Below are 56,951 nucleotides of genomic sequence, written 5' to 3'. Positions count from 1 at the left end.
ACGCTCTTCAACGGCCACTTGAGTCACTGGCGCGAAAACGATCTGGGCGATGCGCATGCCGCGCGTCACCGCGAAATCCTCGTCGCCGAGATTGATCAAGAGCACCTTCACCTCGCCGCGATAGTCGCTGTCGACCGTGCCAGGCGAATTGAGGACGGTGAGGCCGTGTTTGAAGGCAAGGCCGGAGCGAGGCCGGACCTGGCCTTCCATGCCTTCGGGAATTTCCAGGATCAGGCCGGTCGGCACCAAGGCGCGTTTTCCCGGCAGGATCAGCAGCGGCCGGTCATCCGGCACGGCCGAACGCAGATCCATGCCGGCGGCGCCGGTGCTTTCATAGGCGGGAAGCGGTAGTCCTTCACCATGCGGCAACCTTACGAAGCCGACAGTCGGACCGATGACGGAGGGAGTTTGGAGAGCTGCGCGCATAAAATCGATCCTATCGGCGCGAATGCCGATTCGGTCAATTCGCGTGCAAGAGTATCAACGTCTTTCTTTCGGGCATCACTATGGCCGGAGCGCAGCTCAGCGCACTTCCATCGGAACCACCGTCGTCTCCTTGATCTCCTCCATGACGAAGGAGGCGGACACGTCGGACAGCGCCACCTTGGCGATCAGCCGCTGGTAGAGCCGGTCATAGGCCTTCACGTCGGCGACACGGGCGCGCAAGACATAGTCGAGGTCGCCCGACATACGATAGACGCCGATGATCTCGGGCAAGCCCGTCACCGCCGCGCGGAATTTCTGCAACCAGCCGGGATCATGGTTCGACGTGCGGACCAGGATGAACACCGACAGGCCAAGCCCGAGCTTCTCGGCATCGACAAGCGCCACGCGGCCGGTGATGACGCCATCCTCCTCCAGTCGCTTGACGCGCCGCCAGCAGGCATTGCGCGACAAGGCCACCCGTTCCGACAGCTGGTCGACCGACAGGGTGCCGTCGCGTTGCAATTCGGCAAGCAATTTTCGGTCGATTTCGTCGATTTCGAGCGCCATGTGGGATGTTTGTCCCATGATACGGCAAAATACAAGGACATTTTGGGACCAATGAACCGGCGAAGCGTGTCAGGATACTCACATAAGAACTCAAGCGCTGAAGGGGACCAGCATGTCGGTAGCAAGCATTTTCACCTCTCATCCGGCCAAGGTCGGCGAAACCTATTTCAGCCATATGGCCTTCGCCGCCTGGTTCTCCTCGCGCCTGCTGATAGCGGCGGGCGCCGCGCTCGTTCACGCTTTCTTGCCATTTCTGTTCGAGACTACCGCCAGCCGAATCGTCCGCGAGCTTTACGAGCGGACGCACAACAGAGGCACACATGCGATCAAGGAGCCCGCGGCTCTCGCCGATCGCGCCTAGAGGACGACGGAAGCCATGTGCCGATGGGCGGCCTATCTCGGTGAAGCGGTCTTTCTCGAAGACATCCTCACGGCGCCCTGCCACTCGCTGATTGCCCAGAGCCATTGTGCCCAGGAAGCGAAATCGCCGACCAATGGCGACGGCTTCGGCCTTGCCTGGTATGGCGACCGGCCGGAACCGGGTCTCTATCGCGACATCCTGCCGGCCTGGTCGGACCCCAATCTGAAGAGCCTGTGCCGGCAGATCAAATCCGGCCTGTTCCTCGCCCATGTGCGGGCCTCGACGGGCGGCGCCACCAGCCGCATGAACTGCCATCCCTTCATCTCCGGCTGCTGGTCGTTCATGCACAACGGCCAGATCGGCGGCTTCGAAAAGATCCGCCGCGCGCTGGAGAATTCCCTGTCCGACGCGGTTTTCGACCAGCGCGAAGGCACCACCGATTCCGAATTGTTTTTCCTGCTGATGATCGACGAAGGATTGGCCGGCGACCCGCAAGGCGCGGTGTCGCGCGCGACCAGCCGGGTGCTCGAAGCCTCGCGCCGCGCTGGCCACGAACCGGCCCTGAAACTCACCGCCGCCTTCTCGGACGGACAGGCGCTGCACGCGGTGCGCTATGCCACCGACGCCCACGCGCCGACGCTCTACACGTCCATGTTCCGCAAGGGGGGCGGCCGCTGCATCGTCTCGGAACCTTTCGACCGCGACGGCGGCGATTGGCAGGCTGTTCCGCCGTCGAGCTTTGTCACCATGACCCGAGAGGAGATCGCCATTCGTCCCTTTGCGCCGGCAGCGGCGAAACTGGCGTTGGTCGGGTAGCGCTTCTCCGGATTGCAAATGAGAAACGTCGCGGGACAGCGCTGACTTCATCGACTTGGCAACGCAATTTCGATCAAGCGTTGCCGATCCTCGAATGCTCAACTCCACTTGAAGTCATGCCGCTGTCCGCCATCTTCACCAGGGCGAGCGTGGTCAAGCCGGAGCATTCGCCATGGACGCCATCTTTTCCTCGACCACCGATCTCGCCGCCGCCATCGCCAAGCGCAAGATTTCGGCCGTCGAAGCACTCGACGCCCACTTCGCGCAGATCGATAGCCACAACGGAGCGGTCAACGCCGTCATTTTGCTCGACAGGGAAGGCGCGCGCGAGCGGGCAAGAAATGCCGATGCGGCTGTGGCGCGCGGTGAGGCGCTCGGGCCTTTGCATGGCGTTCCCTTCACGCTGAAAGACACGCACGAGACGGCGGGCATGAAGACCACGGTCGGATACCCGCCTTTCGCCGACTACGTCGCCAGGCAGGACAGCCCGGTGGTTCTCAGATTGAAGGCGGCCGGCGGCAATCTCTTCGCGAAGACCAATGTCGCGACCATGCTTTCCGACTGGCAGTCGAACAATCCGCTGTTCGGCCGCACCAGCAATCCCTGGAACCTTGAGCGGACCGCGGGTGGCTCCAGCGGCGGCGGCGCAGCGGCGGTTGCCACTGGCATGACGCCGTTCGATGTCGGGACCGACATGCAGGATTCGATCCGGCTGCCCGCGGCCTTCTGCGGTGTCTATGGGCTCAAGCCGACGGAGCGCCGCGTCTCGCTGGCCGGCGCTTTCCCCGACCCGGCCGGCGCCCCGCGCAGCGTGCGGCTGATGTCCTGCCTCGGGCCGCTGGCGCGCAGCGTGGACGATCTGTCGTTGATCTATCGAATCATCGCCGGGCCGGATGGGCGCGACACCGATCTTGCGCCGGTGCCGGTCGAGGTCATGCCGAAGCTGGACCTCCAGACAGTGCGCATCGCCTTCGCATCGACCTTTCCCGGCTTCCCGGTGGCCGGCGACATCAGTGCGGCGGTCGAAAATCTCGCAAGGCAACTGCAATCGGCCGGCGCCATCGTCGAGGAGGCGAAGCTGCCCAGGCACGATCTGCACGATGATCTTGCCCAGGGGGGAGCGCTGATCGGCATGATGCTGGAAGCCGCACAGCCGGAGCCGCCGGAAGAGCCGACACAGATCTCCCGCTGGTTCGAGGCACTCGCCCGCCGCGACCGGTCCATCCTCGCCTGGGATGCTTCTTTCGAGAGCCATGACGCGCTGCTTTGTCCGGTCGCCATGACCACCGCCTTCCCGCATTGCGAACCCGGTGCGCCGATCAAGGTCGACGGCCAGGACCAGAACTACTGGATGCTGCCGGCCTATGGCGCCGTCTTCAACTATAGCGGCCACCCGGCCCTTTCGATGCCGTGCGGACAGGATAGCGTCGGCCTGCCGATCGGCCTGCAACTGGTCGGCAGACGCTGGTCGGAATCGCGGTTGCTGGGCATCGCCAAGGCAATGACAGCGTTGGCCGGCGGCTTCAACCGGCCGCCTGGCTACTGAGCGAAGCGACCCAATCCGTAAGGCGCCAGCAGTGGGTCGCGCTCGCCGCCAAGAATTTCCCGCGTGGCGAAAAGGCCGACCGCCGGCGCCAGCGTGATGCCCGAATGCGTGACGGCGACATAGAGACCGTCCATGCCCTCGGCACGGCCGATGATCGGGAAGCCGTCGATCGGCGTCGGCCGGTAGCCGACCGTATGGAAATCCAGTTCCAGTCCCTCGCTGTCGCGCAGCATGGCCTTCATGACTGCAAACAACTCACGAGCTGTGACTTCAGCGTCCACGCCTGGGTCGGCGCCGCCGAAATCCGAGCCGGCGATGATGCGGCCCTCCGCGGTCTGGCGCATGTGCAGCCGCTCGGCCAGCACCAGCCCGTTGAGCAGCTTCTTGTGCGGCCGCGAATGAACGATCAGGCCGGGCGGCGTCTCGATCGGCAGGCTGATGCCGGCCGTCGCGGCAATGTCCGGCGAGCCTACGCCGGCCGCGATCACCACTTCGTCGGCGGCGATCAGCCCATGCGATGTGTCGACGCCGGTAATGCGGCCATTGCTCTGGACAAGCGCCGTCACCGTGCTGGTGAGGATGCGCGCGCCATGCCGTTCCGCGTCTGCCAACAGGGCTTTCGTGGTTGCGACGGGTTCCGCGACACCCTCTTGGGCGACATACAGGGCGAAATTTGGAAGCTCGGTCAGATTGGGCTCGATACGCGCGGCTGCGGCGCGGTCGACGCGCTCGATGCCGTAGCCCCAGGATGAGTGTTCTTCATCATAGGTTTCCAGGTCGGCCGCCGACAGATCCCAGCACAGGCCGCCGCACCAGCTGAGTGGGAGGCCGGGCAGGTCCTGCGCCAGCCTTGTCCATTCGGCCATGGCGCGGGTGCGCAGCCGGAAATACGGTTCCGGATTGCCCCAACTGGCGTTGATCCAGGCAAACGAATTCGGAGTCGCCACTCCGCCGGCGGCGCTGTCGGCAATGACCGTCACCCGGGCGCCCGATTTGGTGAGATGCCAGGCGATCGACGCGCCGATGATGCCGGCGCCGATGACGATGACTTGTTTCGCCGCGGCCATGCTTTCACCTCCGCATCGTAGTCCTCAGGCAACGTTTACCCAAGTGCCACGCTGGCGGCTGCTTGCCAACATCGAGTCGCGAGAAATATGCGTCGTGACATCAAATGCCGGCTGCCTTCGGACTAAGTCGGCTTGAGCGGGCTGCGGCATCCGGCGGCGTCCTTGCCGCCGGAACGGTCGACAGCCCCGCACTGCGCTGCTAGAAGCCCGGCCTGTCACACGGAAATCCCAAAAGAATGCCCGAAACAATACCAGAGGAAGTGTCGCGCCGCCGCACCTTCGCGATCATCGCCCATCCGGACGCCGGCAAGACCACGCTCACCGAAAAACTGCTGCTGTTCGGCGGCGCCATCCAGCTTGCCGGCGAGGTCAAAGCCAAGAAGGATCGCATCCAGACCCGGTCCGACTGGATGAAGATCGAGCGCGAGCGCGGCATCTCGGTCGTCACTTCGGTGATGACGTTCGAGTATGAGGACAACGTCTTCAATCTGCTCGACACGCCCGGTCACGAGGATTTCGCCGACGACACCTACCGCACACTGTCGGCGGTCGACGCGGCCGTCATGGTGATCGACGCCGCCAAGGGCATCGAGCCGCGTACGCTGAAACTGTTCGAGGTCTGCCGGCTGCGCGACATCCCGATCATCACCTTCGTCAACAAGATGGACCGCGAGAGCCGCGATCCATTCGAGATCCTCGACGAGATCGAGCAGAAGCTGGCGCTCGACACCGCGCCCATCACCTGGCCGATCGGCCGCGGCAAAACCTTCTCGGGTACCTACCATCTGGCGCTGAACGCGGTACGCAAAGGCGACGACGAGAAGGAACGCACACCGGTCAACGGTCCCGATTCCAACCGCGTCGCCGGGCTGTTGCCCGACAACGAGCGCGAAGCCTTCATCGAGGAACTGGAACTGGCGCGCGAAGCGTGCCGCCCGCTCGACATCGATGCTTTTCGCGAGGGTCATCTGACACCGGTCTATTTCGGCTCGGCGCTGCGCAATTATGGCGTGCGCGACCTGATCGAGGCGCTTGGCGCTTACGGACCGCCGCCGCGCGCGCAAGAGGCCGACACCCGCAAGGTCGAGGCGACCGAGGACAAGATGACGTCCTTCGTCTTCAAGATACAGGCCAACATGGACCCCAACCATCGTGACCGTATCGCCTTCGTCCGCGTCTGCTCGGGCAAGCTCGAGCGCGGCATGAAGGCCAAGCTGGTGCGCACCGGCAAGCCGATGAGCCTGTCGGCGCCGCAGTTCTTCTTCGCCCGCACCCGGGTTACCGCCGACGAAGCCTTTGCCGGCGACGTGGTCGGCATCCCCAATCACGGCACGCTGCGCATCGGCGACACGCTGACCGAGGGCGAGGAGATTCTTTTCAGGGGCGTGCCGAATTTTGCCCCGGAAATCCTGCGTCGCGTGCGCCTCGGCGACGCCATGAAGGCGAAGAAGCTCAAGGAAGCGCTCCACCAGATGGCCGAGGAGGGCGTCGTGCAGCTGTTCTCGCCCGAGGACGGCTCACCGGCCATCGTCGGCGTCGTCGGCGCGCTGCAACTGGACGTCCTGAAGGAGAGGCTGAACTTCGAATACACGCTGCCCGTCGAATTCGAGATGTCGCGCTTTTCCGTCTGCCGCTGGATATCGGCCGACGACAAGGCCGAGGTGCATCGCTTCATCGAAGCGCATCGCGGCGACATCGCCCGCGACCTCGACAACGACCCGGTGTTCCTCGCCCAGCACGCCTTCTCGCTGAACTACGAAGCCGAACGCTGGAAGGCGATCCGCTTTGAAACGATCAAGGACTATCAGGTCCGCGACAAGGCGGCGTAGTGAGTAGGAAGTAGGAAGTAGGAAGTAGGAAGTAGGGGCGGACCGAAGTAGTCTCGACTACTCACTACTCACTACTCACTACTCACTTGCTATGATTACCCTTTCGCAGCCTCTTCGATCTTGGCGATATCGATCTTGCCCATCTGCATCATCGCCGACATCACCCGGCCTGCCTTGGCCCGGTCGGGATCCTGGAGCAGGCGCGGCAACTGCTCCGGCACGACCTGCCAGGAGACGCCGAATCTGTCCTTCAGCCAGCTGCAGCGTCCAGGTTCGCCGCCGCCTTCGGTGAGCCTGGTCCAGAAATGATCCACCTCTTCCTGCGTCTTGCAGTCGATCGACAGCGACATGGCCTCGGTGAACTTGTATTGCGGGCCGCCGTTGAGCGCCTGGAATTGCACGCCGTCAAGCTCGAACGAGGCCACCAACACCTTGCCTTCCGAGGCGTGGCCCTGGGGCCAGCGCGTGACGCTCAGCACCTTCGAATTCTTGAAAATGGACACGTAGTGGTTCATGGCCTCTTCGGCCTCACCGTCGAACCACAGGAAGGTGGTGATCTTTTGCATGGTGCACTCCTCGGTTGCTTTGCTGTTGCAGTGAAACGACTGACTCCGAGAATGGTGCCATTCCTGCCGTCTGTCCCAAGGACGCCTTTGCGGCACCTGATCCGACAACCGCATGCATTTTTTTCGGGAGCCCTCGAATTTTTCAGGAAAATCTGGCGCATTGCAAAAATGTGGCCAGACCATACTTGCGAGTCTATAACGCCTGCGGTCCGAATTCAGCGCCGCCACGCTCCACATCGAGCGCCGCCGGCCAGCCAAGGAATAGTCATGCCCGCCTACCGCTCCCGCACCACCACCCATGGCCGCAATATGGCCGGCGCCCGCGGCCTCTGGCGCGCCACCGGCATGAAGGACTCGGATTTCGGCAAGCCGATTATCGCGGTGGTCAACTCCTTCACACAGTTCGTGCCGGGCCACGTCCATCTGAAGGATCTTGGCCAGCTGGTCGCGCGCGAGATCGAGAAGGCCGGCGGCGTCGCCAAGGAATTCAACACCATCGCCGTCGATGACGGCATCGCCATGGGCCATGACGGCATGCTCTATTCGCTGCCGTCGCGCGAATTGATCGCCGACTCGGTCGAATACATGGTCAATGCGCACTGCGCTGACGCCATGGTCTGCATCTCCAATTGCGACAAGATCACGCCCGGCATGCTGATGGCCTCGTTGCGGCTCAACATCCCGACTGTCTTCGTCTCCGGCGGGCCGATGGAAGCCGGCAAGGTGGTGCTGGCCGGTAAGGCGCAGGCGCTCGACCTGGTCGACGCCATGGTTGCGGCCGCCGACGACAAAATCTCCGACGAGGACGTCAAGGTCATCGAGCGCTCGGCCTGCCCGACCTGCGGCTCCTGCTCGGGCATGTTCACCGCCAATTCGATGAACTGCCTGACCGAGGCGCTTGGCCTGTCGCTGCCCGGCAACGGCTCGACCTTGGCGACGCACGCCGACCGCAAGCGGTTGTTCGTCGAGGCGGGTCACCTCGTCGTCGATCTCGCCCAGCGCTATTACGAGCAGGATGACGAGACAGCGCTGCCGCGCAGCATCGCCTCGAAGGGCGCCTTCGAGAACGCCATGACGCTCGACATCGCCATGGGCGGCTCGACCAACACGGTGCTGCACATCCTGGCCGCCGCCCACGAGGGGGAGGTCGACTTCACCATGGAGGACATCGACCGACTGTCGCGGCGGGTTCCGGTGCTGTGCAAGGTCGCGCCGGCCAAGTCGGACGTGCATATGGAAGACGTCCACCGCGCCGGCGGCATCATGGCCATCCTCGGCCAGCTCGACAATGCCGGGCTGATCAATCGCGACCTGCCGACGGTGCACACGGCGAGCCTCGGCGAAGCGCTTGATCATTGGGATATTTCCCGCACCACCAGCCAGAACGTCCGCGACTTCTTCCTCGCCGCTCCCGGCGGCGTGCCGACGCAGGTCGCTTTCAGCCAGGACCGCCGCTGGGACGATCTCGATCTTGATCGCGAGAAGGGTGTCATCCGCTCGGCGGAGACGCCGTTCTCGAAGGACGGCGGGCTTGCCGTGTTGAAGGGCAATCTGGCGCTCGACGGCTGCATCGTGAAGACGGCCGGCGTCGACGAGTCGATCCTGAAGTTCACCGGCCCGGCGCGGGTGTTCGAGAGCCAGGACGCCTCGGTCAAGGCCATCCTTGCCAACGAGATCAAGGCCGGTGATGTCGTCGTCATCCGCTATGAGGGACCGCGCGGCGGCCCCGGCATGCAGGAAATGCTCTATCCGACCAGCTATCTAAAGTCGAAGGGGCTGGGCAAGGCTTGCGCGCTGGTCACCGACGGCCGCTTCTCGGGCGGCACATCCGGCCTGTCGATCGGCCATGTTTCGCCGGAAGCCGCCGAGGGCGGCACGATCGGACTGGTCCGGGAGGGCGACACGATCGAGATCGACATTCCCAACCGCACCATCCGCCTCGCCATCAGCGACGCCCAATTGGAAACGCGCCGCGCGGCGATGGCGGCCAAGGGCGCCTTGGCCTGGAAGCCGGAGGAAAAGCGCAAGCGCAAGGTGACGACGGCGCTGCGCGCCTACGCCGCTTTCGCCACCAGTGCCGACAAGGGCGCGGTGCGGGTCGTGCCAGAGTAGCGCGGCTCTTCCTTCTCCCCTTGTGGGAGAAGGTGGCCGAGCGAAGCTCGGACGGATGAGGGGTGTTCCAGCTTGGCGGCACCCCTCGCTTTGGGGAACTCGCCAGCGCCTCCCGCAGGGGGAGAAGGCAAGCAGCGCCCTTCGGCCTCACGGCATCAATTGGTACTCATAAAGCTTTTGATAGAGCCCGCCCTGGCTGAGCAAGGTCCGGTGCGGGCCGCTCTCCACCACCTTGCCGCCTTCCAGCACCACGATCGTGTCGGCCTGGTGCACGGTCGACAGGCGGTGCGCGATGACGATCGTCGTGCGCCCTTCCGTCAGTTGCTGCAGCGCATCGCGGAACAGCGCTTCCGACTCGGCGTCGAGCGCGCTGGTCGCCTCGTCCAGCAGCAGGATTTCGGCATTGCGCAGCATGGCGCGCGCGATCGAGATGCGCTGGCGCTGGCCGCCCGACAGCAGGCCGCCATTCTCGCCGACATCGGTCTCGTAACCCCTCGCCTGCGCGATGATGAAGTCGTGCGCATTGGCCGCCTTGGCCGCGGCGATCACCTCGTCGTCGGTCGCGTCCTGCCGCCCGAGCCGGATGTTGTGCATGATCGTTCCGGCAAACAGGAACGTGTCCTGGCTGACATAGGCGATCTTTTCCCTGAGCGATGCGAGCGTGGCATGGGAAATATCCTGGCCGTCGAACAGCACCTTGCCGCTCTTCGGGTCGTACATGCGCATGATCAGGTTCAGGATCGTCGACTTGCCGCCGCCCGATGGCCCGACCAGCGCCGTCATCTTGCCGGGCGCGAAAGTCAGGTCGAACCGGTCCAGCACCGGCGGACCGTTCTGATAGGCGAAGCTCACGGCGTCGAACCGGATTTCGCCCGGTCCGGCCCGAAGCGGCGTTGCATCCGGCTTTTCGGCCAGCGTCAGCGGTTCGTCGGCCAGCTGGAACATCATGCGCACGCCGACAATGCCGCTTTCCAATGCGATGCGCACGCGCGCCAGGCGCTTTGCCGGCTCATAAGCCAGCAGCAGCGCCGCGACAAAGGCCATGATGGCACCCGGCGTCTGGCCGCCCTGCAGCACCAGCAAGCCGCTGACCAGCACGGCGCCTGCAATGGCCAGGCCGGCCAGTGTTTCCATCACGGGAGTGGTGAGCGCTTCCAGCGTGGCGATGTTGTTGGCACGGTTCTCGACATCGGAGACCGCTTTGTACATGCGCTTGCGCATCACGCCTTCGAGGTTGAAGGATTTGATCACGCGCACGCCGATAGCGGTTTCCTGCATCACCTGCACGATCTGGCCAACCGAGCGGAACTCCATGGCGGCGAACTTGCGCACACGTTTCAGGATGCGGTTGACGCCGTAGATGGCGAGCGGGCCGACGACGAAGCAGATCAGCGACAACCCCGGCTGCTGCACGATCATGACCAGCACCAGGGCGACCAGGGTTACCAGATCGCGCACATAGGAGGTGACGATGAGGTCGAGCACGTTGCGTGCGGCCTGGGCATTGTTCGTCATGCGGGTGATCAGGTCCGATGACGAGGTCGAATGGTAGAATTCGATGCCTTGCGCCAGGATACGATCGTAGATCTTGCGCTGCCGCTCGGCGATGATGGCGTTGCCGACCCGGCTCATGAAGTAGGCCTGGACGAAATTGGCGATGCCCTTGACGATGAAGATCGCGGCGACCGCCACGGCGATCATGTTGACGCGCTCGATTCTTTTGTCGATCACGAATTCATTGGTGATTTCGCGCAGAATCCAGGCGCTGGCAGCCGTCATGCCGGCCACCAGCAGCATCGAAAGAATGGCTGCGCCGTAGCCGGCCCTGTGCTGCCGGAACGATTCCCTGAGCAGCCTCGCCACGAGGCGCTGGTTCTCCGTCGAACGGAAGAAACGAAACAACGGCTGATCCTTGATGCCGGGATGTCGAAGGCGGCTTATAGAGGGAGTTGCGGCCGGATGGAACCATTGGCGGCTTCTGGAAGGAAACCGCTGCGGCATGCTGTCTTTTGGGACACGATGGAAAAGTGATTCTTGAAGCGGGATGACGACAGATGGACTTGGACCTTATCGTTCGTGGCGGCACGCTGCCGGATGGCAGGATTGCCGATATCGGTGTCAGCGGCGAGACGATCGCGGCGATCGAGCCCATGCTGGAGGGTTCCGCCCGGGCCGAAATCGACGCCCGTGGCAATCTGGTGTCGCCGCCCTTCGTCGATCCGCACTTCCATATGGACGCGACGCTCTCCTATGGCATTCCGCGCATCAACGCGTCGGGCACGCTGCTCGAAGGCATTTCGCTGTGGGGCGAACTGAAGCCGCTTTTGACGCATGAGGCGGTGCGCGACCGCGCGCTCGCCTATTGCGACTGGGCGGTGTCGATGGGGCTGCTCGCCATCCGCACCCATGTCGATGTATGCGACGACCGGCTGCTGGCGGTCGAGGCCCTGCTCGACGTCAAGAAAACCATCGCCCCCCACATCGACCTGCAATTGGTGGCCTTTCCTCAGGATGGCTTCTATCGCTCGCCGACGGCACGCCAGAACACCATCCGTGCGCTCGACATGGGCGTCGACGTCGTTGGCGGCATTCCGCATTTCGAGCGCAGCATGGCCGACGGCACGCGCTCGGTGACCGAGCTTTGCGAGATCGCGGCCAGGCGCGGCCTGATGGTCGACCTGCATTGCGACGAGACCGACGACCCGCTGTCACGCCACATCGAGCAACTGGCCTATGAAACGCAGCGGCTGGGCCTGCAGGGCAGGGTGGCCGGCTCGCACCTCACCTCGATGCATTCGATGGACAATTACTATGTCTCGAAGCTTTTGCCGCTGATCGCTGAAGCCGGTGTCTCAGCGATCCCCAATCCGCTGATCAACATCATGCTGCAGGGCCGCCACGACACCTTCCCGAAGCGCCGTGGCCTGACCCGGGTCAAGGAGATGCAGGCGCTCGGCATCCGCGTCGGCTGGGGCCAGGATTGCGTGCTCGATCCCTGGTATTCGCTGGGCACCGCCGACATGCTCGACGTCGCCTTCATGGGCCTGCACGTCGCCCAGATGTCGAGCCCGGCCGATATGGCGGGCTGCTTCGACATGGTCACCAACGTCAATGCCGCCATCATGGGGCTCGACCATCTCGGCCTCGCGGTCGGCAAGCGCGCCAGCCTCGTCATCCTCGACGCCGGCAATCCGATCGAGGCCCTGCGTCTGCGTGCCGAGCGCATTTGCGTCATCGCCAGAGGCAAGGTGGTGGCGGAAAGGACAAGGCAGGATACCAGGCTTTCTATCCCTGGCAGGCCGGCGCAGGTGAACCGCAGGCATCAGGCCCAATAGGACGCCGCATCTGCATAGCCAGTCCAAAGCCGGCCAGACCCAGCCGATTCCCGGCGCTGGCCTTGCCGATTTCCGGATTTCTCCTCGTCAAAGCGGTCGCTTCCGTCTACGACGCAGCTTCACATGGGAGGAATCGGGATCGGCATGACGCAGCCCGTGGCGCAGAATTCCACAATCAGGAACGTGCTTCTGGCTGGCATTTTGCTGATGCTGGCCGGCGACTTCCTGTTTGCGCTGAACGATGCGATGGGCAAGTGGCTGGTCGCCAGCTTCTCCGTCGGCCAGGTGGTGCTGATCCGTTCGATCGGCGCCTTCTTCGTGCTGGGTCCGATGATCGCCCATCAGGGCACCGCCAGGCTGTTTCGCATGGAGCGGCCCGAACTGCAGATATTGCGTGTCGTCATGACCACGCTCGACACCGCGCTCTTCTATGCCGCTGTCGTCTATCTGCCGCTGGCGGATGTCATGAGTTTCTACATGGCCGGGCCGATCTATGTCGCGGCCCTTTCCCACCTCCTGCTTGGCGAAAAGGTCGGCTGGCGCCGCTGGCTGGCGATCCTGCTTGGTTTCTGCGGTGTGGTGATCATGCTTAAGCCCTCCTCGGCCGCGTTCTCCTTGTCGTCAGGTTTCGCGCTTGCCGGCAGCATCGCCTTCGCCTTCGCCATCATCCTCAACCGGCGGCTGCGCGGCACCAGCGACACCAATCTGGTGACATGGCAGACGATCGGCACGCTGCTGGTCGGCGGTGTGTTGGCCATCGGCGCCTGGCGCGCACCTTCGGCGCTCGACTTCGGCGCGATGCTGCTGCTCGGCATCGTTTCCTGCGGCGCCCATCTTATGATAACGCGGGCGCTGAAACTGGCGCCGGCCTCGACGCTGGCACCGCTGCACTATACGCTGCTCCTGTGGGCGGTGGTGTTCGGGCTGGTGTTCTTCGGCGATGTTCCCGGCCCGCGCATCCTGATCGGCTCCGGCATCGTCGTGCTGGCCGGCCTGTTCATCTTTCACCGCCAGAAGGTGGTCGACACCACGGTGCCGCCGGAGAACGTGCCGAAAGGCGTGAACTGAGGTCCATATCCCTAGAGCATGATGCCGAAAAGTGTGAAGCGGTTTTCGGACGACATCATGCTCTAACTTTTTGATTTAGAGACGGATTCAGATTTCAGGTCGACCCGACCTGAAATCATCCGGCTCTAGCCTTGGCGTATCGCGGCCAGATGCCGTGAAAACTCCGGCGTCTCCATCAGCGCCTTGCAGCGCGCGAAGCGGCCGTCGGCATAGGCGCGGAAATCGTCGACGGGGTTGTTGTTGGCAAGCTGGATCAGCCCCCATAGCGTCCAGAGCAGGTCGCACATCGCCTTGTAGATGACGATGCGTCCGCGTTCCGCAGGTCTCGCCTCGCCACCGAAATAGGCGCGCATCATCTCTTCATCCCGGAAGGCATCGAATTTGCCCTCCACACTGAGATCGCCGAGATCCCAGAGCGGATCGTTCATCCCCGAATATTCCCAGTCGACGATCCACATCCTGTCACCCGTATCGAGGAAGTTCTCGCACAGCGGATCGCAATGGCAGGCGACCAGCGGCAACGGATGGACGGCAAGGGCGGAGCGCACGCTTTCCGCCTCGCGCACCACGTCGTGGTAGCCAGAGGGCAGGGCGACATCCTTGGTCGACAGCACCTTGAGATAGTCGTCGATCATCGCGAACAGCTCGAAGCGGAACGCGAACACCGCACCGGAATCGTGCAGCTTGCGGAAGGCTTCACCGGCGCGGGCCGGACTGCCCGGCCGTTCCCTGAATTTCTCCGGCGACATCGTCTCGGCCCCGGCGATGAAGCGCGTGACCATCACGCCGGTGTCGGCGTCGAAATAGAGCACTTCCGGGCTGACGCCGGCTTTTGCCGCCTCGCGCGCTGCTACCGCTTCGTTGGCACGGTTGATGTATTCCTCCGTGCCTTTGCCTGGAATGCGCAGGCAGTAGTCACCGGCCTTGAAGACCAGGTTGGTAAGGCCGCCAAGCCGGTCCAACGGCCCGGTGTAGCCGGCCAGCATCGGAATGGCGGCAAGTTTTGCCCGCGCCTGGTCCGCCTTCATGCCTGCGCCCCACGCCGTTATTTCTTCGCGCCGACGGTTCCACAATTTTCGCCGTTTGGCTATCATCCCTCGCAGGACAAGGGATTGTACGTGGTGGACAGCAAGCATCATGGCGCGCTCGGCGCGGTCTACGCGGCCAAGCGCCCGGAAGAGGTGGCAGCGCTCTATGACAGCTGGTCGCAAACCTACGACGCCGACATGTCTGCCGCCGGCTATCGCCATCCGACCATCTGCCTTGCGTTGCTCGCCCGGCATCTGCCACGCGGTTCAGCCCCGCTGCTCGATGCCGGGGCGGGCACCGGGCTGATCGGCGAATGGCTTGACATAACAGGCTATCCCGAGGTCGAAGCGCTCGACATTTCGCAAGGCATGCTGGACCAGGCCGCGCGCAAGGGCGTCTATTCGGCCCTGCATTGCCTGGCGCTCGGCGCGAGGCTGCCTTTCGCCGATCATGCCTATGCCGGGGTAATCTCGGCCGGCGTGTTCACCTCGGGCCATGTCGGCGCCGAGGGGCTGGACGAACTGATCCGCATCTGCCGGCCCGGCGGGGTGATCGTGCTGACGGTCAAGAACACGCTGTGGGATCAGGGTTTTGCCGCGCGCATCGCTGAGCTCGAGGCGCAAGGCCTCGTCACCCGCGTTGAAGAAACGCGCCCCTACGTCTCGATGCCTGGCGAGGCGGATACCGTGCCGAGCCGTGGGCTCGCCCTGCGGGTGAGTTAAGCTTTTACTTTCTCGGCGGCCGGATCGTACATCGGCTCGAGATGGATTTTGGCCGGCGTCCGCTCCATCGCGACCGCCAGTTCATAGCCGCCCGAGGCGAGGAAGTCATCGCTGACGCCATCGGCGTTGCGCACATAGCCGTAGCCGATATTCCTGCCGATCGTGTAGCCATAGCCGCCGCTGGTGAGATAGCCGACCGGCTCGCCATTGCGCAGGATGGTCTCGCGGCCGAGCAGCACGATCTCCGGATCATCGACCGTGAAGCCGGCAAAGCGCTTCTTCAAGGGTGCGCCGCCAACCTTCTCGAGGGCGCGCCGTCCGACGAAATCGGTGTTCTTGCGCAGCTTGACCGCCCAGCCGAGGCCGGCTTCCTGCGGCGTGTCGTTGGGGGTGATGTCGGAGCCCCAGGCGCGGTAGCCCTTTTCCAGCCGCAGCGATTCCAGCGCCCGATAGCCGACCGGGCGGATGCCATGCTTCCGGCCCGCCGTCATCAGCGCGTCGAAGACTTCGCCTGTGGCCGCGATCGGCACGTGCAGTTCCCAGCCGAGTTCGCCGACATAGGTGACGCGCAGCGCCCGCACGGTGTGGCCCGCAATTGCGATCTCCCGCACATGGCCGAACGGGAAGCCGGCATTCGACACATCGGCCTCGGTGACCGACAAAAGCACATCGCGTGCGCGCGGCCCCATCAGCGACAGCGTGCCGAAATCCTCGGTGACGTCGGTCAGCCTGGCATCGAGGCCCTCGCCGATATGGTCGCTGATCCATGAGGCATCATGGGTGCGGAAACCGGTGCCCGTGACGATGTAGAATTTTTCCTCGGCCAGCCGCGCCACCGTCAGGTCGGCCTCGATGCCGCCGCGCGTGTTGAGGAGCTGGGTGTAGGTCAACCTCCCGACCGGCTTGCTGACATCGTTGGCGCAGATCCAGTCCAGCGCCTTGGCCGCATCGGTCCCGCTCAACTCGTATTTGGCGAAGGAGGACTGGTCGAAGATGCCGACTTGCTCGCGCACATGCCGGTGTTCGTCGCCGACCGCCGCGAACCAGTTCTGGCGGCCCATCGAATAGATGTCCTTGGCCTCGACGCCCTCCGGCGCGAACCAGTTCGGCCGTTCCCAGCCGAGCTTCGAGCCGAACACGGCGCGCCGCCCTTTCAGCCTGTCATACAGCGGCGAGACGATGCGCGGTCGGCCGCTGGCATATTCCTCATGCGGAAAGCCGATCGTGTAGTGCTTGCCATAGGCTTCCAGCGTGCGCTCGCACACCCACTGCCGGTCGCGGTGCAGGTCGGAAAACCGCCTGATGTCGACCACCCACAAATCGAGCGGTGCCTCGCCATCGACCACCCACTGCGCCAGCACCCAGCCGGCGCCGCCGCCCGAGGCGATGCCGAAGGCATTGAAGCCGGCGCCGACGAACATGTTGGCGCATTCGGGCGCCACGCCAAGGATGAAATTGCCGTCCGGCGTAAAGCTTTCCGGCCCGTTGATCATCTGCTTGACGCCGACGGTTTCCAGCGCCGGTACCCGCAAGATCGCCTGTGCCATGTGCTGCTCGAAATGATCGTAATCGTCGTCGAACAATCGGAATTCCCAATCATCAGAGACGTCGCCTCCGGCGAGACCAGTCGTCCATGCCTGCGGGTTCGGCTCATAGCCGCCCATCACCAGGCCGCCGACCTCTTCCTTGAAATAGGTGCGCCGGTCGGGGTCGCGCAGCGTCGGCGCGTCGGTCGCCAGTCCGTCGATCTTCTCGGTGACGATGTACTGGTGCTTGACCGGCTGCAACGGCACGTTGATGCCCGCCATGGCGCCGACCTGCCGTGCCCATTGCCCGGCGCAGTTCACCACCTTGTCGCAGGCGATGTCGCCCTGATTGGTCTTCACCGCCGTGATGCGGCCATCCTTCATCTCGAAGCCGGTGACCCGCACATCCTCGTAGAGTTTCGCGCCATGCATGCGCGCGCCCTTGGCCAGCGACTGCGTGATGTCGGAGGGGCTCGCCTGGCCGTCGGTCGACAGCCAGGAGGCGCCGACCAGGTCGCCGGTCTCCATCAGCGGCCACATCGCCTTGACTTCAGCCGGCGACAGCAACTGCATGTCCATACCGAAGCTCTTCGCCGTCGTTGCCAGCCTTTTGTATTCGGTCCAGCGGTCGGCATTGGTGGCGAGCCGCAGGCAGCCGGTCATCTTCCAGCCGGTGGCAAGGCCGGTTTCGGCCTCCAGCCCCTTGTAGAGGTCGACCGAATATTTGAGCACCCGGGTGATCGATGCCGACGAGCGCAACTGCCCGACCAGACCGGCGGCATGCCAGGTCGAGCCCGAGGTCAGCTTGCCCTGTTCGAGCAGCACCACGTCGGCCTTGTGGTCGCGCGCCAGATGATAGGCCGTCGAACAGCCGATGATGCCGCCGCCGATGACGACGATCGCGGCCTGGCTAGGCAAGGTCATGATTTTAGAATCCCGTATTTTGTCCGGTAGTTTTCCAGCGCCGCGTCGAGCCGCACCAGGTTTTCCTCGGTGTAGGCGACGTAGTCGATACCCGGTGCGTCGAGATAGAGTTCCGACACCATGCTCCACATCGCCTCGCGCAGCAGCGAGGCGCATTGCATGGCGGCGTGCGAGTGGCGGATCGCCTCGTCCGGTTCCTTCATGAAATAGGCGGTCAGGAAAGCGAAAGAGTCCTCGTCGCTCATGCCCGCGTTCGAGGCCACGCCGGCAAGGTCGAACATCGCCGTGTTGAAACCCGCATATTCGAAATCGATCAGCCACAGCCGGTTGCCATCGTCGAGAATATTAGCCGGCAAAAGATCGTTGTGGCCGAAGACGATCGGCAACAACTTCTGTGCCCGCTCCAGTTCGTCGGCCAGCGCCAGGAACCGCGGCAGGTCGCCACGCTTGCGGCTGCCGCCTTCTTCGAGCGTGCGCGCGTAGTCGCGGATGACGTGGAACACCCAGAACATGAAGCCGGCGCCGGAGATATGGTTTGGCATCTCCCGGTGGAAGCCGCGCATCAGGGCCGCGACCCGGCCAAGATTGGCACGCACGTCCTCGGCCAGATAGGTCTTGGCGCCGAGAAACGCCGTCACCATGATCCCCGGTTCGGCATAATGGACCGCCGGCGCGAAACCGGCAGCATGCGCCGCCCGCGCGGTCATCACCTCGCGCTCGCGGAAGACATGGTGGAATGGATAGTCCTGGCCGAAGCGCACGACATGTTTGCCGGCCGTGTCCGTGACGACAAAGTTGGCGTTGCTCAGGCCACCCGGCAGCGGAGCGATCTCGATGCTGCCAGTCCAGCAGGGCAGGGCGCGGATGCGATCTTCGGCGGTCACGAGCTTGCCTCGGGTTTAGCCAGTCTTCGACATAGCGGCGGTGAGAAAGAACGGAAAACCTCGTCGGTGCGGGATACCGGGAACTGTATCCCGCACCGCACCGACGAGCCCCTTGGCCGGTTTTTGATTCCGGCATCCGCCCCCGCGGATCTGAAAAATCTGGCGCCAGGCACGTTCCAGACGAGCTGGTCAGTCGGTTGCGGCTCTGCCATCACCCTCCCGTGGCAGTTCCGAGCCTGTCACGAAGTCAATCTCACGCCAGCGTCGCGACGCTGTCAATAAAAAGCTGTGACTTTTTTTGGGTGTTTTGCCCGAAACCATCAGCTATCTCCTTTAAAAGCATTAGGAATGCCCTAGAATCGGTCAATTTCGGGACGTTCAGATGATCCACTCGAAACGGCATGGCGAAATCCTGCGGCTGCTGCAGGAAGAGGGAACCATCACCATCACCAGCCTGGCCGACCGGCTGGGCGTTTCGCTCGAGACCGTGCGCCGCGACGTCAAGCCGCTCACCAGTGACGGCTCGGTGTTGAAGATGCATGGCGCCATCGGCCTGCCGTCGATGATCGGCGAAGCGCCCTTCGAACGCCGCATGCGCGAGAATGCCGATGCCAAGCGCGTCATTGCACGCATGGTTGCCGCCACCATCCGCGATGGCGAATCTATCATGCTCGACACCGGCACCACGACCTCGTTCCTGGCGCGCGAGCTGCTCGGCCACCGGCGCCTGACGGTGGTCACCAACTCGTCTGATATCGCCCGCACGCTGGCCACCATCAACGGCAACAAGGTCTACATGGCGGGTGGCGAGCTGCGCAACGATTCAGGGGCCGCTTTCGGAGCCTCGGCCATCGAGTTCGTCGGCCGCTTCTCGGTCAGCCATGCCATCATCTCCATCGGTGCCGTCGATGCGATGACAGGCGTCATGGACTACGATCTGGAAGAGGCCGAATTCGCCCGCATGGTGCTGTCGCGCGGCCAGCGTTCGCTCGTCATCACCGACCACAGCAAATTCGGCCGTCAGGGTCTTGTTCAGGTCTGCGGCTTCGACGGCTTTTCCGAGCTTGCCACCGACCTGGCGCCGCCGCGTGACATAGCCGCCGCCCTGGCGCAGGCCGGAGCGCGGCTTAGCATCGCCCGCGGCGAAGCGGGATTTTAGCCGAAGACCAGCGATTGGTGGGCGCAAACGCCCGCGAACGTCCCGCCCGACACGGCGAAGGCGATGTTGTGCATCGCGCGTGCCGCGTCTCCGGCGGCATAGACGCCGGGAACCGTCGTCTGCTGCCTGTCGTCGACGGATATCACCGGGCCGAGGAGGCCGTCCTTGAAGCCGCAGCCGAGCTGCTCGGCCAGCGGGCTCGCCATCGTATTGCGCGGCGCCGTGAACAGCGCCCTGACGCCCGCCTTCCGGCCGCCGTCGAGATGGACGATCAAGCCGCCGGTGCCGTCTTCCCGCAATTCGCTGACGATCGCGGGCTCGAACCTGACATTCTTGCTCTCCAGGGCGAGCATCTGCTCGGCGTCAGGTTCGATCTGGCCGTTGCCGAAAAGCGTGACGTCGCCCCAGTCGGCGATCAGCTGCGCCTGATGCATCGACATCGGGCCGGTCGCGAGCACGCCAAGCGGCCCGCCGGAAACCTCGTAGCCATGGCAATAGGGGCAATGCAGAACGGTTTTGCCCCATTGCACGGCGAGTCCGGGCACTTCCGGCAGGATGTCGCGTACGCCGGTGGCCAGCACCAGTCGCGCGGCGCCGAAGGTATCGCCGCCATCGGTGGTGATCTCGAAATCGCTGCTGCCGTTGGCGACAGCCCTGTCCGCTCGTGCGTTGACAAGCCTGGCCGTCGGATAGGCAAGCAATTGCCGCCTGGCATCGTCGAGGATGGCGCCGGGCGTGCGCCCGTCCTGGCCGAGGAAGCCGTGCGAATGCGCGGCAAAACGGTTACGCGGCTGGCCGGCGTCGATCACCACGACGTTGCGGCGGGCCCGCGCCGCCTGGATGGCGGCCGACAGGCCGGCAAAGCTGCCGCCAACGACGGCGAGATCATACTGCATGGGTGGAAACTCCAATGAGGTCGTAACGGCGGCGGAAATCGGCGGTCAGGTCGGCCAGCGTGATGCGGCTGAGCTTCTCCGCCAGCAGCTTTTCGGCCGCGATGCGAAAATCGTCGAGCACGGCGATCACCGCCTGTTCGACGAGACAGCCCGGGCTTTCCGGCTCGGTGCTGAACGGCAGCAGCGGCTCGCCGAGCGCGGCGCTGATCTCGGCCAGCGAGATGTTTTCGGGCGTCCGCCCGAGCAGCCAGCCGCCGCCATGTCCGCGTGACGAGGTGACGATGCCGGCGTCACGCAGCCCGGCGATGGTGCGGCGCACCACCACCGGGTTGGTGTGGATGAAGGTGGCAAGCTGCTCGGAGGTCAGTGCCTGCCCGTGCTTCTCGGCCATGTGGACGAGAATGTGCAAGGTGGAAGACAGCCGGCTGTTTCGCTTCATGTAACTTAATTAGTTACGAATCGTCGCGATGTCAAACACATCGCCGTCGTTGGTGCTTGCGGTGATGCTATGCGGACAAAGCGCGAAAACTCATCCTGAAGCAGGCGCCGCTCGGCTTGCCATCGAAGATCTCGACGCGTCCGCCATGCAACTGCATGATTTGCTGCACCAGGTTGAGGCCGAGCCCAGCGCCATGATCCTGCGGGCGCAGCCGGTAGAAGGGCTCGAAAATGCGCTCCCGCTCGGCTGGCGGCACGCCGTCGCCTTCGTCGCGCACTTCGATGGTGGCGGGTGTCGTGACGCTGACGGTGATCTTGCCCGCGCGGCCGCCATGTTCGATGGCATTCTGGACGATGTTGGTCACGGCGCGTTCGATCGCGATGCGGTCGCCGGTGGCGAAAACCGTGTCCCCTTCCGGCTCGAACGACATTTCGTAACCGGCCGAAAACGCCATCGGCGCGAGGTCGACGATGACGCCGCGCGCGATCGCCACCAGGTCGACCGTTTCGAACGGCGACGTCTGTCGGTCGAGGCGCTGCAGGTCGAGCAGCTGGTCGGTCAGCGTCGAAAGCCTGGCTGCGTCCTGCAGCAGCCGCGCCCGCTCTTGTGTCGGCGGCAGTGAGGCAAGGCGCGTGTTGAGGATGGCGAGCGGTGTCCTGAGCTCATGGGCGGCGTCGGTCAGGAAGCGCTTGTGGCGCTCATAGCCTTTGTCGAGGCGCGCAAGTGCGGCGTTGACCGCCTTCACCAGCGGTGTCACTTCCCGCGGCACGTCTTTCAGCGGCAGTTGCACGCCGCGCTGGTCGATGTCGATGCGCTCCGCCTCGGCCGCCGCATGGCCAAGGCCCGACAACGCGCCACGCACCACCCAGGGCGTCGCGAACAGCGTGGCCAGCGCCATCAGTCCGGCAAGCGGCAATATGCCTTGCAGGAAGAATTGCGGCGCTTGCCCGAGCACGCGCAGCAGTGAAAGGCCGCCCTTGGTGCCGGTGAAGATCTGGACATTGCCGGCCGCCGTGTCGGTCCAGCGGATCTTTCCCTCCGGCGGCGCGCTTTGCCCGAGTACGGGGTCGATGCGGGCGTCACTGATGTTGTCCAGCAGTCCGGCGAAAGGCTGGAAGACGGCCGGCACGGTGCCTTCCTGCAGCCGCTGCCCCTGTTTGTCGCGGATGATGAACCAGAGGTCGGGGACACCGGACCGCAGCTTCGTCAGATCCGAGGTCTCGCGCAGGATGAGCTTGCCGCCTGCGTCGCGCGCCACGGCATCCGCGAGCACGTCCATGGTGCCGTCCTCATAGTCGTGTGGGATGATGCCGGTGGCCAGCATGGCGCCGAGAATGCCGACGATGATCAGCGTCAGCATCGCGCATTGCAGCAAGGCGATGCGCAGCACCAGGCTCCATTTCAGCGAACGCGGGCGCTTGATAGTCATCGCCTGGCGCTCAGTTCGTTTCGCGCAGGAGATAACCGACGCCGCGAATGCCGTTGATCGTCACGCCGGCATCGGCATCGGCAAGCTTGCGGCGCAGGCGCGAGACATGGGTGTCGAGGGCATTGGACTGAATCTCGTCGTCGAGGCCGAACACCGCCTCCATCAATGCCTCGCGCTGGACCATGCGGCCGGTGCGCCGCATCAGCGCCTCCAGCACCAGGAGCTCGCGGCGGGGCAGGCTGAGCGGCTCGGCACGGATCGACGCCTCGCGATGCCCGACATCGAGCACCAGATGGCCGGCGCGGATGAATTGCGACTGCAGCGGCGCTGGGCGCCTCAGCAGCGCGCGCAGGCGGGCCAGCAATTCCTCGAAAGCGAACGGTTTTGCCAGATAGTCGTCAGCGCCCATGTCCAACCCATCGACCTTGTCCGCCGTATCGCCTCTTGCCGTCAGCATCAGCACGGGCGTGGTGTTCTTCGCCGAGCGCAATCTGGGCACCAGCGATAGCCCGTCGCCATCCGGTAACTGGCGGTCGAGCAGGATGGCGTCGTAGCTGTCGGCGGCAACGAAGCCCTCCGCCTCGATGAGCGAGCCGGCGTGATCGACCACCATGTCGTGACGCTTCAGCGCGGCACGCAGGGCAGAGGCCATTTCAGCCTCGTCCTCGACCAGCAAGATACGCATCCATACTCCTCCAGCAACGGCCACGGCTTCGGGGCTACCTCGCCAACATTGCGCAAACATGGCAAAGCTGAACGGCCCGAAGCCCGCAAGGTCTTTCTTTGCATCCGTGATATTGCGCAATGTCTATGCAATCCAGTCGCGGCAAACAGCCCCGGCCGGCAAGAACCGCCCATGCCGGCGTCGAGGCGTCGGGCCCGAATACGCAACAGGTCGGGCCCGACGCTAAAATGAAATCGAGCGGCCACACCACTGTCTGGCGTGCCGCTGTCCGGGATTGAGATTTGTCATGTCTGCAAGTGATGCTCTGTCTTTTCTCATGGCGTGGACCGTCGCGCCGTTCAAGATCGGCTCTGTCACCCCGTCCAGCTCCAGCCTGGCAACATTGATGACGCGCGACATCGGCCCCGAGACGGGCCCCGTGCTGGAGCTCGGCCCCGGAACCGGCCCATTTACACGGGCGCTGCTGGCACGCGGGGTGAGGGAGGAAGATTTGACGCTGATCGAATCCGATCCGGATTTCGCGGCACTCCTCAAGCGACGCTTTCCCGCCGCCCGGATTTTCGAAATGGATGCCGTCGGCCTGCGCCACATGTCGCTGTCCCACGGGCCCGCGCTTGGCGCTGCCGTCAGCGGCTTGCCATTCCGCCTGATTTCGCCGCGCAAGACGCTAGCCATTCTCGAAGGTGTTTTCGCGAACCTGCGTCCTGATGGGGCACTCTATCAGTTCACGCTGGGACGGCGCTGCCCGTTCGACCAGTCGTTGCTCGACCGGCTCGATCTCGAGGTTATGCGGATTGGCCATACCTTTCGCAACTTCCCGCCGGCGACTGTCTATCGCATCACCAGGATCAAGACGGCCGGGACCTACGACTGGCGCTTCGCATGACGGGCCCGTTGTCGGCCATTCTCGGCTTCGGCCTGTCCGGCGTCTTCTGCCTCGCCTTCACCGAGAAGATACTGCCGGTTCCGCCCTCGCATGTGCTGCTGCTGTTCCTCGGCATGACAGCGGCGGCTGATGGCGCGTCGCTGGCGATCCTGCTGGCGGTGACGACCTCCGCCTCCTTTGCCGGCTGCCTTGTGTGGTACACGGTGGGCCGCCGGATCGGATTTGACCGTGCCGGCAGGCTTATCGAACGTGCCGGCAGATATGTCTTCCTGCGTCCCGAAACGTACCACAAGCTTGGCCAGGCCTATCGCCGCAATCATATCAGGATGTCCTTGCTGGCGCAGTTCATCCCGACGGTGCGCAATTACCTGCCGATCGCGGCAGGCGCGCTTCGTTTGCCGGCGTTGACGTTCGCCCTGGCGACGTTGCTCGGCGCCGCCATCTGGAACGCGGGCTTCCTCCTGACCGGCTACCTCCTGCGCGGCAGCGGCCAGGATTCCCTCACGATAGGCTTCCGCATCATTGTCATCGTCGTGGTGCTGGAGACGGCGTTCATGCTGGCACTGCGCTACGGCCCCGCATGGCGGCGGCGCATCAGGCTGGTGCTCGGCTGAGCGCCGGCTCTCCAGCCACGGGATAAGCACTGCCACTGGCTTTTCTTCGTGGCCGCGGCGGTGTTTAGTCCGGCCATGGCCTTCACCATCCGCCAGTTGCAGTTCTTCGTCGCCGTCGCCGAGCAAGGCACGGTGTCGCGCGCGGCACAAAATCTCTCCATCTCGCAATCGTCGGTCACCGAAGCGATCAAGGAACTCGAAAGCGATCTCGGCGTCGAACTGTTCGACCGCCATCCGCGCGGCCTCAACATCACCCACAAGGGCCACCAGTTTCTGCGCCACGCGACGAAGATACTCGCCGACGTGTCCGACGCCCGCCGCTCTTTTTCCGGCGAGAAGGCTGCTTTCGGCGGCCGGCTGCAACTCGGCGTCACCTCACTGGTCGCCGGTTATGTGTTGTCGGACCTGCTTGCCCGCTACCGCCGCGCCTATCCCGGCGTCGAGGTCTCGGCCATCGAGGACAATGGCGACTATCTCGAACATCTGTTGATCGGCGGCAAGCTCGACATTGCCGTCATGGTCACGTCCAATCTGCGCGATCGCACAGCATTGCAGTCGGAAATCCTCGAAGTTTCGGCCTATCGCCTCTGGCTGCCGCTCGGCCATCCGCTCGCCGGTGCCGACATCATCGGCATCGGCGATATCGCCTCCGAGCCGCTGATCATGCTCACCGTCGACGAAATCGAGGAGAACACCGGCAAGCTGCTGACTGCGATCGGCGCCAAGCCGCATGTCGCCTTCCGCACCCGCTCCGTGGAAGCCGTGCGCAGCCTTGTCGCCACCGGCGCTGGCGTGGCGCTGCTGCCCGACCTTGTCTACCGGCCATGGTCGCTGGAAGGCGACCGTATCGAATCGCGCGATGTTTCCGGCGCTTTGCCAGTGGTCCAGGTTGGCATGGTCTGGCGGCGCGGCTCCGGTCTGCCGCAGGCGGCGCGCGACTTCATCGGGCTTGCCCAGTCGCAGCGGATGGTCCGGCAGCGCCCTTGATGACTTGTTTGACATATCGGAAAAACCGATACCGCATTTCTGATAAATGAATTTGCGAAACCGGAATTTTCCAAGCACCTTGCGCTCCAGGAACAAAGCCGCCACCAGAGCGGCATCAAGTCCATCGGACGAACTGACAGTTTTTCGGTCCGCGCATGACCTCTGGCGAAAACCGGAACCGGTTTTCGGGGGCAGGCGCCAAAATGGGAGATTGATGATGAATTCATTCCTGAAGTCATGCACTGCGCTGACGGTCGCGCTGACCTTCTCCGGTCAGGCCATTGCCCAGGTGAAGGAGCTCGGCAAGGGCGAAGGCCAGGTCAACATCGTTGCCTGGCCGGGCTATATCGAGCGCGGCGAAACCGACAAGGGTTATGACTGGGTCACGTCCTTCGAGAAGGAGACGGGCTGCACGGTCAAAGTCAAGACGGCCAACACCTCCGACGAGATGGTCTCGCTGATGAACGAAGGCGGTTTCGACCTCGTCACGGCTTCGGGCGATGCCTCGCTGCGCCTTGTCGCCGGCAAGCGCGTGCAGCCCATCAACACCGATCTCATCCCCAGCTGGAAGACGGTCGACGACCGCCTGAAGGATGCGCCATGGTTCACCGTGGGTGGCGTCCACTATGGCGTGCCCTATCAGTGGGGCCCGAATATCCTGATGTACAACACCGACGTGTTCAAGGAAGCGCCGAAGAGCTGGAACGTCGTGTTCGAGGAGATGAACCTGCCGGATGGCAAGTCCAACAAGGGCCGTGTCCAGGCCTATGACGGTCCGATCCACATTGCCGACGCCGCCAACTACCTGATGTTCCACAAGCCGGAGCTGGGTATCAAGGACCCCTACGAACTGAGCGAAGACCAGTACAAGGCAGCACTGGCGCTGCTGCGCGTTCAGCGCACGCTGGTCGGCCGCTACTGGCATGACGCGGCGATCCAGGTCGACGACTTCCAGAACGAAGGCGTTGTCGCTTCGGGTTCTTGGCCGTTCCAGGTCAACACGCTGGTCGCCGCCAAGAAGCCGATTGCCTCGACCGTTCCCGAGGAGGGCGTCACAGGCTGGGCCGACACCACCATGATGGAAGCCGACGCGGCCAATCCGAACTGTGCCTATAAGTGGCTTGAACACTCGCTGGCACCGAAAGTGCAGGGTGACGTTTCCGCCTGGTTCGGTTCGCTCCCAGTCGTGCCCGCCGCCTGCAAGGGCAACGAGCTGCTCGGCGAGGAAGGCTGCAAGACCAACGGCTACGAGAACTTCGACAAGATCAAGTTCTGGAAGACGCCGGTCTCGAAATGCGCCAGCCAGAATGACCAGTGCGTGCCCTACTACCGCTGGGTGTCGGATTATATCGGCGTCATCGGCGGCCGGTGATCTCCCTTACCCTCCCCCTTGTGGGGAGGGTCGACGCAAAGCGTCGGGGTGGGGGCAGCGCGGACGTTCGGCGCTAACCACCCCCACCCGCGGTTTCGCCGCGACCTCTCCCATCGAGGGGGAGGTGGGGTGGCGTGCGAGTTCGCGGCCCGCTGACGATCCGGAGCGTGCGGGCGACGTCAAAAATATCAACCGGCAACAGACTGACAGCCCATGACCTCAGCCGTCTCCTTCCAGAAAGTCTCGCGCCATTTCGGCAGCGTTCGCGCCGTAGATGCGGTCGATCTCGACATCGCGCCGGGCGAGTTCTTTGCCATGCTCGGGCCGTCCGGATCCGGCAAGACGACGTGCCTGCGCCTGATTGCCGGCTTCGAGCAGCCGACGGCCGGTTCGATCTCGATCTTCGGTGAACGTGCCGAGGGCGTGCCGCCTTACCGCCGCAACGTCAACACCGTGTTCCAGGACTACGCGCTGTTCCCGCATTTCGATGTGCTCGACAACGTCGCCTATGGGCTGATGGTCAAGGGCGTCGGCAAGGCCGAACGGCACAAGGCCGCCGAAGAAGCGTTGTCGCTGGTGCGGCTACCCGGCTATGGCGCCCGCCGGCCCGGCCAGCTTTCCGGCGGCCAGCGCCAGCGTGTCGCGCTGGCCCGCGCGCTGGTCAACCAGCCCAAGGTGCTGCTGCTCGACGAGCCGCTCGGCGCGCTCGACCTGAAGCTGCGCGAAAACATGCAGGAGGAACTGCAGTCGCTGCAGAAGGCGCTCGGCATCACCTTCGTCTTCGTCACCCACGACCAGGGCGAGGCGCTGTCGATGGCCGACCGTATCGCCGTCTTCAATGACGGCAGGATTATGCAGATCGGCACGCCGGAGGATATCTACCAACGGCCGAGCACCCGCTTCGTCGCCGACTTCGTCGGCTCGTCCAACGTGTTGCCGCCGGACTTCGTCCAGCGTTATTCCGGCCAGCGCCGCTGGGGCAGCCTGCGCCCCGAATCCATTCGCGTTTCAAACGCAACCGACGGGGACGGTGTTGCTGCCCGCCTGGTCGGCACGAATTTTCTCGGCGCCACCACAAGGCTGGCGCTCGACGCAGACGGGCTGAGGCTTCACGCCATGGTGCCGGCCGACATACCCCTGCCGGCGGAAGGCGAGGCTGTCATGCTCACCTTCAACCGCGAGAGCCTGCATCTGATGGATGAGCCGGCATGATGACGGTTTGCGAGAGGCGCCCCCCTCTGTCCTGCCGGACATCTCCCCCGCAAGGGGGGAGATCGGCTGTCGCCACGGGCTTCGCCAATTTTCGACGTTGCAGAACTGGCGGGGCAGACAAGCTGCTGATCTCCCCCCTTGCGGGGGAGATGTCCGGCAGGACAGAGGGGGGTGTGAAGGATCACGGCCTTGCCGCCATTGAACCAATCGCCACGGCTATGTCATGACAGTCGCGGCGCTCAACTCCAATCCAGCCCCCGCCATCCTGCCGGGCAGCGGCGGCATGCGCGGCGCGCTGTCGGACCTGTTATGGCGCAGGCCGCAATTCCTGCTCCTGCTGATGCTGATGCCGCCTGTGCTGTGGCTCGGCATCGTCTACATCGGCTCGCTGTTCGCCCTGCTGGCCCAGAGCTTCTTTTCCATCGACGAGTACTCCGGCCTCATCAACCGCCAGTTCACGCTGAAGACCTATGGCGACCTGTTCCAGGCCGCCAATCTCGACATCATCCTGCGTACGGTGACGATGGCGGCGCTGGTCACGTTGGCCTCGGCCATCGTCGCCTTCCCGATTGCCTACTATGCCGCGCGTTATGCGCGCGGCCGCTGGAAGGCGCTGTTCTATCTCGGCGTCATGCTGCCGCTGTGGTCGAGCTACCTGGTCAAGATCTATGCCTGGAAGCTGATCCTCGCCAAGGAAGGCATCCTGACCTGGCTGCTCGCCAAGCTCAATCTGTCGTGGCTGCTCGATGCATGGCTGTCGTTGCCGGTCGTCGGCGGCAACTCGTTGTCGGTGTCGTTCACCGGCACCTTCATCGTCTTCGTCTATGTCTGGCTGCCGTTCATGATCCTGCCGGTGCAGGCGGCACTCGAACGCGTGCCCGGCAACCTGGTGGAAGCCTCGTCCGATCTCGGTGCTTCGCCCGGCCAGACCTTCCGCAACGTGCTGTTCCCGTTGGCGCTGCCTGGCATCGTCGCCGGTTCGATCTTCACCTTCTCGCTGACACTGGGCGACTACATCATCCCGCAGATCATCGGCACCTCGCGCCTGTTCATCGGCCAGGCGGTCTATTCGCAGCAGGGCACCGCCGGCAACATTCCGCTCGCCGCCGCCTTCACCGTGGTACCCATCGTCATCATGGGGTTCTACCTCTGGGGCGCCAAACGCATGGGGGCCTTCGATGCGCTCTGACCGTCGCCAATCCGCCCCCCTCGGCCTGAGGATATCAGCCGCCTGCGGCCTGCTCTTCCTGCACCTGCCGATCCTGCTGATCTTCGTCTATGCCTTCACCACGGAGGAGAAGAGTTTCGTCTGGCCGCCGCCGGGGCTCACCATCCAATGGTTCGCCGTCACCTGGAACCGGCCCGACGTCTGGCAGGCGCTGTCGCTGTCGGTGCGCGTCGCCGCCATCTCGACCACGATTGCGCTGGTGCTGGGCACGCTTTGCGCCGCCGCGGTCTCGCGGACGAAATTCTTCGGCCGCGAGACAATCTCGCTGCTGGTCATCCTGCCGATCGCTCTGCCCGGCATCATCACCGGCATCGCGCTGCGCTCCGCGTTTGCGCTGGCCGACATCCCCTTCTCGTTCTGGACGATCGTCCTCGGCCACGCCACTTTCTGCGTGGTCGTCGTCTACAACAACGCGGTCGCCCGCTTCCGCCGCACCTCGGGCTCGATGATCGAGGCCTCGATGGATCTCGGCGCCGACGGCTTCCAGACCTTCCGGCACGTCGTGCTGCCCAACATCGCAACCGCGCTTCTTGCCGGCGGCATGCTGGCCTTCGCTTTGTCGTTCGATGAGGTCATCGTCACCACCTTCACCGCCGGCCAGCAGCAGACCGTGCCGATCTGGATGCTGGAGGAACTGATCCGCCCGCGCCAGCGCCCGGTCACCAATGTCGTGGCCATGGTCGTCGTGCTGGTGACGCTGCTCCCCATCCTGCTTGCCTACTACCTGACCCGCGACGGCGACCAGATCGCCGGTTCGGGCAGATAACGCCAGTTCATAAGGGAGAGACGTCCATGGACACCCAGATGCTGATCGGCTCGAAATTCGAGAAGGGCACCGAAACCGAGGAGCCGATCCTCAATCCGAAGACCGGGGCCAACATTCTCAACCTGCCCGAAGCCAGCCCAGCGCAGATCGAGGCGGCCGTCAGTGCCGCCGAACAGGCGTTCGTCCTGTGGTCGCGCACCACGCCGGCGCAGCGCTCGGGTTACCTGCTCAAGATCGCCGACCGTATCGAGGCCGAGGCGAAGGACTTCGCGGCGCTCGAGGCCCTGAACTGCGGCAAGCCGATCAATGCCGTGCTCAATGACGAGATTCCGGCGATCGTCGACTGCTACCGCTTCTTTGCCGGCGCGGTCCGCTCAATGCCCGGCCAGGTGGCGGGCGAATATCTGCCCGGCCACACTTCGATGGTGCGGCGCGACCCGATCGGCATCGTAGCCTCCATCGCGCCGTGGAACTACCCGCTGATGATGATGGCCTGGAAGCTGGCGCCGGCGATCGGCGGCGGCAACACGGTCGTCTTCAAGCCGTCGGAGCAAACGCCGCTGACGGCGCTGAAGCTGGCGAGGATCCTTGCCGAGATCCTGCCGGAAGGCGTCGTCAATGTCGTGCTTGGCCGTGGCGACAGCGTCGGCAACACGCTGATCAACCATCCCAAAATCAACATGATCTCGATCACCGGCGATGTCGCCACCGGCAAGAAGGTGCTGCAGGCCGCCGCCAAGTCGGTCAAGCGCACGCATCTCGAGCTTGGCGGCAAGGCGCCCGTCATCGTCTTCGACGACGCCGACCTCGGTGCCGTGGTCAACGGCCTGCGCGCCTTCGGCTACTACAATGCCGGCCAGGACTGCACCGCCGCCTGCCGCATCTATGCCGGCAAGAAGGTCTACGACAAGCTTGTCGCCGACCTTTCCTCGGCCGTTTCGACCATCAAGTACGATCGCCCTGACGATACCGAGAACGAGATCGGCCCGCTGATCTCGCGCCGCCAGCGCGACCGCGTGTCGAGCTTCGTCGAGCGCGCGTCCGAATTGAAGCACATCGAGATCACCACCGGCGGCAAGCCGGGCGAGGGCACCGGCTTCTACTACCAGCCGACAGTCGTTGCCGGCGCGCTGCAGGAGGACGAGATCGTGCGCCGTGAAGTGTTCGGCCCGGTCGTCTCGGTCACCCGCTTCTCGGAAGTCGACGAGGCGGTGAAATGGGCCAATGACAGCGACTATGGCCTGGCGTCATCGGTGTGGACCAAGGACGTCTCGCGCGCCATGGCGACGGCTGCCCGCCTGCAATATGGCTGCACCTGGATCAACACCCATTTCATGCTGACCAACGAGATGCCGCATGGCGGACTGAAGCAGTCCGGCTATGGCAAGGACATGTCGCTCTACGCGCTGGAGGACTATACCGCCGTGCGCCATGTCATGGTGGCGCACACGTAACATTTTCGAAAAAACGCAGGCATTCAACCAGGGAGGAACGAACCATGCATCGCCGCCAGTTTCTGACATCCGCAGCCGTCGCCGCCACACTATTGGCCGCATCGCCAACCTTCGCCGCCGATACCGCGCAAGCGGTGGTCGAAGCCTATGTCGCCGCCTGGAATGCGCATGACTCGGCCAAGGCCGCCGGTTATTTCGCTGACGAGGTCACCTATTACGATGCTTCCGTAGGCAAGCCGGTCACCGGCAAGGAAGCCGCCAAGACTGGCGTCATCGACAACTTCCTCAAGGCCGTCCCAGACGCGGTGTGGACGATGAAGGGCAAGCCCGTCATCGACGGTGACCGCGTTGCGTTCGAATGGGAATTTTCCGGCACCAACACCGGGCCCTGGGGCGATGGCACGGCCGCGACCGGCAAGAAGTTCTCCTTCACCGGCGCCTCGATGTTTTCCGTCAAGAACGGCAAGATCGCGACCCAGAGCGACTATTACGACGCGCTCGGCTTCTACAAGCAGCTTGGCCTGATGTAGTCACGGCTTCCATTCTCCCCGTAAACGCCGTTCACGGGGAGAATGTGACCCAAAGGACAGACGAGCACCAGCGGCCCGGCAGCTATGCGGCCGTCCTACCCGGCTCCGCCGATGTCGCGGGCTTGATGTTCTGGTTGACCCGGAAGACGTTGGATGGGTCATAGGTCCGCTTCACCTGGCTCAGCCGCTCGTAATTCGCGCCATAGCTCGCCCGCAAGCGTGCCTCCCCTTCGTCATCCATCATGAAATTCACGTAGCCGCCTTCGCCATTGTGGGGATGGATGCTCGCCCAGTAGTTCTTGGCCCACTTGGTCAGGTCGGCGGCCTTGCCTGGATCGGGATCGATGGCCGCGATGACCATTGACCAGCTTGCGTCGCGTGCATTCCAGGCGGTCTCGTCCTTGCCGACACGGCGCACGGCGCCGTCTATCGGGTAGAGATGCATAAGCGACAATTCGCTGGGCGCCTGGGCGGCCTGCGCGATATGGGTCGCGATGGCTTCGTCGGGAAGCGATTTGACGAAATCGCCCTTCCAGTACCATTGCAGGCCCTTCGGAAGGAGCGGGTCGAACACCGACTGCAGCGCCGGGAACGGCATTACGCCCATCCAGTTGAAGATCGGCGGGGGCAAGGTGTCCAGCAGCGGCGCCATGGCCTTGCGCCCCTCCTCCTCCGTACCGTTGTAGCACGAGATGATGGCGCAGACGCGCTTGCCCCAATACTCGCGCGGGAAGGGATCTGTCGATGGGACAGACTTCAACCCGACAAAGGCGCCGAGCTCTTCTGGTGCCTCGGGCAGATAATCGCGATAGGTACGCATGACCGCCGGCGCGTCCTTGGCCTCCCAGAACACCGGGCCGCCGAAGATCATCTTCACGGGATGGGCCTGGAACAGGAAGCTGGTGACAACGCCGAAATTGCCGCCGCCGCCCCGCAGCGCCCAGAACAGGTCGGGATTCTCGCTTTTGCTCGCCCTTACCATGCTGCCATCGGCCAGCACCAGATCGGCCTCGATCAGATTGTCGATCGTGAGGCCATACTTGCGCGTGAGATAGCCCGTTCCACCGCCGAGCGTAAGGCCGGCGACGCCCGTGGTCGAGACGATGCCGAACGGAACGGCGAGCCCGAAAGGATGGGTGGCGTGGTCCACGTCGCCCGAAGTGCAACCGGGTGCGACCCTCACAGTCCGGGTTTTCGGATCGACATGAACGCCCTTCATCATCGACAGGTCGATGACGAGGCCATTGTCGCAGATCCCCAATCCGGCACCGTTGTGTCCTCCGCTGCGCACGGCGATCAGCAGGTCGTTGTCGCGCGCATACGTCACGGCGGTGATCACGTCGGCGACATCGGCACAGCGCGCAATCAGCAGCGGGCGCTTGTCGATCATGCCGTTATAGACCCTGCGCGCCTCGTCATATCCGCCATCCTCGCGCAGGATCAGCTCTCCGCGCAGGCCTTCACGCAGTTTTGCATGGGTTCCGTCGGTCATCGGTTTTCTCCCTGGTCGCGCCCGCGCCATGCGGCTTCGCCGCGAGGACTAATCTTGTTAGTTGTTTGTGCCGCCCATCCGGCGGGTGCGTAGGGATGGCGCAGGAACGGCACATTGCACCGATCTGATTCTCCGCTGCTTCGCCCGAAAGGGCCAATGGTATGATGGCCCATGAGAGCCATAGGCTGGCTCCCGCAAGCTGCGGGATGCCCGAGCCTCGCGCGTGGGTTGCTTGCACCACGAAGGCGGCCGCCCGTCGCTGCTACCCTTTTCCATGGTGCTCGCCGACCTCTTCCGGCGCTCGACCGCTTCTATTCGACGATGCGGAAAATCTGCCAGAGACTGGTGCCCGACACGACATAGGGCTCCATCTCCTTGCCCCATTTGGCGTGCGCGTCGATCTTGGCGATCTTGGCGAATAACGCCTCCAACTGGGCCAGGCTCTCGACCTGGTGATGGGATTCGACCGTCGCCTCCCGGGCGCCGATCGAGCCGGTCATGATCCGAAACTCGAGGTCGGCGAGACCGACTTGCGAGCCGATCTCGCGCTCCCATTTCTTCATCAATTCGAGCACGGTCTGCTTGTGTCCGAACTTGGCATCGATCTGCCATCTGGCGCTGAACATTTTTCTTCTCCTCCGGTTACGGCCGAGCATGATCCCGAAAAGTGGCATCCGATTTTGAGGGCGTGCTCCGGCACTGAGACAACTCCATCCCGTTCGATCGGGGTGGACAGGCTCCGCGGTTGACTACTCGTCCCAGGCTTGCACGACAGTCTGCCGCGCGATGCGCCCGTTCTTCAGCTCGAGCATCGACGCGCAGAACACTTTCGTGCCGTCAGGATAGGCACAGGCCTGGGTGAAGGCGAGGCTGTCGCCCTCCGCGACGGTGGCATCGACCTTGTGGGTCATCGCCCGGCTGCAGATGTCGTCCCAGAAGATGCTGATCGCCGCACGGCCGCGGATCTCGCGCGGCTTGCTCGGCGGATTGTTGCGGTCGATCACCCGCACCGTCGCATCGTCGGCATAGAAGCCCGACAGCATCTTGCCGTCACGGCCTTCGATCGCCTTTTTGATCGCTGTGCCGTCCACTGCGTGGGTCTTGGTCAACATTTTATCCTCCATGGCCCGTCATTGGGTGGTTGATATGGAAGTTGCCCGACGTCCATGGACGGGCAGTGTCGTTCATTGCGACTTTGCCTTGACCGCCGCGAACACGTCGTCGGTCTGCTTCTTGAAGGTCGCCAGATCGACCTGGCTGCCGTTGAGTATCGTCGACCAATGGCGCACGATTGCCGCCATCGCGATCGTCTCCTTGATCTCCTCGTCGCTGGCGCCGTTAAGCTTGGCCGCCTCGGTGTGGAAATAGATGCAGTACTGGCATGGGATCTGCGAGGCGACCGCGAGGCCCATCAATTCCTTGGTCTTACCGTCGAGTGCGGTTTTGGGGTTGAGCTGCACGCCCTTGATCTCGGCCCAGGCGCCTGCAATGGCGACGTCAGGCAGTGTTTTGAACATGTCCGGCACCGAGCCGAGCGTCGCCTGGATGTCCTTGTAGGCGGCTGTCGCCGATGCGTCCTCGGCTTTTGCGGGAGAGATCGTGGACAGTGCGCCAATGCCTGCCGCGATCACAAGTGATCTGACATTCAGTTTCGACTTGAGCATTTCATCCTCCGTTCGCAGTGCTTTCCTGGCTACATCCGCCTGGCCTGCATGGGGGAATTGATAGCGCCTGCATCGGTATGGCCGCTTCGCCCGAAAGCGCCATGGCTCTCATGGCCCATCCAGGCCAGTGTGCCTGACGGAAAATGCCGCCGCCGCCGCCCGCGATGGCAGGTCGAGCTTGAGCAGTATGTTGGCGACATGGCGCTTGACCGTATGTTCGCTCAGCCTGAGTTCGGCGGCGATCGCTGCATTGCTCTTGCCGTCGGCGATCAGATTCACGACCTCGCTCTCGCGCGCCGTCAGGCAAGCGGGCTCGGTCGCCTTGGCCTTGGGGCGGCAGGCCGGTTCCAGATGCTGTTCGGACATCGCCCGGACAAGTGCCATGGGCTCGTCCAACTCGTCGATGCTGATGCGGCCGGCGTCGGCGAAATGAAGCCCGGAGCCGGCCGCCAGGTCAGCGACCAGCCGCGACGCCAGTATGTCGCCGCGCCCGGCATGGGTGGCGAGGTGCATTGTCACGCGGCCTGTCAATCCGGCCGGTGGCCCGCGCGCCTCGATCTCGCCGACATGCGCGCCCTGGGCACTCGCCACGCCGATTTGCTGTGCAGCTTCGCGCAACGCCGCCGCGCAACGCAAGGCACGCCCTGGCCCGTCGAAACGAGAAATCATCATTTCGCCATGCATATCCACGCAGCGCCCGCCATGGCGCCCGACAAGCGTTCGCCATGTTTCCTGGAAGCGCTGGCTGCGTTCGCTCCACATCCGGTCGCCAAGCCTTGCCGTGTCGTAGATGCGCGTCACCAGCAGCGCTGCCAGGACGCGTTCGGCTTCCGTCACGGCGCATTCGCCGGTGAGGAATTCCTCGATCAGGTCGGCCACCCGGTCAACGTCGCCGGTCCAGATTGGATGGTCGCGTCCCGGGATCTCGGCCAGCCGCGCATTCGGGATATTCCTGGCCAGGAATCGGCTGGCGTCGGGATCGACCCGGACATCGTTGTGGCGGTGGATCAGCAGCGTTGGCGCGCTGATCGCCGCCAACACGCCGCGCACATCGATTTCCGCGTTCATCCGTGCCAGTGCCGCCGCCGCGGTCGGGCTCGCCGACTGGCGCTCGAAGCGTGCCCACCAGGTCGAGAAATGCGGGTCATCCACCCGGCCGGGTGCGAAATTGGGCAAGGTGGCGCCGGTGCCCCAGCCCGTTTCGGCCGTTTCGATGAAGGCCTCGAGCCGTTCGGGCGGCATCACCCATTTGTGGAAATGCGCATAGCCGCCATAGAGCGCCAGTGCTCGCGTCCGCTCCGGATAGGTGGCGGCAAACAGCATTGCCATCGGCGCGCCCTCGGAGGCCCCGAGCAATGCGGCCCGGCCGCTGCCGGTCGCGTCCATCACCGCGCGCACATCGTCCATGCGGGTTTCGAGGCTGGGCAGGTGATGGATATCGACACGGTCGGAAAGACCCGTGCCACGCTTGTCGAACAGGATCAGCCGCGAGAATGCCGAAAGCCGTTTCAGGAGCCTGGTATAGCCCTCGTCTTCCCAATGCAGGTCGAGATTGGAAATGAAACCAGGGATGAAAACGAGATCAAGCGACCCCTGGCCGACCACCTGATAAGCGATCCGCACCTCGCCACTGACTGCATATCGAGTCTCGATCGGCCTCACGAGTTGTTCCGCCTGGCCTGACGATTTCTGATCGCCGACCATAGCAGAGCCGCGTCGATGGCGGCAGCTTAAACTTTAGCGGAAAGAAATATAAGGCCGTCAGGCCCCCGGCTATTTCTGCGATGCGGCAGCGTCGCCCGGAGGAACCTTGAGCCCGAGTTTCAAATCCGCCTCGGCCGGCGTGATTGGGCGCTTGATCCTGGCGGAGGCTACCACGACGAGTTCGTCGAAGCCTTCGGCGCCGCTGTCCAGCATCTCGAAGAACTGCCGCCGCATCCTCGGCTCCCAGAACTTGTTGATGTGCTCGGCAACGCCGGTAATGCCTTCCTCGCGCGGCCTGGAATGGAAAAAGGCAGCGATCTGGTTGGCCATGCGTATCAGCTTTTCGCTGGTGCTCATGATGTGATCTTCGTCATGCGACATGCTGGGTAACTCCGAAAACCACGCGGTCGGGCTGGGTGAAAACATCGAAATCGTCGCCGCGCACCAACGCCACCAACGTCATGCCGGCCTGTTGTGCGGTGCGGATGGCCAGCGCGGTCGGGGCCGAGACGGCGACGATGAAGGCAGAGCCGATCGCCGCCGTCTTCTGCACCATCTCGACCGAGACGCGTGACGTGACGATCACGGCACCCGAAGCGCCATCGACGCCGGCTTTCGCCAGCGCGCCGGCCAGCTTGTCCAGCGCATTGTGGCGGCCGACGTCCTCGCGCGCCATGACGACACCCTTGCCCGGTATGTAGAAGCCGGCGGCATGCACCGCGCCTGTTTCGCTGTGCAGCGGCTGCATCTTGGACAGCAGTTTGACCGAGCGGGTAATATCATTCGCCTCAAGCGTAAGCCTTGACGCACCGACGGCGTCGACCGAACGCATCGCTTCCTCAATGGATTCGATTCCGCAGAGCCCGCAGCCGACCGGCCCGGCAAGCCGCCGCCGCCGCGCTTCGAAGCGTGTATTGGCTTGATCCTTCAAGCGGATCTGGATGTCGATGCCGGCGCCGAGATCCTCGACCTCGATCGCCTCGATCTCGTCCGGAGCGGCGATGATGCCTTCAGTGAGCGAGAAGCCGAGCGCGAAATCCTCGAAGTCGGCCGGGCTTGCCATCATCACCGCATGGGTGGTGCCGGCGAAGGAGAATGCCACCGGCGTCTCCTCCGGCACCATGCGGTTGGCGGCAGCGGTGCCGCTGGCGCGGTGCGCCAGCCGCGAGATCTGTGTCGTGGCTTTGCGGCGCGCGCTCAAGACTACTCCGCCGCTTGCAGCGGAGCGATGCGCCGGCTGTTGCGCGCCTGCTCCTCATAGTCACGCTGCCAGTCCGACGGCCCGTTGGAGGCACCGACCTGGACCGCCGTCACCTTGTACTCCGGACAGTTGGTCGCCCAGTCGGAGAAGTCGGTGGTGATGACGTTGGCTTGCGTGTCCGGGTGGTGGAAGGTGGTGTAGACCACGCCGGGCGACACCCGGTCGGTGATCAGCGCCCGCAGCGTCGTCTCGCCCGAACGGCTGGTCAGCCGCACCCAGTCACCATCGCGCAGGCCGCGGTTCTCGGCATCGTGCGGATGGATTTCCAGCCGGTCCTCCGAGTGCCATAGGACATTGTCGGTACGCCGCGTCTGCGCGCCGACATTGTACTGGCTGAGGATGCGCCCGGTGGTGAGCAGCAGCGGGAAACGCGGCCCGGTCCTCTCATCCGTCGCGACATATTCGGTGCGGATGAACTTGCCCTTGCCGCGCACGAACCCGTCGACATGCATGATCGGGGTGCCGAGCGGCGCCTTGTCGTTGCAGGGCCATTGCACGGATCCGACACGGTCGAGCAGTTCGAAGGAGACATTGGCGAAGCTCGGCGTCGTCTTGGCGATCTCGTCCATGATTTCGGAAGGATGCTGATAGTTCCAGTCCAGCCCCATGGCGCGGGCAAGCACCTGCGTCGCCTCCCAGTCGGCGTAGCGCGCCTTGGGCTCGAGCACCTTGCGCACCATGTTGATGCGGCGCTCGGCATTGGTGAAGGTGCCGTCCTTTTCGAGGAAGGTCGAGCCCGGCAGGAACACATGCGCGTAGTTCGCCGTCTCATTGAGGAAGAGATCGTGCACGACCACGCATTCCATCGCGGCCAGGCCGGCGGCGACATGCTTGGTATCGGGGTCCGACTGCAGGATGTCCTCGCCCTGGATGTAGATGCCCTTGAAGGTGCCGTCGACGGCGGCATCCAGCATGTTGGGGATGCGCAGGCCCGGCTCGTCGTCGAGCTTCACGCCCCACAGGCTCTCATAGATGTCGCGCACGGCTTCACCGGAGATGTGGCGATAGCCGGGCAATTCGTGCGGGAAGGAGCCCATGTCACAGGAACCCTGCACATTGTTCTGGCCGCGCAACGGGTTCACGCCGACGCCGGGCCGGCCGATATTGCCGGTGGCCATGGCAAGGTTGGCGATCGCCATCACCGTGGTCGAACCCTGGCTGTGCTCGGTGACGCCAAGGCCGTAGTAGATCGCGCCGTTACCGCCAGTGGCGTAGAGGCGGGCCGCGCCGCGGATCAGTTCAGGATCGACGCCGGACAGCTTGCCGACGGTTTCGGGGCTGTTTTCCGGCAGGGCCACGAACGATGCCCAATCCTGGAACTCCGCCCAGTCGCAGCGTTCGCGGATGAAGGCCTCGTCGAAAAGACCCTCGGTGACGATGACATGCGCCAGCGCCGTCAGCACCGCCACATTGGTGCCGGGCTTCAGCGGCAGGTGGTAGGCGGCCTCGATATGCGCCGACTTGACCATCTCGGTGCGCCGCGGATCGAGCACGATCAGCTTGGCGCCCTCGCGCAACCGCTTCTTCAACCGCGAGGCGAACACCGGATGGGCGGTAGCCGGATTGGCGCCGATGACGACGGCGACGTCGGTGAATTCGACGGAATCGAAATCCTGCGTGCCGGCCGAGGTGCCGTAGGTCTGGCCAAGGCCGTAGCCGGTCGGCGAATGGCACACGCGCGCGCAGGTGTCGACATTGTTGTTGCGGAAGCCCTGCCGAACCAGCTTCTGGACGAGGTAGGTCTCTTCGTTCGTGCAGCGCGAGGAGGTGATGCCGCCGATGGAAGCGCGTCCGTACTGATACTGGATGCGGCGGAATTCCTTCGCCGTATGGGCGATCGCCTCTTCCCAGCTCACTTCACGCCAGGGATCGCTCACCTTCTCGCGGATCATCGGCGACAGGATACGGTCCTTGTGAGTGGCGTAGCCGTAGGCGAAACGGCCCTTCACACAGGAGTGGCCGTGGTTTGCCTTGCCCTCCTTGTAGGGCATCATGCGGATGACCTCGTCACCCTTCACCTCGGCCTTGAACGAGCAGCCGACGCCGCAATAGGCGCAGGTGGTGACGGCGGAGCGCTCCGGCAGGCCCTTCTCGAGCACGGTCTTCTCGCGCAGCGCATCGGTCGGACAGGCCTGCACGCAGGCGCCGCACGACACACATTCCGAGGCGATGAAATCCTCGTGCATGCCGGCCACCATGCGCGATTCGAAGCCGCGGCCTTCAATGGTCAGCGCGAAGGTGCCCTGCACCTCTTCGCAGGCCCGCACGCAGCGCGAACAGACAATGCACTGCGCCGGGTCGTATGTGAAATAGGGGTTGGATTCGTCGCGGGCGATGTAGTCGACCGCCAGCGAGCCATGGCCGGGCGCGACGCCGTCGTCCTGGTTGACGTGGTTGCGCCCCTCGATACCGTAGCGGTTCTCGGTCAGGCCGACCGACTTCGCCACCGTGTCGAACTCGCTGGCGCCGGTGCCGGCCTTTTCGTTCCAGCCGGTCGGATGGTCGGAAACATAGAGCTCCATGACGCCACGGCGGATGGCGTCAAGGCGATCCGACTGCGTGTGTACAATCATACCTTCGCCGACCGGCGTCGTGCAGGAGGCCGGCGTGCCGCCGCGCCCTTCGATCTCGACCAGGCAGACGCGGCAGGAGCCGAAGGAGTCCAGCATGTCGGTGGCGCAGAGTTTCGGGATCTCGACCCCGCCCTCCATCGCCGCGCGCATGATCGACGTGCCTTCCGGCACGCTGATGCTGCGGCCGTCGACGGTCAGCGTGATCTGCTTGGTCGCTTTCGATTCCGGGGTTCCGTAGTCGAGCTCTTCGATGAGCGTCGGGAAGTCGGCCTTGATGTTCATCTGCCAGCTCCTATTCAGCAGCCACGCGCGCCGGCGCGGGCTTGAAATCCTCGGGGAAATGCGTGATCGAGCTCATCACCGGGTAGGGCGTGAAGCCGCCCAGCGCGCACAGCGATCCAAACTTCATCGTGTTGCAGAGGTCAGTGACCAGAGCCAGGTTCTTTTCCGGTTCGATACCGGCGGCGAGCCTGTCGATGGTCTCCACCCCGCGCGTCGAACCGATGCGGCAGGGCGTGCACTTGCCGCAGCTTTCGATGGCGCAGAACTCCATGGCGAAGCGCGCCTGCTTCAGCATGTCGGCGGTGTCGTCGAAGACGGTGATGCCGGCATGGCCGATCAGACCGTCCTTCGCCGCGAAAGCCTCGTAGTCGAACGGCGTATCGAACAGCGCGCGCGGGAAATAGGCGCCGAGCGGTCCGCCGACCTGCACCGCCTTCACCGGACGCCCGGTCGCCGTGCCGCCGCCGATATCGTCGACGATCTCGCCCAGCGTCAGGCCGAATGCCGTTTCGAACAGGCCGCCATGTTTGATGTTGCCGGCGATCTGGATCGGGATCGTGCCGCGCGAGCGGCCCATGCCGAAATCCTTGTAGAAGGCGGCGCCCTTGTCCATGATGATCGGGACGGAAGCCAGCGAGATGACATTGTTGATCACCGTCGGCTTGCCGAACAAGCCCTGGATCGCCGGCAGCGGCGGCTTGGCGCGCACCACGCCGCGCTTGCCCTCCAGGCTGTTCAAGAGCGAGGTCTCCTCGCCGCAGACATAGGCGCCGGCGCCGACGCGGATTTCCATGTCGAAGGCATTGGGGGAACCCAGCACGTTGACGCCGAGCACGCCTGCCTCGCGGGCGATTTCGACGGCCTTGTTCATCGTCGCCACCGCATGCGGATATTCCGAGCGGATATAGACGAAGCCTTTGGTCGCGCCGGTGGCGATGCCGGCGATCGCCATGCCTTCGATCAGCACGAAGGGATCGCCTTCCATGATCATGCGGTCGGCGAAAGTGGCGCTGTCGCCCTCGTCGGCGTTGCAGACGATGTATTTGCGCTCGGATGTCGTATCGAGCACCGTCTTCCATTTGATGCCGGTCGGGAAACCGGCCCCGCCGCGTCCACGCAGGCCGGACTCCGTCACCTGCTTGACGATATCGGCTGGCGCCATGGCGACCGCGTTCTGCAGGCCTTTCAGCCCGCCGAGCGATTTGTAGGCGTCGAGCGACAGCGGGTCGTTGATGCCGCAACGGGCAAAGGTCAGACGTGTCTGTTTGGCCAGGAACGGGATCTTGTCCGGCGCGCCCAGCCAGCGCTTGTGGTGGCCGCCGGTGAGGAAGCCGCTGTCGAACAGGCTCTTGACGTCGGAGGGCTTCACCGGCCCGTAGGCGACGCGGCCATTGGCGGTCGCCACCTCCACCATCGGTTCGAGGAAATAGGCGCCGCGCGAGCCGTTGCGTACGATCTTGGCCTCGATGCCACGCTCGGCGAGTTCCGCGCGAACAGCCTTGGCGACCTTTTCGGCGCCGAGCGCGAGCGCGCCGGAATCACCGGGAATGTAGATGCGGGGAATCATGAGCGCACCTCGGCAACGATCTCGTCGATCTTGTCGTCATCGAGCCGCCCGATCACCTCGCCGTCGAGCATCGCCGATGGCGAACAGGCGCAAAGCCCGAGACAATAGACCGGCTCGAGTGTAACCGATCCGTCGCGGGTGGTCTCGTGGAAATCGATGCCGAGCAACTGTCTGACCTTGGCGGCGACCGCATCGGAACCCATCGACTGGCAGGCTTCCGCCTGGCAGAGCTTGAGCACGTGGCGGCCGGCCGGCCGGGCACGGAAATCATGATAGAAGGTCACGACGCCGTGGACTTCGGCCCTCGACAGGTTCAACCCGTCGGCGATGACGGGCAGGGCGTCCTGCGGTACGTGGCCAAATTCTTCCTGGATGCCGTGAAGGATCGGCAGCAGCGGACCCTCGAGGTCCTTCAACTCCTGAATGATCGCCGCCGTGCGCGATGCGATCTCGGTACTTGCAGGCTGCATCGTCATGCAGCGCCCTCCCTGGTCGTGGCGTCCAATATATATGCGCCCAAAAGCTGAAGCGGTTTTGGGGCAACGACATGCACAGGCGCAATATCGCTAAGTGCTTAAGAAATCAGAGGAAACCTCCGAAATCAATAAAGCCATTCCGTTGTTCGATAGAAATATTCTATCAAGCGTCGTCAGCCGCCACTTCTAGCCTAGCGATGGGCACGGAAATCGTCTGCCAGCGCCATCGCCTCGTCCAGCAGCGCCTGCACCAGCGGCGTGTGGGGCTCGCGCGGCGCCGCCACCAGCCCGACCGTGTGGCTGGCGTCCGGCTCGACGATCGGGATGGCCCGGATCGGCTCGGAAAAGCCGAATGTTTCCGCGAGGTTGAGCGGCATGATCGATGACCATTTACCGGTCCGGATGTGCGAGAACAGGACGATCATCGAATTGGATTCCAGCGTCGGTCGCATCTGCACGCCCGCTTCGGCCAGATGTTGGTCGATGATGCGGCGGTTCTGCATATCCGGCGTCAAGAGGCAGAGCGGCAGGCTGCTGAGTTCCGCCCATGTCACTTTGTCGCGGTCGAAATAGGGGTTCCCGACCGCCGTGATCAGCTGATAGCGCTCATCGTAGAGCGGCACGCTGGTCACCCGCCCGAGCGGCTCGTTGTCGAGATAGGTGATGCCGGCGTCGATGTCGAAATTGCCGAGCAGCGACAGCACCTCTATCGACGTGCGCGACAGCACCGAAAAGGTGACCCCGGGGTGCTTGGCCCGAAACGGTGTCGTCAACCGTGCCACCATGGCAAGGGCCGTGGGGATGGCGGCGATGCGGATGCGTCCGGAAAGGCCGTGGCGCGCCGCCCGCATCTCCTCGCGCATGGTTCTTGAGTCGCCGACGATGCGGCGTGCCCACACCAGCACCTGCTTGCCTTCCGGCGTCAGGCCCTGGAAGCGCGAGCCGCGCAGCACCAGCATCACGCCAAGCTGGCCTTCCAACTGCTTGATGCCGGCCGACAAGGTCGGCTGGGTGACGCCGCACACTTCAGCCGCCCGGCCAAAATGCTCCTCCTTGGCCAACGCGATGAAGAATTCCAGCTTGTCGATCATCGACGCAAGCTATCGGGCGCGGGACGGCTGCGCCAGATGGTGCCGGCGTCACAACGACACAATCCCGCCGTCAGGCAGGGGGTGGCCGTTGCTGCGTGGCCATCGCTATTTGTCCACGAGGTTCAGGATGTTGCCGTCAGGATCCTTGAACCAGGCAACCTTCATGCCGTGGCCGACATGGATGTCGCCTTCGAGCGACAGGCCGGGCATCTCGTAGTGTTCGAAGGCGACACCCTTTGATTTCAGCGACTTAACGATCGGCTCGATATGGTCGCCGACAGTCCAGGTGACCGCCGTCGCCTTGTTGGTGCCGGCGAATTGCGAATGATAGACGTTGATGAGGGTGCCGCCGCTCTTGTACACGACCAGTTCGCCTTCCATGTCGTCGACCTGTTTGAGGCCGAGCGTTCCCTCATAAAAGGCCTTCGCTTTTGCCATATCCTTCACCGCCAGATTGGCCGTCGCGTTGCTGTTTTCGAGCATGACCGTCTCCTTTCCTGGTTGTCGTTCTCATGCCGATCATCGAAATAGCGCTGCATGGCCTGTTGACGACGGTCACATGCCGATTTGTCTGGCCGGCGGCGGGGAACGCGGCCGGATGGATGCGGCGATGTGCCTCTATCTTTTTCAGGGCAGGCCGATGCAGCTTGGTTCCGTCCGGAAACTGCATTATCTGAACCGGCAAACGCCAAGGGAAAGATCATGGCCGTAACCAAGGAAATCGTCGTCGAGCGCCTGAAGACGGTCAACGGGCCGGATTTCACCGGCAACATCGTCGACCTCGGCATGGTGTCCGAGATATTCATCGCCGATTCGAAAGTGTTCTTCTCGATCACGGTTCCGGCCGCCCGTGCACAGGAAATGGAGCCGTTGCGCGCCGCTGCCGAGCGGGTCGTCAAGGCGATCCCGGGAGTCGCGGGCGCCGTGGTGGCGCTGACGGCGGAAAAGAAGGGCGGCGGCATGGAAGCGCCGGTCCCGCAGCGCCAGGCGCCAAGGCCGGCGCCATCCGCAGCGCCTCAACGTCCCGTTCCGCATGCCCCCGCCTCGCACAGCCAGGGCAAGCGCGGCGTGCCTGGCATCGAGGCGATCATCGCGGTTGCCTCGGGCAAGGGCGGCGTCGGCAAGTCGACCACCGCCGTCAACCTGGCGCTTGGCCTCGCCGCCAACGGCCTGCGGGTCGGCGTGCTCGATGCCGACATTTATGGCCCGTCGATGCCGAGGCTCCTCAACATCCACGGCCGGCCGCAGACGGTTGACGGCAAGATCCTGAAACCGATGGAGAATTACGGCCTCAAGGTGATGTCGATGGGCTTCCTCGTCGACGAGGAGACGCCAATGATCTGGCGCGGCCCGATGGTGATGTCGGCGCTGACGCAGATGCTGCGCGAGGTCGAATGGGGACGACTAGACGTGCTCGTCGTCGATATGCCGCCCGGCACCGGCGACGCCCAATTGACCATGGCGCAGCAGGTGCCGCTGGCCGGCGCCGTCATCGTTTCCACGCCGCAGGACCTGGCGCTGATCGATGCCCGCAAAGGACTGAACATGTTCAGGAAAGTCGACGTGCCGCTGCTCGGCATCGTCGAGAATATGAGCTACTTCATCGCCCCGGATACCGGCAAGCGCTACGACATCTTCGGCCATGGCGGCGCGCGCCGCGAGGCCGAGCGGCTCGGCGTCACCTTCCTCGGCGAAGTGCCGCTGGAAATGGGCATCCGCGAAAGCTCGGATGCCGGTGCGCCGGTGGTTGTCTCGAAGCCCGATGGCGCCGAGGCGAAAATCTACCGCGACATCGCCGCCAAGGCCTGGGACCGGGTCAACGAGGAACGGGGTGCTGCGGAAGCGGCGGTGCCAAGCATCGTGTTTGAGTAGTTTTCTGCTTGGTTGGCGCCGCCCCTCATCCGCCTGCCGGCACCTTCTCCCCGTATAGTGACGGGGAGAAGAGACCTAGCCTCAACCTCGGCGCCTAACCTGGCGGCGCCGGCCCTAAATAGCTAGGGCTTCAAGCGAGCCGCAACTAAGGCGCGCCCACCTTCTCACCGAATGTCGAAAAGAACTGCCCAGCCAGTTTCTTCGATGTCGACGCGATCAGCCGGCTGCCGAGCTGGGCGATCTTGCCGCCGACATCGGCCTTGGCCGCGTATTTCAGGACGGTGGCGTCCGGCCCATCCTCGGTCAGCGTCACGTCGGCGCCTCCCTTGGCGAAGCCGGCAACGCCGCCCTTGCCTTCGCCCTGGATGGTATAGGCATGTGGCGGCTTCAGGTTTTTCAGCGTCACTTCGCCATTGAAGGTCGCCTTGATCGGCCCGATCTTCAACACGACCGTCGCCGTCAACTCGGTGTCCGATTTCTTCTCCAGACTCTGGCAGCCGGGAATGCTCTCCTTCAGCACCGCCGGATCGTTCAGAGCCTCCCAAACTTTCTGGACGGGTGCGGCAATGCGCTCCTCGCCTTCGATCACCAAAGCCATCAAGACCTCCCGGATTGCTGATGCCGATTGGTCCTAGCGCGCGGCCAGATACATGTCTATCGCACCAAAGTCCGGATTCAGATCACGCGTGGCCCTTGCCTGCATCCGCGCGTTGTCATATCGATTTGTCATACAAATACGGAGACCATGATGGCTGGCGCCCCCACACACAAGAAAAAATTTCGCTCGCAGGAGTGGTTCGACAATCCCGATAACCCGGGAATGACGGCGCTCTATCTGGAGCGTTACCTGAATTACGGGCTGACGCGCGCCGAACTGATGTCTGGCAAGCCGCTGATCGGCATCGCCCAGACCGGCTCGGATCTTTCGCCTTGCAACCGCCACCATATCGAGCTTGCCAAGCGCGTGCGCGAAGGTATCGTCTCGATGGGCGGCATTCCCTTCGAATTCCCCTGCCATCCGATCCAGGAAACCGGCAAGCGCCCGACCGCCGCCCTTGACCGCAACCTCGCCTATCTCGGCCTGGTCGAAGTGCTCTACGGCTATCCGCTCGACGGCGTGGTTCTGACCATCGGCTGTGACAAGACCACGCCAGCGCTCCTTATGGCGGCGGCCACCGTCAACATTCCGGCCATCGCGCTCTCGGTCGGGCCGATGCTCAATGGCTGGCACAAGGGCAAGCGCACCGGTTCCGGCACCATCGTCTGGGAGTCGCGCCAGCGCCTGTCGGCCGGCGAGATCGATTATGACGAGTTCATGGACATCGTCGCCTCCTCGGCGCCCTCCACCGGCTACTGCAACACCATGGGCACGGCGACCACGATGAACTCGCTGGCCGAGGCGCTCGGCATGCAGCTGCCGGGCTCCGCCGCGATCCCGGCGCCCTACCGTGAGCGTGGCCAGATCGCCTACGAGACGGGCAAACGCATCGTCGACATGGTGCACGAGGATTTGAAGCCCTCCGACATCATGACGCGCAAGGCCTTCGAGAATGCCATCGTCGTCAATTCCGCGATCGGCGGTTCCACCAACGCGCCGATCCATCTCAATGCGATTGCCCGCCATCTCGGCGTGCCGCTCGACAATGACGACTGGCAGAAGATCGGCCTCAGCGTGCCGCTGATCGTCAATCTGCAGCCGTCGGGCGAATATCTCGGCGAGGACTATCATCATGCCGGCGGCGTGCCGGCCGTGGTGGCCGAACTCATGAAGGCCGGGCGTCTGCCGCATCCTGACGCCATGACCGCCAACGGCAAGACCATCGGCGACAATTGCCAGAACGCCGTCAACGAGAATGCCGACGTCATCCGCAGCGTCGACAAGCCGCTCAAGGCCAATGCCGGCTTCATCAACTTCAAGGGCAATCTGTTCGATTCCGCGATCATGAAGATGAGCGGCATCTCGCCGGAATTCCGCGAACGCTATCTATCCAACCCGCACGATCCGGAAGCCTTCGAGGGCAACGCCATGGTCTTCGACGGACCGGAGGATTACCACGCCCGCATCGATGATCCGGCACAAGGTATCGACGAGCACACGATCCTGTTCATGCGCGGCGCCGGCCCGGTCGGCTATCCCGGCGGCGCCGAGGTCGTCAACATGCAGCCGCCGGCCTATCTGATCAAGAAGGGCATCCATTCGCTGGCCTGCATCGGCGACGGTCGCCAGTCGGGCACGTCAGGCTCGCCCTCCATCCTCAATGCCTCGCCGGAAGCCGCGGTCGGCGGTGGGCTGGCCCTGCTCAAGACTGGCGACCGGGTGCGCATCGATCTCAGGAAGGGCACCGCCGACATTCTGGTCACCGATGACGAGATCGCGCGGCGCCGCGCCGAACTGCAGAACAATGGCGGCTATCACTATCCGAAGCACCAGACGCCGTGGCAGGAGATCCAGCGCGGCATGGTCGACCAGTTCTCGGCCGGCATGGTGCTGAAGCCGGCCGTGAAATACCAGGACGTCGCGCATACAATGGGCATTCCCCGCGACAATCACTGATTGTTGCATGCACGACGCAAGCGGCTTGATCGCGATCAGGCCGCTTGCCGTCCTTGACAAGCGCACCCAACAAATCCACCATCAGGGCAAGGGGTGTATCGCGACGACCCCGTGAGGCGTCAGCCCAACGTTCGCGTCCAAACTTCTCTATCAGGAGGTGGACGCCATGCCGTCAACAACCGCTATCACCGTTTCGCAACTGTCCCGTCTGGTCGGTCTGCCGGGCGCGCCCGCAATCGTCGATGTCCGCATCGATGAAGATTTCGACGCCGATCCGCGCCTGCTGCCGGCTTCGAGCCGGCGCGATTTCAAAACCGTTTCGACTTGGGCATCGGATTTCGCCGGCAAGCCGGTGGTGGTGGTCTGCCAAAAAGGCCGGAAACTCTCGCAAGGTGTTGCCGCATGGCTGCGGCATGAGGGAATTTCCGCCGAAACCCTCGAAGGCGGCTTTGAAGCCTGGCGCGAAGCGAAGGGGCTTCTGGCGTATTCAGGCAAGATACCGTCCCGCGACCCCAGCGGCCGAACCATCTGGGTGACGCGGGCCCGCCCGAAGGTCGACCGCATCGCCTGCCCCTGGCTGATCCGGCGTTTCGTCGATCCTCACGCGGTGTTCCTGTTTGTCGAAGCGGCCGAAGTGCCCGATGTGGCCGACCGCTTTCAGGCCGTGCCGTTCGACATCGACAATGTGTTCTGGAGCCATCGCGGCGAACGCTGCACCTTCGACACGATGATCGAGGAGTTCGGGTTGGAATCCGAGGCGCTCGATCGCCTTGCCTTGATCGTGCGCGCCGCCGACACCGCGAGACTCGATCTGGTACCCCAGGCTGCCGGCTTTCTGGCCGCCTCGCTTGGCCTGTCGCGCATGTTTCGCGACGATCTGGAACAGCTGGAAGCAGGCATGCCTTTCTACGACGCGTTCTTTCGTTGGTGTCGCGACGCCACCGAGGAAACGCACAACTGGCCCGGTGCAGGCGCGGACAAACAAACGGGGACGAGCCGATGAACAAGGCCGAGAGCATCAAGGCGACGCCGGCGAGACCTTCCGGCACGCCGGCTCATGGCATTCCGTTCAGCGAAGCCGTCCGCGTTTGGGCGCGGGTCGCGGCACTGAGTTTTGGCGGCCCGGCGGGGCAGATTGCAGTGATGCACCGTATCCTCGTCGAGGAGAAACGCTGGATCGGCGAGACGCGGTTCCTGCATGCGCTGAACTACTGCATGCTGCTGCCAGGCCCCGAGGCACAGCAACTCGCGATCTATATCGGCTGGCTGCTGCACAAGACCAAGGGCGGGCTCGTCGCTGGTATCTTGTTCGTGTTGCCTGGCGTCGTTGCCATCATGGCGCTGAGCTGGATCTACGCAATCTTCGGCAATGTCGGCATGGTCCAGGCCCTGTTCTTTGGATTGAAAGCCGCTGTGCTGGCCATCGTGCTTGAAGCTGTGGTCCGGGTCGGCAAGCGGGCGCTCAGGAACAACGTCATGGTGGCGCTCGCCGCCGCCGCCTTTATCGCGATCTTCTTCTTCCGCATGCCGTTTCCGCTGATCATACTGACGGCCGCGGTGATTGGCTTCATCGGCGGGCGGTCGGAACTGGCGCCGTTCATGGCCGGCAACGGGCATGGCAAGGTCGGCGGCCAGCAGGTTGCCGATGCCGACACGGCGCTGGGCGAAGACACACCAGTCCATGCGAGGCCGACCCTTGGCTGGTCGCTCAAAATCGCCGCCGTGTTTCTGGTGCTATGGTTCACGCCGGTGCTCGGCCTGTTGGCGTTGCTCGGGCCCGGGAATGTCTTTACCGACATCGCCATCTTCTTCTCGAAGATGGCCGTGGTGACCTTCGGTGGCGCCTATGCGGTGCTCGCCTATGTCGCGCAGCAGGCCGTCACGACCTATGGCTGGCTCAAGCCTGGCGAGATGCTCGATGGCCTCGGCATGGCCGAGACCACGCCTGGCCCTTTGATCATGGTTACGCAGTTCGTCGGTTTCATGGGTGCGTTTCGCGCGCCCGGCACGCTTCATCCGCTCGTTGCCGGAACCCTGGGTGGCCTTTTGACGACGTGGGTCACCTTTGCGCCGTGCTTTCTCTGGATCTTTCTCGGCGCCCCCTACATCGAGAAATTGCGAAGCAACAAGGCGTTGTCCGCCGCGCTCGCGACGATCACCGCCGCCGTCGTTGGCGTGATCCTGAACCTGGCGGTGTGGTTTGGGCTCCACGTGCTGTTTCGCGAGCTGCATGAAAGGCAAGGTTTCGGCATGAACGTCGACGTGCCGGTGCTGAGTTCAATCAACATCCCCTCGCTGGTCCTGACGCTGGGGGCATTGCTGGCCGTCTTCCGCTTCAAGGTTGGCATGCTGCCGGTGTTGGCTGTCTGCTCGGTGCTTGGAGTGCTCTACGGCTTCGCCACCGGCGCGATATAGGCGGAGCGATCTCGACCGCGCGGCAGGCTTGGTCAGTGCCGTGCGCTGGCTTTGTATTCCTTTGGCCAAAATGCCGGGACTAAACTGCTAAGGCCGACCTATCTCTTCCAGATACCAGCCGATGTAGCGCAGCTCGTTGTATTCCATCGGCGCGATCGGCCCCGGCACGAAGTAATGCGAGCGCACGCCGCGTGCGGTGTGCTCGATGATCTTCTTGTCCTCGTCGGTGGTGACCTTCCACAGCCAGGTCAGTTTCTCCAGGTCGTAGTCCTGGCCCTCGACCGCGTCGCCCCGTACCAGCCAGATCAACTCCATTTCGCAGGTCTGTGCCGTCTTCGGGATGAAGCGGTAGATCATGCCATGGTCCGGGTAGCAGACCAGGAAGGTCGTGCCGCCGAGATGGATGGACGTGACACCGCCATCGTAGTCGGTGAAGCGGCCCATCAGCGGCGCTACCGGCGAGCCATCCTGGCTGCCGCTCGAAACGCCGTCATAGAGAGCATAGCGGAAAGTGTGGATCGCTTCCTGACCGGCGGCCGAGTTCTGCCAGCGGTCGCCGCTGCCGATCTCGATGCCGAGCGCGCAGGTGCGCTGCTCCATCGCGGCGTTGAGCTGCTCGATCATCTCCGCCGGTTTTTCCAGCGCGTGCGTCTGCGAATATTCCGGATGTGCCGGTCCGCAGTGGTAGCACTCGACATAATTCTCGACGGCGAGTTTCCAGTTGGCATCGAGCGGATAGCTCTGCCTGTAGGCGACCTTGGCATCGCCCCAGCCATACTGGCCGCAGCTGGTGCGCAGCGACTGTTCGATCGGATCGAAATCGAGCGGCGTCTCGGCGAAGGAAATGAACACCAGCCCCGAGGCGACACGGACGTGGAGCTTCTTCAGCCCGTGCGCGGTGCGGTCGAACTCCTTTGGCATCAGGCGGGCGGCGCGAAGCGATCCGTCGTTTGAATAGGTCCAGGCGTGGTAGGGGCAAACGAAGACCTTCGCATTGCCCCTCTCCTTGGTGCAGACCTCGGCGCCGCGATGGCGGCAGACGTTCAGCATGGCGTGGATGGTGCCATCCATGCCTCGCGACAGGATCACGGCCTCGTCGCCGAGCTTGAACCGTTCGAAGTCGCCCGGGTTCGGAATGACGCTGGCATGCGCCAGGCAATGCCAGTGGCGGCGGAAGACGCGCTCCATGTCGCGCTCGAAAATATCCTGGTCATGGTAGAAGGCGCGCGTCAGGCCGTAGCCCGGCCGGTGCGAGGCGATCAAGCGGTCGATTGCGTCGGCGGCATTGGAGGTTTGCTGGATAGGATGGAGACTCATTTGTCGTTCTGCCCGATGGTTGGTCCTGGCTGGTGGCTGTATGGCTGCAAGCCTGTTTCCTGGCTAACCGCCCATGCTTGCGCGCGGCAAGTGGATCAGGTTGCCGAAACGGGCGCGTAATCTGTCGTCGACCGGTTTTGGCACATGGCGCGGAAATCGCTCGGCAAGAACGCGTTTCTTCTCGGCGATTGCCCGCGCCAATATATCAGGCCGGCCCTTTTCGTTCCATTCCTTCGGTGAGGAACGATCGCCGAAGGCGGGGTAGGAATTCTCGGTCTGCGTAAGCTTGAGCGTCTGCTCGTTGTCAAGATAGTGGCCTGGCCCCTTGAGGCAGACATCGGCGATGGTTTCGATCGACAGTGCTTCATCATTCACTTCGATGCCGCGCGCGCAGCGCAGGCACTCACCGAGCATATCGTTGTCGATGATCAGGCTTTCCAGGCAGAAGCCGAGCAGCGAGGCGTGCATGCCGGCCGCTTCATAGATGAGGTTGAGACCGGAAAGGCCCGCCATCACATTGGTGATACCCTTCTCGTAGCCGGACTGGATGTCGGGCAGTTTCGAATCGGTCATGCCAGCCGCGGAACCGCCCGGCAGGTCGTAGAACCGCGCCATCTGCGCGCAGGCCGCCGTCACCACCGCCTGTTCGGCCGACCCGCCGGCCATCGTGTTGGTGCGCAGGTCCGACATGAACGGCCATGCTCCGAAGATTGCCGGATGACCTGGCTTGAGGGCGTTGACATAGACGAGGCCGGCCAGCACCTCAGCCACCGCCTGCGCGATAGCGCCGGCCATCGCTGCCGGGGCGGTCGTCCCGGACTGGCCGGTGGAAAGGAGCAGGATAGGGATGCCTCCTTCCACGCAGGCCTCGAGCACGCCACAGGCATCCTCGGCGAACTTCATCGGCGGCACGACAAAGGAGTTGGAGTTGGAAACGAATGGCCGGGCGCGGAAATTCGCCTCGCCGCCGGCAATGGCATAGAGCATTTCGAGCGCCGGTTTCACGTTTTCGCGCACCGTGAAGGACGTGCCGACGTGTTTCGAAGTCCCCATCACGCACGCATAGAGCGTATTGAAATCCATATCGAGCGGATCGGCGATGTCGCGCGCCACCATCGGTCGCTGGAAGAAGTGGATGTTGTCCAGCCCATCGACGATGCGGGCGGCGTCATAAATGTCCTGCAGCTTGGATTCGCGATACTCACGCTTTTCGAGATCCACCAGATGCACGGCAATGCCGGCCGTACCGAAGTGCACACGGGTGCCCCGCATCACCATGTCGTGCCTTGCATCCTGGCCATGGAGCGTAAAATGCCGGGCTGCGCGCTTGATGGTATCGAGCACGAGCGCACGTGGGAAGCGGATGCGGCCGTCATCGCCATGGATGGCGCCTGCCTTGGTCAGCGCTTCAATGCACGAAGGGATGGCGTTGGCGAAGCCGACCGTTTCAAGAAGCGTCAGCACCCCCTCATGGATGCGTTCGCAGTCGTTCCCGCGCAAGGGCCCGTAGCTGCCGCCTTCGGTGGATTGGCCTCGTGGTCCAGTGTCTCCCGCCAGGGAAACTGATCGCATGGCATGGCCTGTTTCGCGGTCGCCGGAGCGCTGTGGACGACGGTTAGCCGACATGTCCTCCCTTTCAACAGCCGCTGGCATGAAGCACTCCACCTTTGTCGGCAGGAGCTCGCGGCGGTTGATCCACCATCGGCCTGCTTCTTCCCCTGACGCCGACTATGCCGCTGGCACTGGCCCATCCTATGAGCCAGCTGGCCCAGTTACATGTGCCAGTACTAAAACAAGCCGGAGCCGCCATGGGCGGCTCCGGCGACGAGATCGAGGCGATTGATCAGGCGGCAGCGGGCCTGCGTCCCGCGGCCGTGGCAAGTTCACGGATGCCGGGCTCGATGTGCTGCAGCGCGATCGAGGAAATGCCCAACCGCATGAAACGCGAAGGCTTTTCGGTGCGGTCGAAGAAGCGGTCGCCTGGCTCGATGATGACGCTGCGCGAGGCGGCAGCCTCGGCCAAACCGCGGGAATCGGTACCCCGCGGCCCCTCCAGCCACAGCGACGTGCCGCCGGCCGAGTCGGTCGAACGCCATTCCGGCAGGAAAGCGGAAATCGCATGGACCAGACGCTTGCGCCGTTCGTCGAAGGCGCTCGACAGCCGCCGCACCAGCGCTTCGTGATGGCCGAGCGACAGGAAGAGTGCCACGGCGCGCTGGTTGTTGGCCGGCGGATGCCGCAGCATGAACCGGCGCAACGCCCTGAGTTCCGCGATCAGTCCAGCCGAGGCGACGATGTAGCCAAGCCGCAGGCCCGGAGCCAGCGTCTTCGACATCGAGCCGACATAGACGACGCGGCCGGAGCGATCGAGGCTCTTCAGCGCCTGCTGCGGCGCCTCGTCGAGAAGCTGGCTGTCATAGCCGTCCTCGATGATGATCTGGTTGTGCCGGTTGGCGCGCGCCAGAAGGTCCTGCCGGCGCTCCGCCGACAACGGCACCATGGTCGGGCAATGATGACTGGGCGTGACGAACACGAACCCGGAATCATTGGGAATAGAAGAGGTTACGATACCGGACTGGTCGACCGGCACCGGCTGGATATCGGCGCCGGCAAGCCTGAAAATCGAGCGCGCGTCGGGGTAGCCCGGATCTTCCATCGCCACCTTCGAGCCCTTGGTCATCAAAAGCGACGCCAGCATGTAGAGCGCGTTCTGGGCGCCGAGCGTGACGATGATCTCGTCGGGGTTGGCGAAGATGCCGCGCCTGGGCAGCAGCCGCGCCTGGATCTGCTCGATCAGCAGCGGATCGTCACGGTCGACCATGTCGGACGCCCAGTTGCGGATCTCGAGCACGGCCAAAGCCATGCGGTTGCATTCGCGCCATTCGGCGGTCGGGAACAGCGCCGGGTCGAACTGGCCATAGACGAAGGGATAGGACGACTTGATCCAGTTCTCGTGCTTGGCCGGAGGCGGCATGTCACTGGCCGCGATCTGCCGGCGTGCCTTCCAGTCGATCTCGTTGGCCTGGTCGGGCGCCTTCTGGTGCGGCTTGGCGGGGGTAGCCAGCACGTCAGGATTGACGAAATGGCCGCGCCGCTCGCGCGCCACCAGGAAACCCTGGTCGACGAGCTGCTGGAAGGCCAGCACCACGGTTCCGCGCGCCACGCCGAGTTTCTCGGCCAGGATTCGGCAGGAAGGAAGCGGCATCGAAGCGGCGATCTGACGGTCGAGAATGGCGGCCACGATCGCTTGGCGGATCTGTGCCTGCAGGGTCTGGCCGGATTCAGCCGAAATCCGGAACAAGCCGGACCATATCGCCGTGTCGTTTCTCTGTGGCATGGGAGATGTTCCTCGATGGCCAGCTTTTTTCACTTGTCTGGACCAGTCGAATGTAACGGTGGCACAAGGGGTTGCGCCAATCAATTTTTCTGATCTTTGGGATTTATGCCAGTGATCCTTCGGCCGAATGAGGTGCTGTCACGTGGCTGGTGACACATTATGTCCTCACCGCGTGACAGAAAGTGTCAGCGCCGCGTATTGACCGGACGGAATTCGGCTCAATAGTTTTGCCGCGACGACACGCGCCGGAAACATCCGGTCTGATATGGTGCGTCGAAAAACGCCAGGAGCCCCCGCCAGTGGATCAGTCAGCCTTCCAGAAACAGCTCGCCGCCTTGCGTGACCATCGCGCCGCGGCGCCCGCCTCGATGCGCCAGGCCTTCGCCGCCGATCCCCAGCGATTCGCGACATTCTCCGCCGACGACGGCGACCTGCTGCTCGACTGGTCGAAATGCGCCGTCGACGCGACCACCATGGATCTGCTGGAAAAGCTCGCCGTCGCCGCCGATCTTGAAGGCCGCCGTGCCGCCATGTTCGCCGGCAAGAAGATCAATATCACCGAGGACCGCGCCGTGCTGCACACGGCGCTGCGCAACCTCAGCGGCAAGGGCGTTACGGTGGATGGCCAGGACGTCAAGGCGGATGTCATTTCCGTGCTCGATGCGATGGGCGCCTTCGCCGATGCCGTCCGCTCCGGCAAGGCGACCGGCGCCACCGGCAAGAAGATCACCGACATCGTCAACATCGGTATCGGCGGCTCCGACCTCGGCCCGGCCATGGCGACGCTGGCGCTCGCTCCCTATCATGACGGTCCGCGCGCGCATTATGTCTCCAACATCGACGGCGCTCACATTCATGACACGCTGAAGGACCTGTCAGCCGAAACCACGCTGTTCATCATCGCCTCGAAG

At 63.8% G+C, this 56,951-nt stretch carries 51 protein-coding genes (2 of these 51 only partly in view); 23 read left to right on the top strand and 28 right to left on the bottom strand.

The genetic code is table 11. The annotated features are described in order from the left end of the window. Positions 1-426 carry the 5' portion of a dUTP diphosphatase gene (gene dut, locus FJ958_RS18455; RefSeq protein WP_140744626.1) on the bottom strand. Its footprint begins 60 nt before the window's first position, so only the first 426 of its 486 coding nucleotides appear in the window; the start codon lies at positions 424-426; its stop codon lies off the left edge, out of view. Positions 427-522: 96 nt separating this feature from the next. Next, the gene (locus FJ958_RS18450; RefSeq protein WP_140744625.1) at positions 523-993 is read right to left on the bottom strand and encodes an Lrp/AsnC family transcriptional regulator; all 471 of its coding nucleotides are present in this window, start codon (positions 991-993) and stop codon (positions 523-525) included. Positions 994-1,105: 112 nt separating this feature from the next. Between FJ958_RS18450 and FJ958_RS18445 the strand changes: the two genes are divergently transcribed. The 3 genes from FJ958_RS18445 (at position 1,106) to FJ958_RS18435 (ending at position 3,716) form a co-directional block, all read left to right on the top strand. Beyond that, positions 1,106-1,354: a DUF6356 family protein gene (locus FJ958_RS18445; protein ID WP_140744624.1), complete on the top strand. Its 249-nt coding sequence runs from the start codon at positions 1,106-1,108 to the stop codon at positions 1,352-1,354. Between the two features lie 15 nt (positions 1,355-1,369). Then, positions 1,370-2,170 (top strand): class II glutamine amidotransferase, encoded by an 801-nt coding sequence (locus tag FJ958_RS18440; protein WP_140744623.1) that lies wholly within the window; start codon positions 1,370-1,372, stop codon positions 2,168-2,170. 172 nt (positions 2,171-2,342) lie between these two features. Next, positions 2,343-3,716 carry an amidase gene (locus tag FJ958_RS18435; RefSeq protein ID WP_140744622.1) on the top strand — a complete coding sequence of 458 codons (1,374 nt, stop codon included), beginning with the start codon at positions 2,343-2,345 and terminating at the stop codon, positions 3,714-3,716. Here the strand turns inward: FJ958_RS18435 and FJ958_RS18430 are convergent. Beyond that, complete coding sequence (locus FJ958_RS18430) at positions 3,710-4,783, bottom strand: FAD-binding oxidoreductase (protein ID WP_140744621.1); 1,074 nt, start codon at positions 4,781-4,783, stop codon at positions 3,710-3,712. The genes FJ958_RS18435 and FJ958_RS18430 overlap by 7 nt on opposite strands. Positions 4,784-5,019: 236 nt before the next feature. Between FJ958_RS18430 and FJ958_RS18425 the strand changes: the two genes are divergently transcribed. Then, entirely contained in the window at positions 5,020-6,612 is a 1,593-nt protein-coding gene (locus tag FJ958_RS18425; protein WP_140744620.1) for a peptide chain release factor 3, read from the top strand. Positions 6,613-6,707: 95 nt separating this feature from the next. Here FJ958_RS18425 and FJ958_RS18420 read toward each other — a convergent pair whose 3' ends face one another. Further along, complete coding sequence (locus tag FJ958_RS18420) at positions 6,708-7,178, bottom strand: VOC family protein (protein ID WP_140744619.1); 471 nt, start codon at positions 7,176-7,178, stop codon at positions 6,708-6,710. Positions 7,179-7,445: 267 nt separating this feature from the next. Between FJ958_RS18420 and ilvD the strand changes: the two genes are divergently transcribed. After that, entirely contained in the window at positions 7,446-9,290 is a 1,845-nt protein-coding gene (ilvD, locus tag FJ958_RS18415; RefSeq protein WP_140744618.1) for a dihydroxy-acid dehydratase, read from the top strand. Positions 9,291-9,437: 147 nt separating this feature from the next. Here ilvD and FJ958_RS18410 read toward each other — a convergent pair whose 3' ends face one another. Then, positions 9,438-11,192 (bottom strand): ABC transporter ATP-binding protein, encoded by a 1,755-nt coding sequence (locus tag FJ958_RS18410; protein WP_140744617.1) that lies wholly within the window; start codon positions 11,190-11,192, stop codon positions 9,438-9,440. A gap of 152 nt (positions 11,193-11,344) precedes the next feature. Here FJ958_RS18410 and FJ958_RS18405 point away from each other — a divergent pair, with 152 nt between their 5' ends. After that, positions 11,345-12,625 carry an amidohydrolase family protein gene (locus FJ958_RS18405; RefSeq protein ID WP_140744616.1) on the top strand — a complete coding sequence of 427 codons (1,281 nt, stop codon included), beginning with the start codon at positions 11,345-11,347 and terminating at the stop codon, positions 12,623-12,625. A gap of 144 nt (positions 12,626-12,769) precedes the next feature. Beyond that, the gene (locus tag FJ958_RS18400) at positions 12,770-13,693 is read left to right on the top strand and encodes a DMT family transporter (protein WP_140744615.1); all 924 of its coding nucleotides are present in this window, start codon (positions 12,770-12,772) and stop codon (positions 13,691-13,693) included. A 125-nt stretch (positions 13,694-13,818) separates the two neighbouring features. Here FJ958_RS18400 and FJ958_RS18395 read toward each other — a convergent pair whose 3' ends face one another. Next, positions 13,819-14,721 (bottom strand): phosphotransferase family protein, encoded by a 903-nt coding sequence (locus tag FJ958_RS18395; RefSeq protein WP_140744614.1) that lies wholly within the window; start codon positions 14,719-14,721, stop codon positions 13,819-13,821. A gap of 90 nt (positions 14,722-14,811) precedes the next feature. On the opposite strand from FJ958_RS18395, the gene FJ958_RS18390 reads away from it, so the two are divergent. Beyond that, positions 14,812-15,444: a class I SAM-dependent methyltransferase gene (locus FJ958_RS18390; RefSeq protein WP_140744613.1), complete on the top strand. Its 633-nt coding sequence runs from the start codon at positions 14,812-14,814 to the stop codon at positions 15,442-15,444. On the opposite strand, the gene FJ958_RS18385 is transcribed toward FJ958_RS18390, so the two are convergent. Together FJ958_RS18385 and FJ958_RS18380 are read right to left on the bottom strand one after the other, a co-directional pair. Beyond that, positions 15,441-17,894 (bottom strand): FAD-dependent oxidoreductase, encoded by a 2,454-nt coding sequence (locus FJ958_RS18385; protein WP_140744612.1) that lies wholly within the window; start codon positions 17,892-17,894, stop codon positions 15,441-15,443. The genes FJ958_RS18390 and FJ958_RS18385 overlap by 4 nt on opposite strands. After that, on the bottom strand, positions 17,891-18,778 hold the full coding sequence (locus tag FJ958_RS18380) for a phosphotransferase family protein (RefSeq protein WP_140744611.1): 888 nt from the start codon (positions 18,776-18,778) through the stop codon (positions 17,891-17,893). Before FJ958_RS18380 ends, FJ958_RS18385 begins: the two co-directional genes overlap by 4 nt. A 382-nt stretch (positions 18,779-19,160) precedes the next feature. Between FJ958_RS18380 and FJ958_RS18375 the strand changes: the two genes are divergently transcribed. Continuing rightward, a complete protein-coding gene (locus FJ958_RS18375) occupies positions 19,161-19,937 on the top strand; it encodes a DeoR/GlpR family DNA-binding transcription regulator (protein WP_140744610.1) in 777 nt (258 codons plus the stop codon). Here the strand turns inward: FJ958_RS18375 and FJ958_RS18370 are convergent. The 4 genes from FJ958_RS18370 to FJ958_RS18355 form a co-directional block, all read right to left on the bottom strand. After that, a complete protein-coding gene (locus tag FJ958_RS18370) occupies positions 19,934-20,833 on the bottom strand; it encodes an NAD(P)/FAD-dependent oxidoreductase (protein WP_140744609.1) in 900 nt (299 codons plus the stop codon). The genes FJ958_RS18375 and FJ958_RS18370 overlap by 4 nt on opposite strands. Further along, positions 20,823-21,272, bottom strand: coding sequence for an Rrf2 family transcriptional regulator (locus tag FJ958_RS18365; protein ID WP_140744608.1), 450 nt, complete (start codon positions 21,270-21,272; stop codon positions 20,823-20,825). The genes FJ958_RS18370 and FJ958_RS18365 overlap by 11 nt, the downstream gene beginning before the upstream one ends. 67 nt (positions 21,273-21,339) lie before the next feature. Then, the gene (locus FJ958_RS18360; protein WP_140744607.1) at positions 21,340-22,701 is read right to left on the bottom strand and encodes a HAMP domain-containing sensor histidine kinase; all 1,362 of its coding nucleotides are present in this window, start codon (positions 22,699-22,701) and stop codon (positions 21,340-21,342) included. Positions 22,702-22,711: 10 nt separating this feature from the next. Further along, on the bottom strand, positions 22,712-23,386 hold the full coding sequence (locus tag FJ958_RS18355) for a response regulator transcription factor (RefSeq protein WP_140744606.1): 675 nt from the start codon (positions 23,384-23,386) through the stop codon (positions 22,712-22,714). A 385-nt stretch (positions 23,387-23,771) separates the two neighbouring features. On the opposite strand from FJ958_RS18355, the gene FJ958_RS18350 reads away from it, so the two are divergent. The 9 genes from FJ958_RS18350 (at position 23,772) to FJ958_RS18305 (ending at position 32,435) form a co-directional block, all read left to right on the top strand. Further along, positions 23,772-24,272 (top strand): methyltransferase domain-containing protein, encoded by a 501-nt coding sequence (locus FJ958_RS18350; protein WP_246679627.1) that lies wholly within the window; start codon positions 23,772-23,774, stop codon positions 24,270-24,272. After that, positions 24,269-24,886, top strand: a complete 618-nt coding sequence (locus FJ958_RS18345; protein ID WP_140744604.1) for a DedA family protein — start codon at positions 24,269-24,271, stop codon at positions 24,884-24,886. Before FJ958_RS18350 ends, FJ958_RS18345 begins: the two co-directional genes overlap by 4 nt. Before the next feature lie 75 nt (positions 24,887-24,961). Continuing rightward, positions 24,962-25,873: a LysR substrate-binding domain-containing protein gene (locus FJ958_RS18340; protein WP_140744603.1), complete on the top strand. Its 912-nt coding sequence runs from the start codon at positions 24,962-24,964 to the stop codon at positions 25,871-25,873. Positions 25,874-26,090: 217 nt separating this feature from the next. Beyond that, positions 26,091-27,245 carry an ABC transporter substrate-binding protein gene (locus tag FJ958_RS18335; protein ID WP_140744602.1) on the top strand — a complete coding sequence of 385 codons (1,155 nt, stop codon included), beginning with the start codon at positions 26,091-26,093 and terminating at the stop codon, positions 27,243-27,245. A 213-nt stretch (positions 27,246-27,458) separates the two neighbouring features. Beyond that, positions 27,459-28,457, top strand: coding sequence for an ABC transporter ATP-binding protein (locus FJ958_RS18330; protein WP_140744601.1), 999 nt, complete (start codon positions 27,459-27,461; stop codon positions 28,455-28,457). Between the two features lie 283 nt (positions 28,458-28,740). Beyond that, positions 28,741-29,646 carry an ABC transporter permease gene (locus FJ958_RS18320; protein ID WP_210243453.1) on the top strand — a complete coding sequence of 302 codons (906 nt, stop codon included), beginning with the start codon at positions 28,741-28,743 and terminating at the stop codon, positions 29,644-29,646. Then, entirely contained in the window at positions 29,636-30,451 is an 816-nt protein-coding gene (locus FJ958_RS18315; RefSeq protein WP_140744599.1) for an ABC transporter permease, read from the top strand. The genes FJ958_RS18320 and FJ958_RS18315 overlap by 11 nt, the downstream gene beginning before the upstream one ends. Before the next feature lie 26 nt (positions 30,452-30,477). After that, on the top strand, positions 30,478-31,905 hold the full coding sequence (locus tag FJ958_RS18310; protein ID WP_140744598.1) for a gamma-aminobutyraldehyde dehydrogenase: 1,428 nt from the start codon (positions 30,478-30,480) through the stop codon (positions 31,903-31,905). A 44-nt stretch (positions 31,906-31,949) separates the two neighbouring features. Continuing rightward, the gene (locus FJ958_RS18305; protein WP_140744597.1) at positions 31,950-32,435 is read left to right on the top strand and encodes an ester cyclase; all 486 of its coding nucleotides are present in this window, start codon (positions 31,950-31,952) and stop codon (positions 32,433-32,435) included. An 82-nt stretch (positions 32,436-32,517) separates the two neighbouring features. On the opposite strand, the gene FJ958_RS18300 is transcribed toward FJ958_RS18305, so the two are convergent. The 12 genes from FJ958_RS18300 to FJ958_RS18245 form a co-directional block, all read right to left on the bottom strand. Continuing rightward, positions 32,518-33,927 (bottom strand): FAD-binding oxidoreductase, encoded by a 1,410-nt coding sequence (locus tag FJ958_RS18300; protein WP_140744596.1) that lies wholly within the window; start codon positions 33,925-33,927, stop codon positions 32,518-32,520. A gap of 311 nt (positions 33,928-34,238) precedes the next feature. Next, the gene (locus tag FJ958_RS18295) at positions 34,239-34,553 is read right to left on the bottom strand and encodes a hypothetical protein (protein ID WP_140744595.1); all 315 of its coding nucleotides are present in this window, start codon (positions 34,551-34,553) and stop codon (positions 34,239-34,241) included. A 123-nt stretch (positions 34,554-34,676) separates the two neighbouring features. Beyond that, positions 34,677-35,039, bottom strand: coding sequence for a nuclear transport factor 2 family protein (locus FJ958_RS18290; RefSeq protein WP_140744594.1), 363 nt, complete (start codon positions 35,037-35,039; stop codon positions 34,677-34,679). A gap of 72 nt (positions 35,040-35,111) precedes the next feature. Continuing rightward, on the bottom strand, positions 35,112-35,591 hold the full coding sequence (locus FJ958_RS18285) for a carboxymuconolactone decarboxylase family protein (protein ID WP_140744593.1): 480 nt from the start codon (positions 35,589-35,591) through the stop codon (positions 35,112-35,114). A 108-nt stretch (positions 35,592-35,699) separates the two neighbouring features. Beyond that, on the bottom strand, positions 35,700-37,253 hold the full coding sequence (locus FJ958_RS18280; protein WP_140744592.1) for an alpha/beta fold hydrolase: 1,554 nt from the start codon (positions 37,251-37,253) through the stop codon (positions 35,700-35,702). A 111-nt stretch (positions 37,254-37,364) separates the two neighbouring features. Then, entirely contained in the window at positions 37,365-37,676 is a 312-nt protein-coding gene (locus tag FJ958_RS18275; protein ID WP_140744591.1) for a formate dehydrogenase subunit delta, read from the bottom strand. Further along, positions 37,666-38,496, bottom strand: a complete 831-nt coding sequence (gene fdhD / locus FJ958_RS18270) for a formate dehydrogenase accessory sulfurtransferase FdhD (protein ID WP_140744590.1) — start codon at positions 38,494-38,496, stop codon at positions 37,666-37,668. The genes FJ958_RS18275 and fdhD overlap by 11 nt, the downstream gene beginning before the upstream one ends. 2 nt (positions 38,497-38,498) lie before the next feature. Next, positions 38,499-41,411 carry a formate dehydrogenase subunit alpha gene (gene fdhF, locus FJ958_RS18265; RefSeq protein WP_140744589.1) on the bottom strand — a complete coding sequence of 971 codons (2,913 nt, stop codon included), beginning with the start codon at positions 41,409-41,411 and terminating at the stop codon, positions 38,499-38,501. 10 nt (positions 41,412-41,421) lie between these two features. Continuing rightward, positions 41,422-42,978 (bottom strand): NADH-quinone oxidoreductase subunit NuoF, encoded by a 1,557-nt coding sequence (locus FJ958_RS18260; protein ID WP_140744588.1) that lies wholly within the window; start codon positions 42,976-42,978, stop codon positions 41,422-41,424. Continuing rightward, a complete protein-coding gene (locus FJ958_RS18255; RefSeq protein WP_140744587.1) occupies positions 42,975-43,454 on the bottom strand; it encodes a formate dehydrogenase subunit gamma in 480 nt (159 codons plus the stop codon). The genes FJ958_RS18260 and FJ958_RS18255 overlap by 4 nt, the downstream gene beginning before the upstream one ends. A 191-nt stretch (positions 43,455-43,645) precedes the next feature. After that, positions 43,646-44,545, bottom strand: a complete 900-nt coding sequence (locus tag FJ958_RS18250; protein ID WP_140744586.1) for a LysR family transcriptional regulator — start codon at positions 44,543-44,545, stop codon at positions 43,646-43,648. Between the two features lie 105 nt (positions 44,546-44,650). Beyond that, positions 44,651-45,028: a VOC family protein gene (locus FJ958_RS18245; protein WP_140744585.1), complete on the bottom strand. Its 378-nt coding sequence runs from the start codon at positions 45,026-45,028 to the stop codon at positions 44,651-44,653. A gap of 216 nt (positions 45,029-45,244) precedes the next feature. Here FJ958_RS18245 and FJ958_RS18240 point away from each other — a divergent pair, with 216 nt between their 5' ends. Further along, complete coding sequence (locus FJ958_RS18240; RefSeq protein ID WP_246679633.1) at positions 45,245-46,417, top strand: Mrp/NBP35 family ATP-binding protein; 1,173 nt, start codon at positions 45,245-45,247, stop codon at positions 46,415-46,417. 145 nt (positions 46,418-46,562) lie between these two features. Here the strand turns inward: FJ958_RS18240 and FJ958_RS18235 are convergent, their stop codons facing one another. Next, positions 46,563-47,015, bottom strand: coding sequence for a carbon monoxide dehydrogenase subunit G (locus FJ958_RS18235; RefSeq protein ID WP_140744583.1), 453 nt, complete (start codon positions 47,013-47,015; stop codon positions 46,563-46,565). A 150-nt stretch (positions 47,016-47,165) separates the two neighbouring features. Between FJ958_RS18235 and FJ958_RS18230 the strand changes: the two genes are divergently transcribed. The 3 genes from FJ958_RS18230 (at position 47,166) to chrA (ending at position 51,386) form a co-directional block, all read left to right on the top strand. Then, a complete protein-coding gene (locus FJ958_RS18230; RefSeq protein ID WP_140744582.1) occupies positions 47,166-48,971 on the top strand; it encodes an IlvD/Edd family dehydratase in 1,806 nt (601 codons plus the stop codon). 166 nt (positions 48,972-49,137) lie between these two features. After that, positions 49,138-49,974, top strand: a complete 837-nt coding sequence (locus FJ958_RS18225) for a chromate resistance protein ChrB domain-containing protein (protein ID WP_140744581.1) — start codon at positions 49,138-49,140, stop codon at positions 49,972-49,974. Then, positions 49,971-51,386, top strand: coding sequence for a chromate efflux transporter (gene chrA / locus FJ958_RS18220; RefSeq protein WP_140744580.1), 1,416 nt, complete (start codon positions 49,971-49,973; stop codon positions 51,384-51,386). Before FJ958_RS18225 ends, chrA begins: the two co-directional genes overlap by 4 nt. An 87-nt stretch (positions 51,387-51,473) precedes the next feature. On the opposite strand, the gene FJ958_RS18215 is transcribed toward chrA, so the two are convergent. The 3 genes from FJ958_RS18215 to FJ958_RS18205 all read right to left on the bottom strand — a co-directional run bounded on the left by FJ958_RS18215 (position 51,474) and on the right by FJ958_RS18205 (position 56,040). After that, positions 51,474-52,703: an aromatic ring-hydroxylating dioxygenase subunit alpha gene (locus tag FJ958_RS18215; protein WP_140744579.1), complete on the bottom strand. Its 1,230-nt coding sequence runs from the start codon at positions 52,701-52,703 to the stop codon at positions 51,474-51,476. Positions 52,704-52,766: 63 nt separating this feature from the next. Beyond that, complete coding sequence (locus FJ958_RS18210; protein ID WP_140744578.1) at positions 52,767-54,356, bottom strand: trimethylamine methyltransferase family protein; 1,590 nt, start codon at positions 54,354-54,356, stop codon at positions 52,767-52,769. Positions 54,357-54,546: 190 nt separating this feature from the next. Continuing rightward, positions 54,547-56,040, bottom strand: coding sequence for a PLP-dependent aminotransferase family protein (locus tag FJ958_RS18205; protein WP_140691141.1), 1,494 nt, complete (start codon positions 56,038-56,040; stop codon positions 54,547-54,549). A 299-nt stretch (positions 56,041-56,339) separates the two neighbouring features. On the opposite strand from FJ958_RS18205, the gene pgi reads away from it, so the two are divergent. Then, positions 56,340-56,951: the start of a glucose-6-phosphate isomerase gene (pgi, locus tag FJ958_RS18200; RefSeq protein ID WP_140744577.1), read on the top strand. 1,032 nt of this gene lie beyond the right edge of the window; the window shows 612 of its 1,644 coding nt (coding positions 1-612); its start codon is at positions 56,340-56,342; its stop codon lies off the right edge, out of view.

The sequence above is a fragment of the Mesorhizobium sp. B2-3-5 genome, assembly GCF_006442395.1.
Lineage (GTDB): Bacteria > Pseudomonadota > Alphaproteobacteria > Rhizobiales > Rhizobiaceae > Mesorhizobium.
The sequence above is the reverse complement of the archived record's forward strand: the minus strand, read 5'-3'. Positions and strand labels throughout refer to the sequence as shown.

Coding starts and splice junctions, on each gene's coding strand:
- FJ958_RS18450 (WP_140744625.1), bottom strand. CDS start 993: ATGGCGCTCGAAATCGACGAAATCGACCGAAAATTGCTTGCCGAATTG.
- FJ958_RS18445 (WP_140744624.1), top strand. CDS start 1,106: ATGTCGGTAGCAAGCATTTTCACCTCTCATCCGGCCAAGGTCGGCGAA.
- FJ958_RS18440 (WP_140744623.1), top strand. CDS start 1,370: ATGTGCCGATGGGCGGCCTATCTCGGTGAAGCGGTCTTTCTCGAAGAC.
- FJ958_RS18435 (WP_140744622.1), top strand. CDS start 2,343: ATGGACGCCATCTTTTCCTCGACCACCGATCTCGCCGCCGCCATCGCC.
- FJ958_RS18430 (WP_140744621.1), bottom strand. CDS start 4,783: ATGGCCGCGGCGAAACAAGTCATCGTCATCGGCGCCGGCATCATCGGC.
- FJ958_RS18425 (WP_140744620.1), top strand. CDS start 5,020: ATGCCCGAAACAATACCAGAGGAAGTGTCGCGCCGCCGCACCTTCGCG.
- FJ958_RS18420 (WP_140744619.1), bottom strand. CDS start 7,178: ATGCAAAAGATCACCACCTTCCTGTGGTTCGACGGTGAGGCCGAAGAG.
- ilvD (WP_140744618.1), top strand. CDS start 7,446: ATGCCCGCCTACCGCTCCCGCACCACCACCCATGGCCGCAATATGGCC.
- FJ958_RS18405 (WP_140744616.1), top strand. CDS start 11,345: ATGGACTTGGACCTTATCGTTCGTGGCGGCACGCTGCCGGATGGCAGG.
- FJ958_RS18400 (WP_140744615.1), top strand. CDS start 12,770: ATGACGCAGCCCGTGGCGCAGAATTCCACAATCAGGAACGTGCTTCTG.
- FJ958_RS18395 (WP_140744614.1), bottom strand. CDS start 14,721: ATGAAGGCGGACCAGGCGCGGGCAAAACTTGCCGCCATTCCGATGCTG.
- FJ958_RS18385 (WP_140744612.1), bottom strand. CDS start 17,894: ATGACCTTGCCTAGCCAGGCCGCGATCGTCGTCATCGGCGGCGGCATC.
- FJ958_RS18375 (WP_140744610.1), top strand. CDS start 19,161: ATGATCCACTCGAAACGGCATGGCGAAATCCTGCGGCTGCTGCAGGAA.
- FJ958_RS18370 (WP_140744609.1), bottom strand. CDS start 20,833: ATGCAGTATGATCTCGCCGTCGTTGGCGGCAGCTTTGCCGGCCTGTCG.
- FJ958_RS18365 (WP_140744608.1), bottom strand. CDS start 21,272: ATGAAGCGAAACAGCCGGCTGTCTTCCACCTTGCACATTCTCGTCCAC.
- FJ958_RS18360 (WP_140744607.1), bottom strand. CDS start 22,701: ATGACTATCAAGCGCCCGCGTTCGCTGAAATGGAGCCTGGTGCTGCGC.
- FJ958_RS18355 (WP_140744606.1), bottom strand. CDS start 23,386: ATGCGTATCTTGCTGGTCGAGGACGAGGCTGAAATGGCCTCTGCCCTG.
- FJ958_RS18350 (WP_246679627.1), top strand. CDS start 23,772: ATGACGCGCGACATCGGCCCCGAGACGGGCCCCGTGCTGGAGCTCGGC.
- FJ958_RS18345 (WP_140744604.1), top strand. CDS start 24,269: ATGACGGGCCCGTTGTCGGCCATTCTCGGCTTCGGCCTGTCCGGCGTC.
- FJ958_RS18340 (WP_140744603.1), top strand. CDS start 24,962: ATGGCCTTCACCATCCGCCAGTTGCAGTTCTTCGTCGCCGTCGCCGAG.
- FJ958_RS18335 (WP_140744602.1), top strand. CDS start 26,091: ATGAATTCATTCCTGAAGTCATGCACTGCGCTGACGGTCGCGCTGACC.
- FJ958_RS18330 (WP_140744601.1), top strand. CDS start 27,459: ATGACCTCAGCCGTCTCCTTCCAGAAAGTCTCGCGCCATTTCGGCAGC.
- FJ958_RS18320 (WP_210243453.1), top strand. CDS start 28,741: ATGCGCGGCGCGCTGTCGGACCTGTTATGGCGCAGGCCGCAATTCCTG.
- FJ958_RS18315 (WP_140744599.1), top strand. CDS start 29,636: ATGCGCTCTGACCGTCGCCAATCCGCCCCCCTCGGCCTGAGGATATCA.
- FJ958_RS18310 (WP_140744598.1), top strand. CDS start 30,478: ATGGACACCCAGATGCTGATCGGCTCGAAATTCGAGAAGGGCACCGAA.
- FJ958_RS18305 (WP_140744597.1), top strand. CDS start 31,950: ATGCATCGCCGCCAGTTTCTGACATCCGCAGCCGTCGCCGCCACACTA.
- FJ958_RS18300 (WP_140744596.1), bottom strand. CDS start 33,927: ATGACCGACGGAACCCATGCAAAACTGCGTGAAGGCCTGCGCGGAGAG.
- FJ958_RS18295 (WP_140744595.1), bottom strand. CDS start 34,553: ATGTTCAGCGCCAGATGGCAGATCGATGCCAAGTTCGGACACAAGCAG.
- FJ958_RS18290 (WP_140744594.1), bottom strand. CDS start 35,039: ATGTTGACCAAGACCCACGCAGTGGACGGCACAGCGATCAAAAAGGCG.
- FJ958_RS18285 (WP_140744593.1), bottom strand. CDS start 35,591: ATGCTCAAGTCGAAACTGAATGTCAGATCACTTGTGATCGCGGCAGGC.
- FJ958_RS18275 (WP_140744591.1), bottom strand. CDS start 37,676: ATGTCGCATGACGAAGATCACATCATGAGCACCAGCGAAAAGCTGATA.
- fdhF (WP_140744589.1), bottom strand. CDS start 41,411: ATGAACATCAAGGCCGACTTCCCGACGCTCATCGAAGAGCTCGACTAC.
- FJ958_RS18260 (WP_140744588.1), bottom strand. CDS start 42,978: ATGATTCCCCGCATCTACATTCCCGGTGATTCCGGCGCGCTCGCGCTC.
- FJ958_RS18255 (WP_140744587.1), bottom strand. CDS start 43,454: ATGACGATGCAGCCTGCAAGTACCGAGATCGCATCGCGCACGGCGGCG.
- FJ958_RS18250 (WP_140744586.1), bottom strand. CDS start 44,545: ATGATCGACAAGCTGGAATTCTTCATCGCGTTGGCCAAGGAGGAGCAT.
- FJ958_RS18245 (WP_140744585.1), bottom strand. CDS start 45,028: ATGCTCGAAAACAGCAACGCGACGGCCAATCTGGCGGTGAAGGATATG.
- FJ958_RS18235 (WP_140744583.1), bottom strand. CDS start 47,015: ATGGCTTTGGTGATCGAAGGCGAGGAGCGCATTGCCGCACCCGTCCAG.
- FJ958_RS18230 (WP_140744582.1), top strand. CDS start 47,166: ATGGCTGGCGCCCCCACACACAAGAAAAAATTTCGCTCGCAGGAGTGG.
- FJ958_RS18225 (WP_140744581.1), top strand. CDS start 49,138: ATGCCGTCAACAACCGCTATCACCGTTTCGCAACTGTCCCGTCTGGTC.
- chrA (WP_140744580.1), top strand. CDS start 49,971: ATGAACAAGGCCGAGAGCATCAAGGCGACGCCGGCGAGACCTTCCGGC.
- FJ958_RS18215 (WP_140744579.1), bottom strand. CDS start 52,703: ATGAGTCTCCATCCTATCCAGCAAACCTCCAATGCCGCCGACGCAATC.
- FJ958_RS18210 (WP_140744578.1), bottom strand. CDS start 54,356: ATGCCAGCGGCTGTTGAAAGGGAGGACATGTCGGCTAACCGTCGTCCA.
- FJ958_RS18205 (WP_140691141.1), bottom strand. CDS start 56,040: ATGCCACAGAGAAACGACACGGCGATATGGTCCGGCTTGTTCCGGATT.